This window comes from Winogradskyella sp. A3E31, assembly GCF_046720935.1.
Lineage (GTDB): Bacteria > Bacteroidota > Bacteroidia > Flavobacteriales > Flavobacteriaceae > Winogradskyella.
In genome coordinates this window covers 115344-173014 of record NZ_JBHNWH010000004.1, presented here as the reverse complement: position 1 = coordinate 173014, position 57671 = coordinate 115344, and the positions used below count along the sequence as shown (strand labels likewise).

Annotated in this window: 50 protein-coding genes and 1 tRNA gene (1 of these 51 only partly in view); 18 read left to right on the top strand and 33 right to left on the bottom strand. The window is 35.2% G+C overall.

All coding sequences use genetic code 11. The features are described from left to right. Positions 1-150 carry the 5' portion of a LacI family DNA-binding transcriptional regulator gene (locus ACFEMA_RS06770; RefSeq protein WP_411767311.1) on the bottom strand. The gene continues 891 nt to the left of window position 1, outside the view, so 150 of the gene's 1041 nt are visible here — the first part of the coding sequence; it begins with the start codon at positions 148-150; its stop codon lies off the left edge, out of view. Between the two features lie 284 nt (positions 151-434). On the opposite strand from ACFEMA_RS06770, the gene ACFEMA_RS06765 reads away from it, so the two are divergent. The 5 genes from ACFEMA_RS06765 (at position 435) to ACFEMA_RS06745 (ending at position 10850) form a co-directional block, all read left to right on the top strand. After that, on the top strand, positions 435-3347 hold the full coding sequence (locus ACFEMA_RS06765; protein ID WP_411767310.1) for a SusC/RagA family TonB-linked outer membrane protein: 2913 nt from the start codon (positions 435-437) through the stop codon (positions 3345-3347). 6 nt (positions 3348-3353) lie between these two features. After that, positions 3354-4958: a RagB/SusD family nutrient uptake outer membrane protein gene (locus ACFEMA_RS06760; protein ID WP_411767309.1), complete on the top strand. Its 1605-nt coding sequence runs from the start codon at positions 3354-3356 to the stop codon at positions 4956-4958. Between the two features lie 15 nt (positions 4959-4973). Continuing rightward, a complete protein-coding gene (locus tag ACFEMA_RS06755) occupies positions 4974-6074 on the top strand; it encodes a SusE domain-containing protein (protein ID WP_411767307.1) in 1101 nt (366 codons plus the stop codon). An 11-nt stretch (positions 6075-6085) separates the two neighbouring features. Beyond that, positions 6086-7906 (top strand): SusE domain-containing protein, encoded by a 1821-nt coding sequence (locus tag ACFEMA_RS06750; RefSeq protein WP_411767306.1) that lies wholly within the window; start codon positions 6086-6088, stop codon positions 7904-7906. A gap of 82 nt (positions 7907-7988) precedes the next feature. After that, entirely contained in the window at positions 7989-10850 is a 2862-nt protein-coding gene (locus ACFEMA_RS06745) for an alpha-amylase family glycosyl hydrolase (RefSeq protein WP_411767305.1), read from the top strand. A 56-nt stretch (positions 10851-10906) separates the two neighbouring features. On the opposite strand, the gene ACFEMA_RS06740 is transcribed toward ACFEMA_RS06745, so the two are convergent. Genes ACFEMA_RS06740 through ACFEMA_RS06715 form a run of 6 tightly spaced genes read right to left on the bottom strand, consistent with a single transcriptional unit; the run spans position 10907 to position 19294 of the window. Further along, the gene (locus ACFEMA_RS06740; protein WP_411767304.1) at positions 10907-13522 is read right to left on the bottom strand and encodes a hypothetical protein; all 2616 of its coding nucleotides are present in this window, start codon (positions 13520-13522) and stop codon (positions 10907-10909) included. A 5-nt stretch (positions 13523-13527) separates the two neighbouring features. Then, entirely contained in the window at positions 13528-14559 is a 1032-nt protein-coding gene (locus ACFEMA_RS06735; protein ID WP_411767303.1) for a UDP-glucose--hexose-1-phosphate uridylyltransferase, read from the bottom strand. Between the two features lie 8 nt (positions 14560-14567). Beyond that, positions 14568-15716, bottom strand: coding sequence for a galactokinase (galK, locus tag ACFEMA_RS06730; RefSeq protein WP_411767302.1), 1149 nt, complete (start codon positions 15714-15716; stop codon positions 14568-14570). Between the two features lie 2 nt (positions 15717-15718). After that, entirely contained in the window at positions 15719-17365 is a 1647-nt protein-coding gene (locus ACFEMA_RS06725; protein ID WP_411767301.1) for a solute:sodium symporter family transporter, read from the bottom strand. Positions 17366-17379: 14 nt separating this feature from the next. Further along, positions 17380-18291: an aldose 1-epimerase gene (locus tag ACFEMA_RS06720; protein WP_411767300.1), complete on the bottom strand. Its 912-nt coding sequence runs from the start codon at positions 18289-18291 to the stop codon at positions 17380-17382. A 4-nt stretch (positions 18292-18295) separates the two neighbouring features. Then, positions 18296-19294 (bottom strand): GntR family transcriptional regulator, encoded by a 999-nt coding sequence (locus tag ACFEMA_RS06715; RefSeq protein WP_411767299.1) that lies wholly within the window; start codon positions 19292-19294, stop codon positions 18296-18298. Between the two features lie 117 nt (positions 19295-19411). Here ACFEMA_RS06715 and ACFEMA_RS06710 point away from each other — a divergent pair, with 117 nt between their 5' ends. Next, positions 19412-21862, top strand: coding sequence for a DUF4982 domain-containing protein (locus ACFEMA_RS06710; RefSeq protein ID WP_411767298.1), 2451 nt, complete (start codon positions 19412-19414; stop codon positions 21860-21862). A gap of 79 nt (positions 21863-21941) precedes the next feature. Here the strand turns inward: ACFEMA_RS06710 and ACFEMA_RS06705 are convergent, their stop codons facing one another. The 10 genes from ACFEMA_RS06705 to ACFEMA_RS06660 form a co-directional block, all read right to left on the bottom strand. After that, entirely contained in the window at positions 21942-23405 is a 1464-nt protein-coding gene (locus tag ACFEMA_RS06705; protein WP_411767297.1) for an ArnT family glycosyltransferase, read from the bottom strand. A gap of 103 nt (positions 23406-23508) precedes the next feature. Next, entirely contained in the window at positions 23509-23946 is a 438-nt protein-coding gene (locus tag ACFEMA_RS06700) for a DUF1801 domain-containing protein (RefSeq protein ID WP_411767295.1), read from the bottom strand. A gap of 6 nt (positions 23947-23952) precedes the next feature. Then, positions 23953-24333, bottom strand: coding sequence for a VOC family protein (locus tag ACFEMA_RS06695; RefSeq protein ID WP_411767294.1), 381 nt, complete (start codon positions 24331-24333; stop codon positions 23953-23955). Positions 24334-24520: 187 nt separating this feature from the next. Next, the gene (locus ACFEMA_RS06690; RefSeq protein ID WP_411767293.1) at positions 24521-25012 is read right to left on the bottom strand and encodes a DinB family protein; all 492 of its coding nucleotides are present in this window, start codon (positions 25010-25012) and stop codon (positions 24521-24523) included. 50 nt (positions 25013-25062) lie between these two features. Further along, positions 25063-26412 (bottom strand): alpha/beta hydrolase, encoded by a 1350-nt coding sequence (locus ACFEMA_RS06685; protein ID WP_411767292.1) that lies wholly within the window; start codon positions 26410-26412, stop codon positions 25063-25065. Between the two features lie 12 nt (positions 26413-26424). Further along, entirely contained in the window at positions 26425-26607 is a 183-nt protein-coding gene (locus ACFEMA_RS06680; protein WP_411767291.1) for a hypothetical protein, read from the bottom strand. 64 nt (positions 26608-26671) lie between these two features. After that, complete coding sequence (locus ACFEMA_RS06675; RefSeq protein ID WP_411767290.1) at positions 26672-27322, bottom strand: hypothetical protein; 651 nt, start codon at positions 27320-27322, stop codon at positions 26672-26674. 1 nt (position 27323) lies between these two features. Next, positions 27324-27848 carry an RNA polymerase sigma factor gene (locus ACFEMA_RS06670; protein WP_411767289.1) on the bottom strand — a complete coding sequence of 175 codons (525 nt, stop codon included), beginning with the start codon at positions 27846-27848 and terminating at the stop codon, positions 27324-27326. Positions 27849-28060: 212 nt separating this feature from the next. Continuing rightward, positions 28061-29308: an NAD(P)/FAD-dependent oxidoreductase gene (locus tag ACFEMA_RS06665; RefSeq protein ID WP_411767288.1), complete on the bottom strand. Its 1248-nt coding sequence runs from the start codon at positions 29306-29308 to the stop codon at positions 28061-28063. A gap of 18 nt (positions 29309-29326) precedes the next feature. Further along, positions 29327-29701, bottom strand: a complete 375-nt coding sequence (locus ACFEMA_RS06660; protein WP_411767287.1) for a proline racemase family protein — start codon at positions 29699-29701, stop codon at positions 29327-29329. Here ACFEMA_RS06660 and ACFEMA_RS06655 point away from each other — a divergent pair. Continuing rightward, the gene (locus ACFEMA_RS06655; RefSeq protein ID WP_411767286.1) at positions 29695-29922 is read left to right on the top strand and encodes a helix-turn-helix domain-containing protein; all 228 of its coding nucleotides are present in this window, start codon (positions 29695-29697) and stop codon (positions 29920-29922) included. The two genes, ACFEMA_RS06660 and ACFEMA_RS06655, sit on opposite strands and share 7 nt — an antisense overlap. A 96-nt stretch (positions 29923-30018) precedes the next feature. Here ACFEMA_RS06655 and ACFEMA_RS06650 read toward each other — a convergent pair whose 3' ends face one another. Both ACFEMA_RS06650 and ACFEMA_RS06645 read right to left on the bottom strand, forming a co-directional pair. Then, complete coding sequence (locus ACFEMA_RS06650; RefSeq protein WP_411767285.1) at positions 30019-30543, bottom strand: peptide-methionine (S)-S-oxide reductase; 525 nt, start codon at positions 30541-30543, stop codon at positions 30019-30021. 212 nt (positions 30544-30755) lie between these two features. Further along, positions 30756-30837: transfer RNA gene (locus tag ACFEMA_RS06645), tRNA-Leu, on the bottom strand. 126 nt (positions 30838-30963) lie between these two features. On the opposite strand from ACFEMA_RS06645, the gene ACFEMA_RS06640 reads away from it, so the two are divergent. The 6 genes from ACFEMA_RS06640 to ACFEMA_RS06615 all read left to right on the top strand — a co-directional run bounded on the left by ACFEMA_RS06640 (position 30964) and on the right by ACFEMA_RS06615 (position 39734). Beyond that, positions 30964-32352: a dipeptidase gene (locus ACFEMA_RS06640; protein WP_411767284.1), complete on the top strand. Its 1389-nt coding sequence runs from the start codon at positions 30964-30966 to the stop codon at positions 32350-32352. Between the two features lie 78 nt (positions 32353-32430). Next, entirely contained in the window at positions 32431-33609 is a 1179-nt protein-coding gene (locus ACFEMA_RS06635; RefSeq protein WP_411767282.1) for a DoxX family protein, read from the top strand. A 71-nt stretch (positions 33610-33680) separates the two neighbouring features. Further along, a complete protein-coding gene (locus ACFEMA_RS06630; protein WP_411767281.1) occupies positions 33681-34046 on the top strand; it encodes a BlaI/MecI/CopY family transcriptional regulator in 366 nt (121 codons plus the stop codon). Position 34047: 1 nt separating this feature from the next. Then, positions 34048-37944, top strand: coding sequence for a M56 family metallopeptidase (locus ACFEMA_RS06625; RefSeq protein ID WP_411767280.1), 3897 nt, complete (start codon positions 34048-34050; stop codon positions 37942-37944). 123 nt (positions 37945-38067) lie between these two features. Next, positions 38068-39168 (top strand): DUF4407 domain-containing protein, encoded by a 1101-nt coding sequence (locus ACFEMA_RS06620; RefSeq protein ID WP_411767279.1) that lies wholly within the window; start codon positions 38068-38070, stop codon positions 39166-39168. A gap of 122 nt (positions 39169-39290) precedes the next feature. After that, the gene (locus ACFEMA_RS06615; RefSeq protein ID WP_411767278.1) at positions 39291-39734 is read left to right on the top strand and encodes a YybH family protein; all 444 of its coding nucleotides are present in this window, start codon (positions 39291-39293) and stop codon (positions 39732-39734) included. A 330-nt stretch (positions 39735-40064) separates the two neighbouring features. Here ACFEMA_RS06615 and ACFEMA_RS06610 read toward each other — a convergent pair whose 3' ends face one another. The 7 genes from ACFEMA_RS06610 to ACFEMA_RS06580 form a co-directional block, all read right to left on the bottom strand. Further along, positions 40065-40640: a PhnA domain-containing protein gene (locus tag ACFEMA_RS06610; RefSeq protein WP_411767277.1), complete on the bottom strand. Its 576-nt coding sequence runs from the start codon at positions 40638-40640 to the stop codon at positions 40065-40067. 183 nt (positions 40641-40823) lie between these two features. Beyond that, on the bottom strand, positions 40824-41186 hold the full coding sequence (locus tag ACFEMA_RS06605; protein ID WP_411767406.1) for an MmcQ/YjbR family DNA-binding protein: 363 nt from the start codon (positions 41184-41186) through the stop codon (positions 40824-40826). A gap of 6 nt (positions 41187-41192) precedes the next feature. Next, the gene (locus tag ACFEMA_RS06600) at positions 41193-41801 is read right to left on the bottom strand and encodes a DUF4230 domain-containing protein (RefSeq protein WP_411767276.1); all 609 of its coding nucleotides are present in this window, start codon (positions 41799-41801) and stop codon (positions 41193-41195) included. Between the two features lie 9 nt (positions 41802-41810). Continuing rightward, positions 41811-42560, bottom strand: a complete 750-nt coding sequence (locus tag ACFEMA_RS06595; RefSeq protein ID WP_411767275.1) for a cyclase family protein — start codon at positions 42558-42560, stop codon at positions 41811-41813. 1 nt (position 42561) lies between these two features. After that, positions 42562-43686, bottom strand: coding sequence for a radical SAM family heme chaperone HemW (gene hemW / locus ACFEMA_RS06590; protein WP_411767405.1), 1125 nt, complete (start codon positions 43684-43686; stop codon positions 42562-42564). A 137-nt stretch (positions 43687-43823) separates the two neighbouring features. Beyond that, positions 43824-44429 (bottom strand): crossover junction endodeoxyribonuclease RuvC, encoded by a 606-nt coding sequence (ruvC, locus tag ACFEMA_RS06585; RefSeq protein WP_411767274.1) that lies wholly within the window; start codon positions 44427-44429, stop codon positions 43824-43826. A gap of 1 nt (position 44430) precedes the next feature. Next, positions 44431-45069, bottom strand: a complete 639-nt coding sequence (locus ACFEMA_RS06580; protein ID WP_411767273.1) for an outer membrane beta-barrel protein — start codon at positions 45067-45069, stop codon at positions 44431-44433. Positions 45070-45095: 26 nt separating this feature from the next. Between ACFEMA_RS06580 and ACFEMA_RS06575 the strand changes: the two genes are divergently transcribed. The 4 genes from ACFEMA_RS06575 to ACFEMA_RS06560 are packed head-to-tail and all read left to right on the top strand — an operon-like array spanning position 45096 to position 48867. Then, positions 45096-46067 (top strand): lysylphosphatidylglycerol synthase domain-containing protein, encoded by a 972-nt coding sequence (locus ACFEMA_RS06575; protein WP_411767272.1) that lies wholly within the window; start codon positions 45096-45098, stop codon positions 46065-46067. Beyond that, positions 46064-47203 (top strand): glycosyltransferase, encoded by a 1140-nt coding sequence (locus ACFEMA_RS06570; protein WP_411767271.1) that lies wholly within the window; start codon positions 46064-46066, stop codon positions 47201-47203. Before ACFEMA_RS06575 ends, ACFEMA_RS06570 begins: the two co-directional genes overlap by 4 nt. Continuing rightward, the gene (locus ACFEMA_RS06565; RefSeq protein WP_411767270.1) at positions 47200-48129 is read left to right on the top strand and encodes a hypothetical protein; all 930 of its coding nucleotides are present in this window, start codon (positions 47200-47202) and stop codon (positions 48127-48129) included. The genes ACFEMA_RS06570 and ACFEMA_RS06565 overlap by 4 nt, the downstream gene beginning before the upstream one ends. Beyond that, the gene (locus ACFEMA_RS06560) at positions 48130-48867 is read left to right on the top strand and encodes a Bax inhibitor-1/YccA family membrane protein (RefSeq protein ID WP_411767269.1); all 738 of its coding nucleotides are present in this window, start codon (positions 48130-48132) and stop codon (positions 48865-48867) included. Positions 48868-48874: 7 nt separating this feature from the next. On the opposite strand, the gene ACFEMA_RS06555 is transcribed toward ACFEMA_RS06560, so the two are convergent. From ACFEMA_RS06555 to ACFEMA_RS06540, 4 genes are read right to left on the bottom strand one after another with little or no spacing between them, the layout of a single operon-like run. Further along, complete coding sequence (locus tag ACFEMA_RS06555) at positions 48875-49351, bottom strand: hypothetical protein (protein ID WP_411767268.1); 477 nt, start codon at positions 49349-49351, stop codon at positions 48875-48877. A gap of 34 nt (positions 49352-49385) precedes the next feature. After that, entirely contained in the window at positions 49386-50522 is a 1137-nt protein-coding gene (locus tag ACFEMA_RS06550) for a tetratricopeptide repeat protein (RefSeq protein ID WP_411767267.1), read from the bottom strand. A 3-nt stretch (positions 50523-50525) separates the two neighbouring features. Further along, positions 50526-52793: a M56 family metallopeptidase gene (locus ACFEMA_RS06545; RefSeq protein ID WP_411767266.1), complete on the bottom strand. Its 2268-nt coding sequence runs from the start codon at positions 52791-52793 to the stop codon at positions 50526-50528. Between the two features lie 2 nt (positions 52794-52795). Next, positions 52796-53155, bottom strand: coding sequence for a BlaI/MecI/CopY family transcriptional regulator (locus ACFEMA_RS06540; protein ID WP_411767265.1), 360 nt, complete (start codon positions 53153-53155; stop codon positions 52796-52798). 297 nt (positions 53156-53452) lie between these two features. Here ACFEMA_RS06540 and ACFEMA_RS06535 point away from each other — a divergent pair, with 297 nt between their 5' ends. Next, positions 53453-53950 carry a DUF456 domain-containing protein gene (locus ACFEMA_RS06535; protein ID WP_411767264.1) on the top strand — a complete coding sequence of 166 codons (498 nt, stop codon included), beginning with the start codon at positions 53453-53455 and terminating at the stop codon, positions 53948-53950. Positions 53951-54423: 473 nt separating this feature from the next. On the opposite strand, the gene ACFEMA_RS06530 is transcribed toward ACFEMA_RS06535, so the two are convergent. The 3 genes from ACFEMA_RS06530 to ACFEMA_RS06520 all read right to left on the bottom strand — a co-directional run bounded on the left by ACFEMA_RS06530 (position 54424) and on the right by ACFEMA_RS06520 (position 57396). Next, positions 54424-55092, bottom strand: coding sequence for a response regulator (locus ACFEMA_RS06530; RefSeq protein ID WP_411767263.1), 669 nt, complete (start codon positions 55090-55092; stop codon positions 54424-54426). A 5-nt stretch (positions 55093-55097) separates the two neighbouring features. After that, the gene (locus ACFEMA_RS06525; protein WP_411767262.1) at positions 55098-57116 is read right to left on the bottom strand and encodes a tetratricopeptide repeat protein; all 2019 of its coding nucleotides are present in this window, start codon (positions 57114-57116) and stop codon (positions 55098-55100) included. A 109-nt stretch (positions 57117-57225) separates the two neighbouring features. Beyond that, positions 57226-57396 carry a hypothetical protein gene (locus ACFEMA_RS06520; RefSeq protein ID WP_411767261.1) on the bottom strand — a complete coding sequence of 57 codons (171 nt, stop codon included), beginning with the start codon at positions 57394-57396 and terminating at the stop codon, positions 57226-57228. Positions 57397-57671: the final 275 nt, after the last annotated feature.

Genomic DNA, 57671 nt, shown 5'->3' with positions numbered 1-57671 from the left:
GGGTCTGTAATTGTAAAGTTTTGCAAAGGCTTGGATTTTTTGCTTGGTATCATCACTTATTTCAGCACTATTTTTTAATGCTTTTGAAACAGTAGAAATGGAAACATCGAGTTCCTTTGCTATTTGCTTAAGGGTAATTTTTCTCTTCATATATAGGGTGTAAATGTTAAAAACATTTGGACTAAGATAATTGAAATAATTTGAACATATTTTAAGACTTCGTAATATAAACCCAACTTGTTTGCGAATACCTTAATTTTTGCTTATTTTAAAAGAAAAATTGAAATTTTCTAAAAAGTTTTTAACACGAAAACGTTTTCGTGGGCTGCCAAAAACATTTTAACAGTTATATGATGTTTTATTTACATAAATTGCTCAGATAGAAGTGAAAATATAACTAATAAATTAACTAAGCAATTAACTCAAAATAGTTTATGAAAACATTATTTAATGCGTTTCTATTCTGTATTTTTCTTATTCCTGCTACCTTCTTTGGGCAATCAGCAGTAAGTGGTACAGTAACGGACCAAGCAAATGCAATGCCCCTACCGGGCGTTAACGTCATCATCAAAGGAACTACCACTGGTACTTCTACGGATTTTGACGGTAATTACACTCTAAATGTTAACAACGGTGATGTACTGGTGTTTTCGTATTTAGGGTTTGTAACACAAGAAATTACCTATACCGGACAAGCGAGAATCGATGTTGTCATGGCAGAGGATGCTGCTCAATTAGATGAAATTATACTAATCGGATATGGTACTACCACCAAAAAAGACGCAACAGGGTCTGTTGAATCAATTACCGCTAAGGAATTTACTAAAGGTAATATTGTAACTCCCGCTAATCTTTTAAGTGGGCGTGTTGCTGGTGTAAATATTACTACTGACGGAGCGCCAGGTACTGGCTCTCAAATAAGAATTAGAGGTGGTTCCTCTATTAATGCATCAAACGACCCACTTATAGTTATTGATGGTTTGCCAATTGATAATTCTGGCGTTGGAGGGTCAAGAGGTGTACTCTCTAATATCAATCCTAATGATATTGAGTCATTTTCTGTATTAAAAGATGCTTCCGCAACTGCCATTTATGGATCGCGAGCGTCTAATGGTGTAATTATTATTGTAACAAAAAAGGGGCGTTCTACGTTTAGCGCTGATATTGACACGCAATACACCTTTGGCGAAATAGAAAATAGAATAGATGTTTTTTCTGCGGATGCTTACAGAGACTTAATAAATAGCCAACCTGTTAATGGTTCTACACTAGACACATCCTTGTTAGGTAATGCAAGTACCAACTGGCAAGATGAGATTTATAGAAGCACAGTTTCTGCTATACATAACATTACATTAAGAGGACAGTTGTTTAATGCATTGCCAGTACGTTTTTCCTTTGGTGTAACTCGCCAAGAGGGTGCTCTGATAACTTCTTTGGCCGAAAGACGTAACTTATCATTATCTGTAAACCCAACATTTTTTGATGATCACCTAAAAGTGAATGTAAATGCTAATATGGCTTTTGAAGATAATCGTTTTGCCGATAGAGGACAAATAGGAACAGCTTTGCGCTACGATCCAACTCAATCAGTATATGACTCTACTTTAAATGGCTTTAATGGATTTTATCAACATACAGATGGTAATGGGAATTTGCAAAATGGATCTACGAATCCAGTTGCAGCACTATTATTAAGTGATAGTCGTGGTGATGCCAACAGAGTATTTGGAAATATTAATTTAGATTATAAATTCCACTTTCTACCAGAATTAAATGCTGTTGTAAATTTGGGATATGATGAAACTCAAAGTGTTTCTACTAATAATTCTACGTTTGCCACCCAAGATGATATTAATAGAAATAGTTCTAGAAACACTCAAAAAAGAACCAACGAGTCAATAGACGGATATTTAAAATATGCCAACGCATTTGGTGATTTCGGATTTGATTTGACTGGTGGTTATTCTTATCAGAAATTCACCAATGATGGTGCTTTTACAGGCAATAGATTTGACCCTCTAAGTGTAGGTGATACATTTGCTGACACCGATGTTGTTCTTATTGGGTTTTTTGGAAGAGCTAATGTGAGCTTTTTTGATAAATACAGATTAACAGCAACATACAGACGTGATGGTACCTCTCGATTTAGCGAAGAAAACCGCTGGGGAGATTTTTGGTCAGCAGCCGCTGCTTGGCAAATTGGTGATGAAGATTTTTTAAAAGACTCTAACACTATTTCTAGCTTAAAATTACGTGTTGGGTATGGTATTACAGGTCAGCAAGCGATTGGTGAAACAGACATATATCTTAGAAGATTTAGATTAGGTAACGAGAACTCAAATTACCAGTTTGGCAATAACCCTATCGTCCCTTTTGTGCCTTCAGCCTTAAATCCTGATTTAAAATGGGAAGAGACTTCAACTTTTGAAGTTGGTATTGATTATGGGCTTTTCGATAATGCTGTTACCGGTACTCTAGGTGTTTTTGAAAAAAATTCTGAAGACTTATTATTTAATGCCCCTGTGGGCGATGGTAGTAATTTTACTAATAGTATTATACAAAATATTGGTAACTTGAGAATTCAAGGTTTGGAATTCAGTATTAGCGCAGATGTTATCCGTAAAGAAGATATCAATTGGAATTTAAGCTTTAATACTACATTATTAGATCGAGAAATTACTGATTTAGCTTTTGGCCAAGATGTAACAACTGGAGGTATTGCTGGTGGAACAGGAAACTTTATCCAATTGCATAGAGAAGGTGAAGCCCCAAATTCATTTTACGTTTTTAAACAACTTTATGACAATAGCGGCAATCCTATCGAAGGAGCTTATGTAGATCTAAATGGTGATAATATCATTAATGATGAAGATCGCTACATTAAAGAAAACCCAGGACCTAATGCCCTTTTCGGCTTTCAGTCGAGCTTAGATTATAAAGGTTTTGATTTTGCCTTTAACCTAAGAGCAAGTCTAGGAAATTATATTTACAATAACGTAAATTCTTCAAATGCGCAATATGAAAGGCTTTTGGATAATTCAGTATTAGGGAATATCCCAACCAGTGTTTTAAATACAAATTTTCAAAGAACTTCAGATGTTATTATATCTGATGCTTTTCTGGAAAATGGAGCATTTTTAAGAATGGACAATATTACTCTTGGCTATACCTTTGGAGATATTTCTTCTAGCCTTAAAAGTGTAAGGCTTTGGGGAGGTGTACAAAACGTTTTTGTAATTACTGACTACAGTGGTTTAGACCCAGAAGTCTTTGAAAATGGAATAGACAACACAATATACCCAAGATCACGCAACTTTTTAGTTGGTGCTAACTTTAAATTTTAATACGCTATGAAAAGAAAATTAAAACAAATTACAAAGGTTGGTGTGCTCATGTTTATCGTAGTATTTGCAATCTCCTGTACGGATGATTTAAATATTACACCAAATGATGACGACACACTACTTAGTGAAGACGCATTTGATGACCCTAACGCCTATAAGTCCGTATTGGCTGGTGTTTACGGAAATCTTGCTTTAACCGGTACCGACGGAGCTGGCTCTTCTAACATTTCTGGTTTAGATGCAGGTACGAGTCAATTTGGACGTGTATTATTGTATCTACAAACCCTTTCCGCAGACCAAATGATTTGGTCTTATGAAAATGATCCTGGCACTCGAGAACTGCAACGCAATATCTGGACGGCCCAAAATCCTGTCATTTTAGGAATGTTCAGTAGAACCATGGCAACGGTATCTTTTGCAAATAATTTTTTAAGGGAAACCACTGAGGAAGTTCTAAATTCCAGAGGTGTTTCGCCTTCAACACAAGAAGTAATTCAAGTTTACAGGGCTGAAGCACGTTTGTTGAGAGCACTATCTTATTATTATATGATGGATATCTTTGGTCAAGCACCTTTTGGTACTGAGACTGATCCGATAAACTCTCAGCTTCCAGTATATGATAGGGCTCAATTGTTTGAATTTGTCGAAAGTGAACTTTTAGCCATTGAGAATGATTTAGTGCCAGCTGGACAAAACGAATATGCAAGAGCGGATCGAGGAGTTGCTTATATGATTTTAGCTAAAATTTACCTAAATGCGGAAATATATACAGGACAAGAAAGGTACTCAGATTGTTTAAACAATTGCCAAAAGATTCTTGATTCGGGTTATGCATTAGCCGATTCTTACTTGCATAATTTTATGGCAGATAATAATACAAATTCTGCAAAAAATGAGATTATTTTCCCAATAGTATCAGATGGTTTTACGACCCAAAATTTTGGACCGACTACTGTGATGATTAATGGTTCTGTAGGAAGTATTGAAACAAACGGGATAGAAGTAGGTGTAACCCAAGGTGGTTGGGGAGGAGCCTTAAGAGTTCGTAAGGAATTTGCAGAGCTTTTTGCAGATGGAGAGTTTACTGAAGATGAGAGAAACACAATTATTTCGGATGGTCGTCCAATTACTATAACAGATATATCTGATAGGGACACTGGCTTTATTATACAGAAATACTCCAATAGAAATTCTGATGGAACACCTGGTATAGATCAAACCTTTGTTGACACGGATTTTCCTTTATTTAGGTTAGCAGATGTTTATTTAATGTATGCCGAAGCCCATATGAATGGTGGTGGTGGATCTGCATCTGTTGCAGTAGACCTTCTTAATCAATTAAGAGCACGTTCAAATAACCCTAATACTGTTGATGCATCAGATTTAAATGATGATTTCATATTAGCTGAACGTTCAAGAGAATTGCATTGGGAAGCTCATAGACGTCAAGATTTAATACGCTTTGGAAGATATACAGGCGGTAATTACAATTGGGCATGGAAAGGTAACGGAAGCAATGGAATTGCAATCCCAGGACATTTTGATCTATATCCAATACCAAGTTTAAGTTTGTCTTCTAATCCTAATTTAACCCAGAATTCTGGTTATTAATAAAAAAGAAATCAAATGAAAAGATTAAAATACATACAAAATATTGCTATAGCTGTTATAACCTTAAGCTTCATCTTAGTGTCTTGCGAAGATGATTCTGAAATATTTACGGCTGAAGCTACGCCTCCGGTGGCTCTTTCTGAGCTACCGACGTCAATGATTGAGTTAGACCCAAACAATGCAGGTAATCCTGCTGCAACATTTATTTGGAGTCTGGCCGATTTTGGACAACCAGCAGCCGAGAATTATTCACTTCAGATTTCTGCGGACGAAGCTTTTACCGAGCCATACACCGCAACAAGTGTAAGTGGCACAAATTCTGTGACATTATCTATGGGTGAACTAAATTCTGCTGCAGGTACTGTAGGTCTTCCTCCGTTTGAGTTTAATACACTTTATGCTCGGATAATGTCTTCAATAGGCACACAAAATGGTTTACCTGTTGCATCAAACTCAATTAGCTTTGATGTGAAACCATATTTTAATTATCCGTTTAAGGATTATTATATTGTAGGTAATGCTACTGCGCCAGACTGGAATAACAACAATAATAACCCAGCTCTATTTAGAGATGCTAGCAACTCTAATGTGTATAGATATACTGGTTATTTTGGTGCTGGTGAATTTAAGGTATTAGAAGTTAAAGGCCTTTGGCAACCACAATGGGGCACCAATGACGGCTCTACAATTGATGTAAATCCTGGAGATGGATCAGATCCTGGAACATTCCCTAATAATAATTCTCCAATTGCCGCGGCAGGATTTTACACATTTACTATAAATTTTGGTTCAAATACTTTCGGTTTTGAGCCTTATGATGCATCTGGGGCGACTACGTTCTCAAGTATGACCATTCAAGGAACTGCTGCTGGTGGTGATGTTGCAATGACTCAATTAGGTTTTGATAGCCATATCTGGTTTATAAACAGTGTTAATTTGGGACAAGGAGACCTTAACTTTTTAACAAATACCGGTGCTACTTGGGCAGGTGACACTTCATTCTCTGGTCAAGCTACTGAAGGTGGAGGTTCTATACCAGTTATAGTGCAAGATGATTATGATGTTTGGTTTAATGACCTTACTGGTGAATATATTCTTATTCCATTAAACCTTTAAAATTTACAATTATGAAATTAAAATTAAATAAAATACCAACATTGATTTTAGGGTTATTATTGGTTTTTACTGCCTGTGAAACAGAAGAAACTTTAGTGATCACAGAACCTGACGCTTCGTTTGAGTTGCTTCAGCCTTCAATATCCAATATCAATTTAAACTATAATCTTCCAGATAATTTAGCTTTTACAATTGCTTGGAACGACGATTTAAGTAGTTCTGGCAATTATACTATTGAATTGGGAGAAAGTCCTCTTTTTGAAACACCAACTGCAATTGGTACTTCGACTACTAACACATTCTCAATGACAGTTAGTGAGTTCAATGAGATATTATTATCTCGCGGTGCTGATGCATTTGAGCCATTTACTGTATTTATGCGTGTAAATAATGGAAGTTCAATGTCTAACGCAGTAAGTTTCAGTGTTTCTTCTTATGCAGAAACACCTCCTGTGGTTGCCGGAATAGATAATACATTTAGTATCACTCTGGTTGAAACAACGCCAGATGACGAAGCTTTGTCATTAAGTGTAGAAGATCCAGATTTTGGAGATGCTGCGTCTGTAGATGTGATTTATGAAGTACAATTTGCACGGTCAGGTACAGATTTTGACCCTATACAAGTTGTAACACCCGAAGAAGATGAAAACGGTAACCTAGTAATCTCCCTAACACATAATGAGCTAAATGAATTAGCATTAAATCTTGGCTTAAACGCTGAAGAAGCTGGTAACCTTGATATTAGAATTAAGGCTACTATTGAAATGGATGCTGGCAATATGGAACGTTTTTCTGAAGTTGTGACTATTGAAGTCACCCCATTCAGTGTAGAACTAGCGCCAATCTTATATGTCGTAGGTGCTGGAGCTGTTGATGCAGGTTGGTCATGGGACACACCTATAGAATTACCTTTACAGGGTGTAAAATATTCTGGGAATATTAACTTAACAAATGACGCGTTTAGATTTTTTACTGTAAACAGCGACTGGGCATCCGGATTAAATTACCCGTATTATGAAGCTGTCGGTTATACCATTGATGCTAATTTAGAAAATGCCAATGATGGAGATAGCAACTTCTACTTTAATGGCACACCAGGCCAATACTTTATTGAAATTGATACTGATGCAAAAACCATAACCTTAGGCCCGCCAGTAATTGGACCAAATTGTAACAATGACCAATTATGGTTAGTTGGAGCTGGTATTGTTGAAGCAGGTTGGTCATGGGATACTCCAGTAGCTCTACCTTGTACAGGTAATGGAACCTATTCTGGTAATGTTGAGTTTACAAATGATGCCTTTAGATTCTTTACTGTAAATAGTGATTGGGGAACAGGAATTAACTATCCGACTTACGAAGGTAATGGATATACCATAGATTCTGATTTTACAAATGCAATGGACGGAGACAGCAACTTCTTCTTTAATGGAACACCAGGAGTCTATTTCCTAACTGTAGATGATATTAATAAAACTATTACTTTAGAACCAGAGCAGCTTCAATGTGAATTTGAACAATTGTGGTTAGTAGGTGCAGGCATCGTTGGTACTGGATGGTCTTGGGATACTCCCACTGCTTTACCATGTACTGGTGCTGGTATTTATTCGGGCCAAGTAGAATTTACAAATGATGCATTTAGGTTCTTCACGGTTAATAGCGACTGGGGAACTGGAATAAACTATCCAACTTATGAAAATGATGGTTACACCATAGATAGCAACTTTGAAAATGCTAACGATGGTGATAGTAACTTCTATTTTAATGGTACACCAGGAACTTATACACTTACTCTCAATACCGTTGCAAAAACGATTACTCTAGAGCAGTAAGAAATAGCCTAATGACTATTTAATAAAATCTAAGGGCTATGTGTTTTTAATACATAGCCCTTTTATAACCTCAATAATTGCTATGAAAAAAAAATTACTCTTATTCGGACTTTCATTTTGTTTAATGTGCTCTGTATATGCCCAAACCTTTACTTGGACTCCTGAATTTTTTAACGATGACGAAGCAAATGTCACACTCACAGTATCTAACTTTGACCCCGTAACAGAATGGGGCGTCTCAGATATTTATTTATGGGCATGGCATTTTAATAGTAGCGGTACGCAAATAAATAACCCAAGCGCAACTGGAAGTGATTTTGGAAATTCGCCTGAAACAGCAAAGTTTACAGACAATATGGATGGGACATATAGCTATAATTTTGGTGTGCCAGAAACTTTTTTTGCTAGCACTGATGTTGCCGAAATTGGGTTTTTAATTAAATCTCAAGATGGCAGTAATCAATCTGGGGATAATTTTAAACAAGTAGGAAAGGCTTCTGTTAATCTTTCTAGCCCTTCAAGCAATTTAGTTGTTATAAATTCTGGCGATAACGTCAGTATTTCTGGCACAATATCGTTTCAAGGCAGTACAACAGTACAGGGCACTATTGAAGTCTTCCTCAATGATGATGTAACACCAACAGTGACTTCAATGTGTGGCTTTCCTAATTGTAACGCAACGTTGACTAACGTTACAGAAAGTGCTAATGTACGCGTTGTTGGGACACCTCCTGGTGAAACAGAGACAGGTGAGGCTTTTTTCGATATTATTGTTGCCCCTACTGTTATTGAGGAAGCCCTCCCTGCTAATTTAGTGGATGGGATTAACTACAGTGCTGATGCAACCAAAGCCACCTTAGTATTAACAGCTCCAGAGAAAGAATTTATACAAATCGCTGGGAGTTGGAATAACTATACACCTAGTAATTCAGACACTATGAAACGCGATCCTAGTACCGGTAAATACTGGCTAGAAGTTACAGGTCTAACCTCTGGACAATATGAAACCTACCAATATTGGGTCTTTGATACAAACCCTATTGCAGATTCACCGAGTTTGGTTAAAACGGCTGATCCTTATTCGCCATTAGTTTTATCCCCTTTTGATGATCCTTTTAACCCTAACTTGGATCCAAATTTACCTGCGTATCCTAGTGGTCAAGAACGTGAAGTCACCGTATTGCAAACTGGGCAAACACAATATCCTTGGGTGGTAAATAATTTTAACAAACCCAAAAAAGAGGATCTGATTGTTTATGAAGTATTGATTCGGGATTTTGATACAGACAGAAATTATCAGAATTTAATCGATAGAATAGATTATTTTAAAAATCTAAATATAAATGCCATTCAATTAATGCCAATTATGGAATTTGAAGGTAATGAAACTTGGGGCTATAACACGTCTTTCCACATGGCGTTGGACAAATTCTATGGTACTCCTGAAAAATTCAAGGAATTTGTTGATGTATGTCATCAAAACGGGATAGCAGTTATTTTAGATATTGCCTTAAATCATGCTACCGGAAGAAACCCATTAGTAAGGATGTGGATGGACGACCCAGATGATGATGGCTGGGGTGATCCCTCTTCCGAAAACCCATATTTTAATACTGAAGCTCAGCATGACTACAGTGTTTTTAATGACTTTAACCACCAAAGTACATTAACTCAAGATTATACAAAAAGAGTAGTTACCCAATGGATTGAAGAATATAAAATCGACGGTTTTCGATGGGATTTAACCAAAGGGTTTACTCAAAATTGTGGCCCTGGCTCCGCTGGTGGTTGTACTGATAGCTACCAACAAGATAGAGTGGATGTTTTACAACAATACGCCGATGATTCATGGTCAGTTGACGACACACACTACGTCATTTTTGAACATTTAGGAGGTGATAGTGAAGAGCAACAGTGGGCTAATTATAGAATAGGCGAAGATAGAGGAATTATGATGTGGGGTAAGATGACTTCTGAGTATACAGATCTAGTACAGGGATTTGGAGCAAATATTAACCGTATGGGTCATGTAAGCCGAGGATTTACTGAGCCAAGATTATTGGGATATCCTGAAAGCCATGATGAAGAGCGCGTAATGTATGAAGCGGTTGAGTTTGGTAATAACTCTAATGGTACTCACAACGTCCGTGACTTAAATACTGCACTTTCAAGAATGTCTGCAATGGGAGCCGTCTCTGTTATGATTCCTGGTCCAAAAATGATTTGGCATTTTGGGGCATTAGGAATGGATAATTCCATATTTACTTGTAATAACGGAACCATTAACAACCCTGATTGTAAACTAGACACTAAACCTCAACCACAATGGTCAGAAAACTGGCTTGGGGATGCTAATAGGAAACAAATTTATGACGATTGGTCACGTCTCCATGCATTAAAAGTTACAGAAGATGTTTTTGAAGGTGATTACGCCATTACCTCTGGTGGATTGACCACTAGAGTTGATGTGTTTGATACTTCTATACCAACAACTGAACTTAGAAATGTTATTGTCCTTGCAAACTTTGATGTTGTTAGTCAATCCGTAAATACTAATTTCCCAGGTGGTGTCACTAGTACTTGGTATGATCTAATGGACCCAACTGGTGCTACTACAGTGCCACAGACTACAAGTTCAATAACCATACCTGCAGGACAATTCAGGATTTTTGGAAACCAATCAGTAGCTACTTTAAGTGATGCTGATTTTGACATTGATATATTTACAATTTTTCCTAACCCTGTAGAAACGTCTTTTAAGGTTAACAGTAATGTGAATACTCTTGAAGTATATGATTTAATGGGAAAAGTAGTTAAATCTTTCGACGGTAATTTTACAAAGAACTCAGAGTATGATATTTCTGAATTAAATACTGGAGTCTATATCATTCGGATTGAAAATTCAGATGGACAATCGCATATTGACAAACTGATTAAACAATAATTATTTAATTAGTCTGCTAGGAAAAGAGCTTTAAATACTATTTTGAAGCTCTTTTTTCATTCTAGCCAGATTGAAACTATTCCAAGTGCTACCGATTGATTTTTATCCATGGCGTTAGGCTCTGGTTTAATAGATATTTGAATGCTTTCAATAGTATTTATATCAAAACTTGAGTTGTTTTTATGCTCAAAGAAATATGGTAAAAACGAAGGATATGGCCTAGGCAATGTGACTGTTTTCACTTCTTTTAGATCAGATAATGCAATACTATAATTATCCATGTCTTTTTGCAATTCTATTTCCCCACCAAAGGCACTTCCATCTTTTAAAATTAAGGTCACTTGAAGTTGTTTAGATGCTTCTTTTAAGGATCTACCTTTAATAAATAAGAACTCTTTGTCTATAAGGTCTTGTTTTCGATTTGAAATTTCTTCGATTATAAAATGCTTAAAGGTATAATCATAAATAGGCTCTGCATTGGGGTTTTCATTATCTGGATAAAATAATTTCTCCAAATGTATCTGGAACTCCGCTTGATTAAAATCTTTAATTGGCACAAGTTTGTTTCCCTGTCGCCAAGAAATAACCAAATCTTCGTAATCGGTTTTTGCATTAAATAATTGAATGGGATAACTAGGGTCAACAACCGATACCTGATAGGTTTGTCTATCGTAAAAGTCCCAATCAAAAGGTTTACCTTCTTTATTTGCTGGATAGCTTATCGCTTTATACTTACCAAGGTTAACTAAAATAGTATAATTTAAATAACCTCTACTTAAAAGCCTGTTTTCAACTAAGGCCTCATAGGTATAGGGTTTTACCTCATTCATTTTTAAACTAAAACGTTCTCTTCCTAAATAACCAACGACTTCAATTGATTCTACTTCCTCTTGACTAATAAACTGAACTTCGATTTTTAATGAGTTGCCTATTGACACTTCTTTTAAAGGAGAATGAGTAAAATAAGGTTTATCTACAGTTGTTTTTGGTGCAAAAAAAGATTTTAAATGATATCCTTTAAAACTTTCATTTGGCGACAAACTCTTTTGATCTCCGGCAGCCGATAGAATATAAGTTCCTGGAGATATTTTAAAAGACCCATTTGATGTCTTTATGCTTATATCATTGCCAGAATTGATACCCTTTATATCAAAACTACTTCCAAGTTCATCGAGTTTAATTGTCATGTTATGGGTTTTCCATTTAATAACTCCAACTGTTTTCTTTGGGCTATTTCGGCCAAATGGGTTATCAACCCATACAGCATCGGGCATTACTTCTAATCTCCAAAATCCTTCTTCAATTTTATCAATAAAATAAGCCCCTAAGCCATTATAACTAACAAGAACGGAGTTTCCAAAACCAGCAATTTCTGTCAACTTAGATTGGTCTTTTGGTTTAGAAGGTGTTGAATTGGTATAGAAAAATTTTGTTTCTGTGTTATATTCAGCTAAATCAGATTCATAATCTATTTTAAAATCCCCAAATGTCTTGTTATTGGGATAGAATCCAAAATCAGAATACATGGGAGTTTCCCTAAACACCTCTCCACAAATTTTTAGACTCAAGGCTTTTTGTGGAGTATACGCTAAATTCATGTAGTGGGTATTATACTCTGTATTTACATCTGCCATATAGGTTGGGTCATAGGCAAAATGAGTTGCAATTTGTATCCCAGCTTCCCTAAAACTCCTAGCCATTGCAGGGTATATATAAGATTTACCAACATCTGCAGCATCAAATTCATATACAAGCTTAGCTCCGTTGTGTTTTTTAAAGACGGATTCAAAAGGGATATTATAATCATTAACATTAGGCAACAAATTCCCCGATAGCTCTTTTTGATACCCTAGCCCTGTTGGATACCATTGAAAGGTACCTCCGTCTGCACCACCTTCAAAATAAGCTTCAGCAAAATGTACAGCGTGGCTCATATTATAGAAAATAGGTTTTTGTGTTCCTGTTTTTCGCATGGCATCAATCATTCCTTTTACAAAAGCTGTAACTTTTGAAGCCTCACCACGATGATGTGGTTCATTGCTAACTTCAAAAGCTATAACATTTGGTTCATTTTTATAGGCAACACCAGTATAGGGGTTGACGTGATTTAAAAACTGGGACAAATAATTTTGCTGTGCCTTAATTGCTTTTGGGTTTGTTAGGCATTCACCTTTTCCATATTTATGGGAAAAACCAGGTGTAGGAGTATCTGGCTCTGGCCATCCATTCCCCCAAAATGCTATAGGAGTAATGACATAGTTAATACTATTTTCATTCAATTTACTGAGTAAATAATCAAAAGTATCTAAGTATTCATTTTCTAATAAATTCCCTTCAACATCACTAATTTGAGTATCCCAAACATGAAGACGATACAAATCAAACCCCAAACGTGTAAAATGATAAATATCATTATCAATAGCTCTTTTAGGGTCTATTCCGAGTCGCTTTGCTGTTCTATAGGCATGAGCAAATGGTACTGAATAATTTACCCCAAAACCATGAACCTCTGCTTCGGATTTTTCCCAACGCATCACTCCCTGCTCATCTATATAGACATTTCCTCTTTCATTAGTATTCTGGGCTTTGACATTAGAAAAAATAAAAATCATAATAATGACCACAATTACTGTTTTGTATGGTCTTCTTGTTGGAATAAGTATATTTTTCATGTCTCCTAGTATATTTTATCAGAAATCTCTTTTAAAGTTTTAGCTGCAAGCTCTGGTGTTATGTCACGTTGTGGACTTGCAAACATTTCATAACCAACCATAAATTTTTTAACGGTAGCACTACGTAATAATGGTGGGTAAAAACTCATATGCCAATGCCAATGTTCGTTTCGCTTTCCATTTGTTGGTGCTTGATGAATCCCGCTGGAATATGGAAAAGAACAGTTGAATAACCTATCGTAAGTTTTTGTCAAAACTGAAATAGCTTCTGCAAAAAGTATCGTTTCAGATGTTGGTATTTTTTTAATATCTGTTTGATGCGATTTAGGAATAATAATAGTTTCATAAGGCCAAATAGCCCAGAAAGGAACTAATACTGTAAATGCCCTGTTCTCAAAAACTATGCGTTCTTTGTGCTTCAGCTCTTCTTTTAAATAATCTCCAACTAAAGACTGTTGATTTTTTTGATAGTAATTAAATTGTGCTCTATCCTTTTTTAAAACCTCATTTGGTATAGAACTCTGACTCCAAATTTGCCCATGTGGATGTGGGTTACTGCAGCCCATAATATCACCTTTATTTTCAAATATTTGAACATAGTTTACCCTCTCATTCTCGCCTAAAATTTTATATTCATTTTGCCATGCATATATCACTTTTTCAATCTCTTTAACTGACATTTGAGCCAAGCTTTTAGAATGGTCTGGGCTAAAGCAAACGACTTTACAAATTCCTGTTTCACTTTCAGCTTTTAGCAGCCCAGAATTGATTCTAAAGCCTTCTTCGCTTTTAGTTAGCGCTGCAAAGTCATTTTCGAAAACAAAAACATCTTCATAATTTGGATTCCTTTCTCCATTTGCCCTCAAATTTCCTGCGCATAAATAACAATTAGGGTCAAATGACACCTTATCCTTAATTGTTGTTTTTTCCTCTTTGCCCTGCCAAGGTCGTTTGGTTCTATGTGGCGAAACCAAAACCCATTCCTCAGTTAGAATATTAAACCTCCTATGGGATACTTTTTGTAGATTTTCTTCCATTAAAATTTTTATTTTATCAATTGTGTTCCTTCAGATAGCACTACGCTATAAATGCTACATTCATTATCTAATTCTAGTTTATATGCCTCTGAAACTTCATTTTTAAAATGTTCCGATTCGTTCTTAAGCACAACATTTATTGTACATCCCCCAAATCCACCACCCATCATTCTAGCACCAATAACCGAATCACTTTGCTTTGCTACATTGACCAAGAAATCTAATTCCTTACAACTGATATCGTACATTTTACTTTGCCCTTCATGTGATTGAAAAAGCAATTCTCCTACCCTTAAAAGATCATTGTTTTTTAAGGCTTCCTTACAATCTATTACCCTTTCATTTTCTTGAAGTATATATAATCCCTTTTTATATTCTGATTCTGTAATTTTGTCTCTTACAGACGAAAGATCTTCATAAGAAACCTCTCTAAGTGACGGTTTATTAAGTAGGTTAACGATTTTTTGACATACTGCATACCTATTATTGTATTCGCTCTCAGCCAAAGCATGTTTTACATTACTATTTATAAGTATAATTTCATAATCATTAAGATTTACAGGTATCGTCTCAGTTTTTATATACTTGCAATCTAGAAACAAGGCCTTATCCTTTTCTCCAAACATACTGGCAAATTGATCCATAATTCCACAGTTTACACCAACATAATTGTGCTCTGCACTTTGAGATATATAAATCAGCTCTTTTTTACTGAACCCTAAATTGAATAGTTCATTACAACCAAATGCCAAACTATTTTCTAAGGCTGCAGATGAAGACAACCCAGATCCTACAGGAATGTTCCCTGCAAAAACACAGTTAAAATTAGGCACTACTTTTCCTTTTTTAAATATTTCAGCAATGACTCCGATGATATAATTTTTCCAATTATTAGCATCAATTCTTTCTAACTCTTCAAAATTCAATACCATTTGGTCATTCATATCAATTGAAGTGATTGTAGAGTGGTTTGAGTCACTTTTTCCTATTGCTAAAACAATGCCTTTATCGATAGCGGCCGGTAATACATAACCATTGTTATAGTCAGTATGCTCTCCTATAATATTGATTCTGCCAGGTGAAAAAACGCACAAAGGATCCGTTTTGTAAAGGTCTTTATACCCTTTTTTTACAGATGTTATTAATTTTTTATCCATAGTTAAGCGAAATAAACATAAACCCCAATAACGACGACACATATAGCTAATCCTACTGGTTTGGTATATTTCCAAGGGGAAATATCCACTTGTTTAGTATACTCTTGTACATAGGCTTCTTTCCTTGGTCTCAGTTTTCCGACAAAGAGCATAATGGCAATATTTAATAAAAATAGTATGGCCATAACATCCAAAAAATGGGGATAGGCACCGACTTCAACCAAGGCAAGAGATGCTTCATCTGTAATACCAGAACCTTTAGCTTCATCCAGAGCCTTATCGATAAAATAAGGCTGCATAATAAACTGGCTTAAAATGTATAATAAGCACCCAGACACCAAGCCTATTTTAGCTGCAATAGCAGGCACACGCTTTGTTAGGTAACCAACAACTATAATGGTTAATATCGGAATACTATAAATGCCATTAATCTCTTGTAGATAATCGAAGAGGCTTCCTGCATTTGCAATCATTGGCGCAATAAACATAGATGCAATGGCTAAAATGACCCCAAAGGTTTTTCCATATTTTACTACTGTTTTTTCATTTGCATCTTTATTAATATGCTGCTTATAAACATCGATACCGAAAAGAGTTACAGAACTGTTCAAAACACTATTAAACGAACTTAGTATCGCACCAAAAAGTACTGCCGCAAAAAAGCCAACCCAAGCATTTGGTAAAACTTTTTTAACCAACATAGGATAGGCACTATCTGCAGTCTCTAAGTTGCCTTGAAATACATGAAACGCTATTAATCCAGGTAATACCACAATTATGGGGCCTAGAATTTTTATAAATGACGCCAACAATAATCCTTTTTGACCTTCCTTTAAGTTTTTTGCCGCCAATGCTCTTTGTATAATTTGCTGGTTGGTACCCCAATAGAATAACTGAACCAACATCATTCCGGTAAAAATGGTATAGAAAGGCACTGGGTCTGTTGGTCCGCCCATGGATTTAAACTTTTCTGGATTTTCTGTTGTCAATATTGATAGCCCATCTAAAACATTCCCATCTCCAATGAGCATTAATCCAAAAATTGGGATTAAAATTCCACCTATTAACAGTCCAATGGCATTAATTGTATCGGATACCGCAACAGCTTTCAGTCCGCCAAAAACCGCATAGATAGAACCTACAATACCTATACCCCACACACAGATCCAAATGGATTGTACTTGGGTAACACCTAACAATTCTGGGATATCAAACATACCGCTAATTGCCAATGACCCCGAGTATAGTATCACAGGAAGTAACACAACAACATACCCCGTTAAAAACAATACTGATGTTAATGTTTTGGTCGTTACGTCAAAGCGTTTTGCCAAAAAACCAGGAACCGTTGTTAGCCCATCTTTTAGATAACGTGGCAGCAAAAACATAGCTGTTACAATCATAGCAATAGCCGCTAACGTTTCCCATACCATAACAGATAAACCACTTTGGTATGCTGAGCCATTAAGACCTACAATCTGTTCCGTTGAAAGGTTAGTCAACAATAATGATCCAGCAATAACACCTGCAGTTAAGCTACGGCCACCAAGAAAATAGCCATCTGAAGTAGCTTCTTCAGTTTTTCTGGTTTTTATGTAGGATATAATAGCAACAATCGCCGTAAATCCAATAAATGTTAAGAATTGCATAGTTTAGATAATATTTAGTTAGTTTCTTTTTTAATGGAGTGAATGGAAACTGTCCATTCTATGACATATATCTCATTAGGTTTTAAAACCTTCAAGTTGATTTTATTGTTGAAATTATTTGCTGGACCAGTCATGGGCTCAATGGCAATTGTGTTTTGTCTCTCTGGTGTATATAATTGCAAAAAAATCTTCTTAGAAGATACTATTAATTTTAACTGATAATCTGGTGTAAATAAATGGACTTTGTTAGACTTTAAGAGGTAGCAATCGTCAAGTTTGATATTTTTAAATTCGAAAGGCATCTTAGTCTTTAGCTTTAAACGCTTTTCTGGAACTAGACGTTCGTCAAAAATGAATTTTTCATCACTATCAAAATACAAGTGACTGCAATCCAAATTTGAACTTTTAAAGTAAGGATGCCAACCTAATGAAAATGGAAACTCCGCCACATCTTCATTTTTCACGCTCAATTTTAAGGAAAGATTGTCTTTTCGCAACTCATAAATTAACTCAATGGTATATTTAAATGGGAAGCCCGATTGCCTTTCAGTTTGTCGATATCTCAAGACCACTATACCAATATCATTTTTAAGTTCACTTTTTACATATTCAAACTTCTTATTATAAACCAAACCGTGAAGCGCATTGTTTTTATCTACTTCATTACAGGTTAATTGATAATTCTCATCATTAAAATGATAACGTCCATCTTTAATACGACCTACAAAAGGGAAAAGAATGGCCGACTGATATTTACTCTGATAGTCCGATACAGAAAAATCTGCCAATACTGAAGTATTTTTAAGCACTAACTCATCCAACCTTCCGCCTTGATCGAGACAAATACTAAGACGTGAAGATTCATAAGGGTTCTGTAACTCCAAAAACCGAAGACCGTTTTTTTCTATATGTTTTACAGCGTACAAATTTTTATAGGGATTTTCTAATTATGACTTCATTTGGATTTTCAACTTGGGCATGCTCTTCATTCATTATAATTTTTGCCATTTGCTCACCCATCAATTTAAAGTTTGTAGAAATTGTAGTAATACCTCCTACAACTATTTCCTTAAGCAGTGAATCGTTATAGGCAATAATGCCTACATCTTTACCAATAATCAGTTCTTTTATTTGGATCTTTTTTATGAGTTCAATAAGACTTCGATCATCCAAAACAAAATAAACATCACCTAATCTAGGCTGCAGTTTTGACACGTCTGAAATCTCATTACATCGTATTGAATTTGCTTCAACAAAACGGTTAAACCCATTTAAAATGCCTTCTGGCTGATTTGATTTAGGGTTAACAAATATCAGCTGCTTATATGTCTTAAGTTTTGATTTTAATTCAGTTAAGCCTTTATAGACATTGCTTTCAAAGTTTTGAAATACACTTGCATAATCATCTAAACTTGTATTTGTCTGATCGAGAATATATACTTTATCCTTAGGTAGAGGACTCACTATACTTGAAACATTTTTAAGATTAGCTGGCATGATAACATAATAATTATAAGACCCTGAACTATCATTTATGTACTTTTCAAAGACATCTTCATTAAAATGATGAAAGAATATATCAACCTGTACATTGGTATCTAAAGCACTTAAAAAGGCATTGTACAAATCTTCTTTAAAAGCATTAAGCTCATCAAAAAGCAAAAAAACTTTTTTTGACACATTAACATCCTCACTTTTTATGTAATATCCTTTGCCCGCTACAGATTCAATAATACCACGTTTTTTTAATTCATTAAAAGCTTTAAACACGGTGTCCCTAGACAACGAAAACTCATTACGGATACTGTTCACAGATGGGAGTTTGTCACTTTTTTTAAGAGCTCCACTATCCAACGCATTCTCAATTGAATGGACAATTTGACGGTACTTAGGCACACCCTTACTTTTACTCACTTTTATAACTCTCATGTATCAAATATAAAAATTAACTGGTACGTACTGGTATGGTTTTGTAAAAATTTATTAAATTTGTTTACGATGAAGTGTCATAATGCTTATTTACTTACACCCCAACCTGTTTTATAAATGAAAATTGCTATCAATTTTATTACACTACTTGTAGCATTAATTTGCTTTCAATGTGCATCACCAGAAGACACAAGAGAAGTCATTATTTTAAAAAAAGATTGGAAGTTCAATAAAGGCAGTCATCCCGATGCCAAAGCAATAGATTTTAACGATACTGATTGGGAATCGGTAACTGTACCTCACGATTGGGCAATTTACGGTCCTTTTGATAAAGAAATAGACAAACAATCCATAGCAATTGTTCAAAATGGTGAAGAAGTGGCCACTGAAAAAACCGGAAGAACTGGAGCCTTACCCTATATCGGAGAAGGTTGGTACAGAAATGTGTTTTCACTTGATAATTTCGACTCAAATAAAAAAGTCCTGCTTCTTTTTGAAGGTGCTATGAGTGAACCCGAAGTGTTTTTAAATGGTCATAAAATTGGTGAATGGAAATATGGTTATAGCTACTTCTACTTCGATATTACTAAACACATCAATGGTACCAACAAAAATACACTGGCCGTAAAACTGACTAACGTCGGAAAATCTTCAAGATGGTATCCCGGTGCAGGCTTATATAGAAATGTAAGTATTATAGTTAAAAACAATGAAAGCTTTAATCAATGGGGAACCTTCATAACCACTCCTTCAGTTACTGCGGACGAGGCCAAAGTCAATATTAAAACTAAAATTACTGGTAATGACCTAAGGTTAGTTGCTGAAATATATGACAATGGAGGAACCCTAGTAAACACCATTGAAAGTACAACTTCAATCAATAATGAATTTGAACAGAATATTAAGATAAAAAAACCCAATCTATGGAGCCCAGAATCACCCTATTTATATACTGCAATTTTAAAATTATATAACGGAACTATCCTTAAAGATGAGATTAAACAACGCTTTGGTATAAGAACCATAGATTACAGTCCTGATACTGGTTTTAGTCTAAACGGAGAAATCAGAAAATTTAAAGGTGTCTGCTTGCATCACGATTTAGGACCAATAGGTACAGCGGTTAACAAATCGGCATTAAGGCGTCAACTCAAAATATTAAAGGATATGGGTTGCGATGCCATTAGAAGCGCACACAATATGCCATCCTTAGAACAATTAGAGCTATGCGACGAAATGGGTTTTATGTTCTTAGCCGAAAGTTTTGATGAATGGAAAAAACCAAAAGTCGAAAATGGTTATAATCGTTTCTTTGATGAATATGCAGAAAAAGATATTGTCAACTTAGTAAGAGCGACCAGAAACCACCCAAGTATCGTCATGTGGAGTTCCGGTAACGAAGTCCCCGACCAATGGGGAAGTGAAGGTGTAAAACGTGCAAAGTGGTTGCAAGACATTTTTCATAGAGAAGATCCTACACGACCAGTAACTGTTGGTATGGATCAAGTAAAAGCTGTTATGGAGTCAGGCTTTGGTGCCATTATGGATGTCCCAGGTCTAAATTACCGCGTGCATTTATATGAGGAAGCTTACGAGCGTTTTCCACAGGGCTTTCTTTTAGGCTCTGAAACAGCATCCACGGTAAGTTCAAGAGGTATTTATAAATTCCCTGTTGAAAAAGCGAGTATGAAAACTTATGATGATTTTCAATCTTCCTCTTACGACTTAGAATATTGTAGCTGGTCTAATCTGCCCGACGATGATTTTGTGCTTCAAGATGATAAACCTTGGGTGATTGGCGAGTTTGTTTGGACAGGATTTGATTACTTAGGCGAACCAACTCCATATGATGAAGCTTGGCCATCCCGTAGCTCTTATTTTGGCATTAGTGATTTAGCAGGTCTACCAAAAGACAGGTTTTATCTCTACAGAAGTCGTTGGAATACTGAAGATGAAACCCTACATATTTTACCCCATTGGAACTGGGAAGGTAGAGAGGGAGAAACAACTCCTGTATTTGTTTATACCAGCTATGAGAGTACCGAATTATTTTTAAACGGGGAAAGTCTGGGCGTTCAAGAGAAAAATGATTCCTCCCCGCAACACCGTTACCGCTTAATGTGGATGGACGTAAAATATGAACCCGGCACTTTAAAAGTTGTTGCTTTTGATAACGATGGAAATCCTGTTGCTGAAAAAGAAGTGAAAACTGCGGGTGAACCATATCAAATTGTGTTAGACCCAGATGTAAAAACACTAAAAGCCAACGGGGAAGACTTGGCTTTTGTTACGGTTTCTGTAGTAGATAAAGACGGCATACCTTGCCCTACAGCAACGAACCAGCTAAATTTTGAAGTCATCGGTAAAGGCTCTTATAGAGCAGCATGTAATGGCGACCCAACTTCTCTAGAATTGTTTCACTTACCAACTATGAAGTTATTCAGTGGAAAATTAGTTGTTTTAGTACAATCCACCGAAGAACCTGGTGATATAGAATTAAGAGTTTCTGGAGACCAGTTAAAAACTGGGATACTAGGAATAAAGTCTATTAATTTACCCGAACTTTGAAGTAAATATTGTGAAGCTTTTAATAGTTGTAGCTTTAAGTATTGCCAAAGGTATATGATGGAGGTGCTATATGCTGCTTTTATTCAAATACCCGATCATTAAATAGCGTTTTTAACTCGTTAAATGTTTGTTTGGGGTTCTTGCAAATGTAAATATGTTGATGTTGCTCTTCTTCAGTTTCTGAATATGGGTTATAAATTGTTTTTACTTTAATTACCTCTTCAAAATATCCCTTAAAAAAGTCTCCTACGTTATAACCTAAACCTATCGTTGTTTCTGGCATCTCGCCTTTTGGCACCCAATTGTAAAAGCTTCCGTGTAAGGAGAATGCCTCTGGCAAATCGTATCGCTCATTAAAAAGGTTAACTGCTCCTGCCTGTGCGTAATGCTTTCCCCAAATTATGGTATTGTTTTTTTCTCTATTTGGAAGGCTGTCGTACACATTTTTCAATTCCTTCAATGTAACAGCCCATTTTTCTTTTGAATATCTTTCATCAAATCTAACATTGAACTGACCATCCTTTACAACCTCTCTATTTTCAAACGGATAATCGTATTTTAAATAACTTTTCAACGGAAATATAGGCATGCCAAAAGGAATCAAAAAAACTCCTGTTAAAAGAATAATCCCAGTTGGGTAGATCAACCATTTCCTTTTTGGTAGAATAGTGTGTACCCAAAATACACCACCAAATGGTAAAATCGTTAATACAATAGGATAAAAGTAGTAGCTCTTTCCTTGACTAAACGCTAAAAAAATAACAGATAACAATACCGATACCTTTAAGGGTTTATAGGCTTTTGTTGAATTATGAAACATTGAAATAATTGCCGGAATCGTAATGAACAATGTTAATGGATTCAATGCCATAAAAAGGCCTTGTACAACTTCTATAGGTGCTTGTTTGACCAACTGTGTTTCATAAAGTCGGTCAAACATTTTTAGAACCGGAAAATCGTTAAGGACTTGCCAAATAAGGTTTGGACTTATCAATAAAATAAAGACGAAAATGTTCCACCAAAATTTATCTCTAAACAACGCCAGTCTGGTAAATCTAAAAAATAGCAATGCTGAAACACCAAAAACAAAAAACACTGCATCATATTTAGTCAAAAATGCCAATGCAGTAGTCAAGGTTAAATACCATAAATATTTTTTATCTAAGTACTTAATGTATTTAAGAAGTAAGAAGAAATTCAACACCCAGAACAACTGACTAAAAACTACTGGTTGAAATAACTGTTGGGAACGTCCAAAGGCTGGTGCAATAATAATACAAGTCAAAACCAAAAGCACAGCTTTTGTTTTCCCGCCCAATTCAACAGTGATTTTAGAAACAAGAATGATAATGAGAATTGCAGCAATATGAGGAAAAATATGGTGTACCATGACGGCTTCAGACTGAAACAGGTTTTGGATAAATGCCAAGACCCCAATTAGCGGTGGAAATTCCATATAACCAAACGCCAAATTATTTCCAGTTTCTATATGCAAGAGTTCATCGCCTTGAAAACCCGAATTAGAATCAGCCCACAAATGCATAAAGAGCTTCAGTATGCAAAAAAATAGAACAGTTAGCTTGGTCTTTTTATCCATTTTTGATACCATTATAAATGGTAGTTTTAATTTTTAAAATTGCCTTTAGTCATCCTTTAATTTTCGATATTGTAAGTCCTTCATTTAATTTCTTCGCATTAGAATCTTCAATTGCCAAGGCAATAGCATTCTCCAATAAACCCTTAACTTTTTTATCTTGAAAATCTTCAGTAGAATTTATGGGAATATGCCTAATCAATTTCCCTGTTCCTTGCAGCAAATTATTTGGATCATTTAACAATGCACCTTTGTTGAAACCAAGATTAAAGTGGTTGGTATAAATAGGAATCATACAAAAGGCATCAGACATCTTTTCAGATACGGAATATAAAGACGTTAATGCGTGGGTGTGATACAAAAGCTCGTTGCTATTAGGGTGGATAGACAAGATAAAACTTCTTAATTCTAGATATAAATCTATGAGTGCTTGCTCTTTATACTTTAGGTGTCTTAAAAAATCTGGATGCAGTTCTCTAGTTTCTGACATTTGTTATTAGGATTGGTTATGGTACTGAACTACACAAACAATATTTCCTTCAGTGTCCAGAAACTTTACTAGCCAACCCACATACGGTATTTCGGTTTTTGGCATCACGATTTTGCCGCTGTTGGCTTCAATCTTGGCAATAATCTCATCAATATCTGAAACGGAAATAGAACATTCAAAACCATTAATCTTCTCGTCTATGGGACTGTACTTTCTTGACTGTAATGCACCAATTAATTTGCCTTCGTCGTCAGGCCTGTCTTTGATTTGCAAGAAATCATCCTGCCCATAACTGCTATAATCCCATCCAAACAAACTGGAATAAAATGTCTTTGCCCGGTCAATATCATCTATATAAATAGCGAAGTGCGAAAGGTTGTTTTTCATAATCTTACTTTTTTAGTAGGCTAACGCCTGTTATTATAAAGCCGATTGCAGCACACCAAACACCCCAATCAGGATGATTACTAAAACTCAAAAAACCTGTAATAATAAGTGTGTTGCCTAACGCAACCCATCCTTTGCGTTTCTTTACTCTTTCCTTCGATAATGACCAAGATATCGTTTTCATTTTTTAAAAGTATTTCTCTTTAATGATGTTTACGTGATGTATTTCGTGCCCAATAATTGACTTAAGAAAGTCCTCTAAGGTTATTTCATAGTCATTGGCCTTTCCTTTTATTTTAAGTTGATCCTCTGATAAGCCTTCTATAAAACTGATGCTCGCCTTCCTTACATTCTTAAAATCATAAACCATATATTTAAAAGTCAACTCATCAAAACGACTATTTTCAACTAAGGCATTTTGGTCATAGCTCCATAGGTTTACTGTTTCATTTCTACTGAGAAGATGTGCACGCGACATCTTTATCCTCTCGTGGTCGGTAATATGCCCTACTACCTGTTTAATACTCCACTTATCTCTTGCATAACGGTAAGTCGCTTTTTTCTCATCTATGGATTCCAAGAATTCAAATGTGGATGTAGAAGAAAAAAGTTTGTGACAACTCATATTTCCTGCAAGGTCAAAATAGTATGGAAAACCATCAGAAGGGATGTAACTCATATTTGACACGGTTAAATTTGAAGGGTTAAACACATAAAATTAATGTTTTTTTAGTTGATTGAACCAAGAAAAGTAACTATAGCATCCCAATATTCCTCCGCTCCTTTTTGCCCTGTCCATAGTGCTTTTGAGCCATGAAATCCTTCTGATTTCGGAATGAACTGTGATTGCTTTTCGCTTAATTTTGAATCCCCTATCAAAGCAGTTAATGCTTGAGATTCTTCTTTTGAAGAGGTTACCAAGAATGGTTTATCCGCTTTCGCACCCGCCTGTTTGGCCGGCAGGAAAGCTGTACTTAACGAAGGTGCTGCATCACCAAAATAGTCACCCGGACTAAAGGCAATGATAGCTTTTACGTTGTCGTTTGAAACACCTTCAAGCAATGCCAGACTAGAGGAATAGGAACTTCCCCAAACAATCATCTTTTGGTTGTATTTCTTAGCTAGAAATTCAATTGCTGCTTTTATATCCTGTTGTGCATCGACCATTTGGTTTTTTAGGCCTTCATTTTTGGCTCGTTCCGCAGTAATATTCGATTTTCCTGCAAAGTTTCCGCCCGAACGTAAATCGACTGCCAAACAGTTATACCCCATCTCATTCAGTTTGGGTGCGATATCCGCATATTCAAAACGGTTATAACCGGCTTGGTGACACAATAGCACAATGGGTTTGTCCTTTCCAATATCATAAAGATTTCCATGTATCGATAGCCCATCTGCTGCCTTAAACTCAACCTTTACGGGCTGATATTTTTCACCTAATGCACCAGGGCTTGGTAGTTGCACACTCTCTTTCATTTTTTTCTGTGCATCCATTTCTTGCTTTATTAGGTTTTCAATAAGCTCAATACGTGTAAACTTACCTTCAGCATCAAAATAAACATAAGATTCTCGGACACCTAATGCTACAAAATCATATTTCACTTTTGCCTTCCCTTCAGAACTTTCTAAAATGGTCATTGAATTCAATTTAGGAAGATTGGAAACAATGTTATTGAGTATAGCTGGTGTATTTGCCACAGGAATTGGGTCAAATTTCAATTCAGCACTCACATAATCCTTTAGGGGTGTTACGGATTTTTCAGAAAAACTTTGTTGAAAAGCAGCAACTTGTTTTGAATAGTCCTGTGCTATGACACCAAAGCTAGTAAAGAGCATCATAAGAAAAACTGTTGCCTTATTGGATGTGTTCTTCCCTTTAAAACGTTTAATTATAAAAGGTAATAAAACCAAAAAGCCACCTACAAGAAAAATATAGTTGGGGAGATCTTCTTCGACAAAATGACTTACCTTCAAAATATTGAACATCTTTGCCAAGGTCATTGCGCCTGCAATAATTATTAGGATAGTTCCTATTTTTTGAATGCGATTGTAATCTTTAAATTTTACTGAAGTATTCATTACTGATGAGTTTTATTTTTTATTGATAATGCCCAATTCGTTCTTTAATTTGTTCCACTTGGTAGATAGAAAGAGTACTAGTCCTACATTAAAAAGTAATACCTGGTAGTACCATGGATAATGGTCTGGAATCAGCGGGAAAGCCATGAGCATAATTAGCACTCCAACAATCTTGAGAATCTTTTTAAGCACCATAAAAATTATTTGTTATTTACCTAATACGTTACAAGAAAGCAGTTAGAATTACACTTTTAATAGATTATTTTTCGTCAAGGTCCTTTAAATTGGATTTCAATTGGTTCAAATAGTTACCAAATTTGACCTTTTGCTCATAGCGGGATAAGAAGTAGAATACAACAGCACCAAAAAGAATGACCAATACGACTAGGAGCGTTATTTTAAATGTCCCTTCAACAAAATGGTTCCTGTTGTTAACGAGATAGGCAATCCAACCAAACGCAGCGGAGTTGAATGCAACACCAGAATAGACATTGAGCTTTATCGTCTTTCCCATTATGTCAATAAATTTTTTTAAGGATTCTTTAATTGTAGTTGTCTTCGTTTCAAAACGTTTGATTTCACGAAAGGCTCTAAAATTCCAAGAGAGCATTGCAGTCATAAAGACAATAATTGTCGCCAAGAAGATTCGATTGTCAATTAAGCTAAATAAGGGTTCCAAAAACCTGAATTGCTCTGGATTTTTATAAGACCCTATGAGCATCACAAAACACACAAGTAATGTAAGTGTGCCAAAAATAAATTTAAAATACATCACTCTCTTAATCTTCACCAATACCGATTTTGAATCCTTCTTGATGAATTTTTCCACGACCAACTCATCAACATTGTTCTTTGAGATTGTTTCATCAACCACCGCTTTCCAAACCGATTTTAATTCCAATAGTTCCATCTTAATTCTCTTTTACGGTTTTAGACAATTTTGTTTTTATCCTGTTCATCTTTACACGGACATAATTTTGGGTAATCCCCACAATTTCTGCAATTTCTTCATTTGATTTTTCATCCAAGTGCAGCATCACTATGGCCTTTTCTACTTTATTTAGTTGAGAAATAGCAACATGCATCAGTTTCAGTTTTTCGCTTTCAACTTCTGATTTCTTTTCTTCACCCGCCTGCCGGCTGGGCAGGGAAGTGTCCTTAAACTGATCGGTCTGAAAAAAGAGTTGTTGCTTCTTCTTAGTTTTTCGCAAATCCTGAATAGCTACATTAATAGCTACCCGATACATCCAAGTCGAAAATTTGGAGTCTCCCCTAAATGATGTGTAGGATTTCCATAACTGAATTAGGATTTCTTGAAATAAATCCTTGCGATGCTCTTCATTATCGCAATACATACGGCTGACCTTATGGATAATACCTTGAGCATCCATAACGTTTCTTGAAAATTCCTTTTCTAAAGCAGCCTTACTATTCAATAAAAAATGAGTTTATACTTAGTAAGTTACATTTAACTCTGAATAATTACAGTTTTTGATAAAAATGTCTTGTGTTTTTTTACTAAAGCCATATAGTATTATGGTCTCTTCTTTGAACTTTAAAGAAAATATGCCTCGTTCTGAAGGGCTAACCTAAGTATTATACCCAAATGGCTCATTTAAACTAGCTTCTAGTCTAGGACCTTATGAATTTAAAATTTTCGATTAGGGTTAAATGCTCCTATATCCATGGACAGTTGTTTATTTGAAATAATTTCAGATACCAATTTTCCTGTACCAGGACCAAGACTCCATCCCATCATTGCATGACCCGTAGCAATGACTAGATTCTCAAATCCCTCGACTTTTCCGATGTAGGGTAGCCCATCTGGTGAAACAGGCCGTAGACCACATTTTGCAGCATCGATCTCTTCTTCAGTAATCTTTATTTCAGGGTAATATGTATTCACTTCATCCGCAATTGCTTGCACCCTGTTTTTGTTTATGTTGTGGTTTATTCCCGAAAATTCCATGGTGCCAGCAAATCGAGTAAAGCCATCCATTGGTGTTACGGCAATTTTTGCCTCACTCAGGATAGCGGGTATTTTAATGCCCGTTGGCCTGTATACATTGATACAATAGCCTTTGCCTGGCTGAATCTGAAGTGTAATGCCTAGTTTTTTAGCCAAGTTGCTGCTCCAAGTTCCCGCTGCCAGTACCACATTATCTGCCTCATAGGTGTTTTCTTTGGTCTTTACTGATTGTATGCGATGCTCTGAAATATTAAAATACTCAACAGCTTCTCCATACACTATACGCACCCCAGATCGAGTGAGGTAGTCTGCCATACGTGACATAAAGTCAATAGGGGTACTATGGGCGTCACAGTGATAATGGCAGGCTCCTTTTGCAGAAACATTTACTTCTGGTTGCATCTCTTGCAATTGCTTTTTTGTAACACCATTTACTTCAAGATTTAAAGCAGTGCCCTTTTCGGCCATTTCTTTTTCTTTAGCTTCATAAGCTTCCGTTTTATAAAGCATCAATAATCCTTTTCTTTCAAAGTGAAAGGGTCCTAAATCACCTGACTCTTTGATTTCATCAAATAATCGACTACTAAGAAGATTGAAATTAAGCAAAACGGGTATGGCTTTTTTTACTTTTTTTGCTGTAGAAGACCTATAGAAAGCCCAAGCCCATTTAAAAAATTCTATATCCCAACGAGGTTTTATGTAAAAAGGGCTTTTACTGTTTAGCATCCATTTTATCCCTTGTAAAATAACACCAGGCGCTGCCAATGGCACAAAGTGGCTCGGAGTAAGGTATCCTGCATTTACAATAGAGGCTCCTGTAGGTTGTTCTGATTTTTCAAGAACGGTAACCTTATGCCCTTTTTTGTGCAGGTAGTAGGCAGAGCATAGCCCTATTATCCCTCCGCCAACGACTACTGTGCTTTTCATAATGTTTCTTTTCTTAAATTATCTGGAAACCAAAGGATAAGAATCTGCTTCATCAATAGAGACCTCATTGTATCCATACTGTCTTGCCCAACCTGTTATACTTAGTATAATCCCTCCAAATTTACCACCTTTACATTTATTTTCCACAACACCCACAAATTTTGAACTGATAAAACTTTCATGCACAAATGGCTCACCAGTTGCTAGCTTACCTTTAGCTTCCAATAGAACCATCCTAGCTGAAGTGCCTGTACTACAAGGAGATCGATCAATGGCCTTATCTCCATAAAAAACGGCATTCCTAGCCACGGCATCCTTTGAAATGATCTCACCTATCCACAAAATATGGCTTACATCTTTTATGGACGGATTTTGATTTAGCTTATATGACAAAAAATTCGTTTTGTCGATTCTTTAAACAGCATACCAACAAGACGTTTTTCGACTTTTTGATTGCTTACCGATTAGAACATGTTTGCCAACAACTACTTCGGTCAAAAAATCGCTCAATAACCGAAATTTCTGGGGCATTAGGATTTCAATCCCAGTCCAATTTCAACAGAAAATTTAAAGAAATAAAGGGAGTAACACCGTCTGAATATCGTTTGCTCTGATTAAATGTTATCCCTTTTCAAGAATAAAATCCACAGCTGCTTGACCCTTGTTTTTTATTGAAAAAAACAATAATTGAAGTTGTTTTTATAAAAAAATTAATAATCCACATATTGCAAATGCTTTAGTTTGTTTTGGTTGGTATGCTCAGAAAATTGCTGCAACAACACTATTAATTTGGGATTGATAAAGCGCTCACAAAACGGTTTTTCGGGATTGTCGTAATAGTAGTTTTGAATCTGTTTGCGTGATGCTTTAAATTCGGAAAATGGTAAAACTACAGTCACTAGTTCAGAATCGAATTTCGACTGTAAGTTTTTTAAAATAGTCTCACTTTCAATTTTTTGGATTTCCGAAAACGTATAGATGGCCGAGCGGTATTTCTGTCGCATTGAATGATTTACAGTACTCTTATGCGTGTGTAAATGAATTTCAATCAAAACATTCAACGAAATAATTTGAGGGTTAAAATGCACAATGACAGCTTCAGAAAACATACTGTTTCCATCAACGGAAGCTACATAGCCCTGCTCTACGTTTTCAACTCCTTTCAAAGATTGAAAAACCGCTTCGGTACACCAATGGCAACCACCTCCCAATGCTATTTTTTGTAGTGCTGTCAAATTTTAAAGTGATTCATTATTCTAATATCTTTTATCGAAGGTGATCTTATAGGTAAGATACATCCTAGGGCTCTATAAATCTACATATTTTAATATACATCGTCTTCTCAATAATACCTGTATATTCTTAATCCAATCTATGGAGTAGCAATAAAAGTTATAGCATTTATAAGCAAAAAAGCCTCTCATTTCTGAGAAGCTTTTTTGTTCTGTGCGGGCGGGGAGACTCGAACTCCCACACCTCGCGGCACTAGATCCTAAGTCTAGCGTGTCTACCAATTCCACCACGCCCGCAATAAGACCGATATTTTTCAATAATCGGGATGCAAATATAAACAATAGTTTCAATATTCAAATAACTCTACAACAATTAATAATACCATTGCTTTTCTTATTTTTGTGAGAAAGCAAAACACACTAATGGATACAATTTCTTCCTACATTTCCGAACATAAAGATCGATTTTTACAAGAACTCATTGACTTATTAAAAGTACCGTCTATAAGCGCAGATTCTGCATATAAAGAAGACACTTTTAAGACAGCTGAAATCGTAAAAGAACGACTTATGGAAGCTGGGTGTGATACTGTAGAAATCTGTGAAACCAAAGGATACCCTATAGTTTATGGCGAAAAAATTATCGACAAAAATCTACCCACCATTTTAGTTTATGGTCATTACGATGTACAGCCACCCGATCCATTAGACCTATGGCACTCACCACCATTTGACCCAGTTATTAAATCAACCGATTTGCATCCAGATGGCGCTATCTTCGCAAGAGGTGCCTGTGATGACAAAGGCCAAATGTACATGCATGTTAAGGCTTTGGAGTTTATGACCTCAAAGGATAAGCTACCCTGTAATGTAAAATTTATGATTGAAGGCGAGGAAGAAGTCGGTAGTGCAAATCTGGCGACCTATGTGGCAGCCAACAGAGAGAAATTGGAAAACGACGTTATCCTTATTTCAGATACTGGTATGATTGCCAATGACGTGCCTTCTATCACCACTGGGCTTCGTGGATTGAGTTACGTTGAAGTGGAGGTTACTGGCCCTAATCGCGATTTGCATTCCGGGCTTTACGGAGGTGCAGTAGCAAACCCAATCAATGTTTTAACTAAAATGATTGCCTTACTGCACGATGAAAATAATCATATTACAATACCAGGATTTTATGACAAGGTTGAAAATCTTTCTGAAGTTGAGCGTGCGGAAATGGCAAAAGCCCCTTTTTCATTAGAACATTACAAGAAGGCTTTGGATATAGATGCTGTTTACGGCGAAGAAGGTTATACGACTAACGAGCGGAATTCTATTCGTCCAACATTAGATGTCAACGGTATTTGGGGTGGTTATACTGGCGAAGGCGCAAAAACTGTTATTGCCAGCAAGGCTTATGCTAAAATTTCTATGCGACTAGTGCCGCATCAAGATTGGAAAGACATCACGCAACTATTTAAAACACATTTTGAACATATTGCTCCTGCTGGGGTTAAAGTAAAAGTCACACCTCATCACGGAGGACAAGGTTACGTTACGCCAATAGACAGTATTGGTTATCGAGCTGCTTCAAAAGCTTATGAAAAAACATTTGGGAAGACACCTATTCCACAACGCAGTGGAGGAAGTATTCCTATTGTTTCTTTATTTGAAGAAGAACTAAATAGTAAAACTATTTTAATGGGCTTTGGTTTGGATAGTGACGCCATCCATTCTCCAAACGAACATTTTGGAATTTGGAATTACCTCAAGGGTATTGAAACTATTCCTTATTTTTACAAGTACTTTACTGAATTACACCAATAGTTGTTATTAAGTCAAACATATAACCCTGAGTGGACCAAGAAAAGTAAGCTGTTTTTCAGGTTTATTTTCTCATATTTTATGTTGTACATCGTATTGATGTTCACAAGCGGAATTTTTGAAACACCTTTTCGCTGGATTGGCAAAACAATTCTCGGTTTTAATTATGACTTTGACATAAGTGGGTTTGGTAGTGGCGATCACACCTATGCTTACATTACCTTGTTCGTCAATGTTATTCTTGCCATCATCCTTACACTAGTCTGGACCATTTTAGGACGCAACCGAAAAGAATACAACAAGCCTTTGTATTGGTTTTTAGTTGTGCTAAGAATCTTCTTGGTAGCTGCTATGTTATTGTATGGATTTGTGAAAATTTTTCAGATTCAGTTTCAACCCCCATCTTTTTCAAGATTACTACAGCCATTGGGGGAATTTTCACCTATGGGACTAGCTTGGACTTATATGGGATTTTCTAAAGGCTTCGGCATGTTTGCAGGGATTATGGAAGTCCTTGGTGGTGTACTTCTCATTTGGCGACGGACTGCTACCCTTGGTGCTTTTATTGTTATTGGGGTTATGAGCCAAGTAGCAATGATGAATCTTATGTTTGATATTCCTGTGAAATTATTTTCAATTCATCTTATACTGATGGCTTTGGTCATTTTTATGACGGATATTAAACGGTTTACAGCTGTATTTTTTAAAAACAAAGCGACATCTGCCTATGAGTTCTATCACCCTGTAACTTCAAAATCCTATCACAAAATTATTAGACATGGAAAGAACATCTTACTTCCCATTTTATTAATCGCGGGATGTATTTTAGGCTATCTAGGTCAAATAAATATTAGTGATGTTAATCATAGACCAACATTATACGGTATTTGGGAGGCTGAAATTTTTGTAAAGAACAATGACACCTTAGCGCCTTTAATTACAGATTCTCAGCGATGGCACTATTTACTCATAGAGAAAAAGGGTATAGCGATGGCTAAAACTATGACAGGGAATTATACGCGCTTTACTACCGAAATGGACACGATTAATGGGAAACTAAAAATGCATGACAGCGATATCGACATGAAAAATGTGGACTTTAATTTTAACTATACGCAACCAACGTCCTCTCAGTTACAACTTTCAGGTAGTTTGAATGGGAGTTTTTATACCATTGAATTTAAGAAAAGGCCATTAGATGAATTTAACCTTATAAATACTGGCTTTCGTTGGATAAATGAGCGACCCAACAACCAATAATTTCAAAATTTTATTTTTTTATTTCAATTTTTATTCTACATTTGTAGAGTCAACTCTAATATTGTAGAACAATGCAATTATCAAAATCCGAAGAACAACTGATGCAATACCTCTGGAAGCTCGAAAAAGCCTTTATGAAAGATTTGCTAGACATGTACCCAGACCCTAAACCAGCCACAACTACAGTTGCGACCTTATTGAAGCGCATGATTGATAAAGGATTTGTAAATTATGTCACCTTCGGGAAATCTAGAGAATACTACCCTCTAGTAAAAAAGAAGGATTATTTCTCTAAGCATGTTAACGGATTGATTAAAAACTTTTTTAATAACAGTGCATCTCAGTTTGCATCCTTTTTTACAACAGAAACGGATTTATCAAAATCTGAACTGGAAGATTTAAAAGCACTGATTGATAAAGAAATTAATAAAAAGTAAGATGGAACTACTACTATTAAAATCCGCAGCTTGCCTCGCCATTTTTATGGTCTTCTACAAACTTGTCCTAGAGAAAAGACCTTATCACCACCTAAAGCGTTTTTATCTTTTAGGATCCCTACTACTTTCTATTGTGATTCCGCTAATCACTTTAACGGAATATGTTCAAGTGTCCAGAGATACAGCAACTATAGATTTTTTTGAAAATACAATGCCAGCAATCTCTAATAGTTTAGAGGCTTTACCTGAAGAACCAACAAACTATGTCCCCATTATTCTTTGGTCGATATATGCTATAGGGGTTTTAATCTTTACCACTAAATTCTTTATTAATCTAAAAGGGTTGTATACTAGAATATACAGAAATGAAAGACGAAAGACTTCGCCCTTTATTCATGTATTGCTTAAAGATCTTTTACCACCACATACCTTTTTCAACTACATATTTTTAAATAAATCGAAGTTTGAAAACAATGCCATACCTAAAGAAGTGTTATTGCATGAAGAGACCCATGCCAAACAAAAGCATAGCATAGATATTCTATTTATAGAATTGCTTCAGGTTATATTTTGGTTTAATCCGTTATTCTATTTTATAAAAAAAGACATAAAGCTAAACCATGAGTTTTTGGCTGATGCTGCGGTACTAAAAAAAGGCATATCACCAAAAACCTATCAACATATTCTGCTTCAATTTTCATCAAAGGAGCACGATTTTCAATTGGCAAATGCCATTAATTATTCATCCATCAAAAAACGATTTACACTTATGAAAACACAAACATCAAAACAAAAAACATGGTTGGTCAGTCTTATGATTATACCATTATTAGCAGTATTGGTATACGGGTTTAGTTCTAGAGAGACGGTTGAGGTTTATTCTGATACTGACACTGTTTATAATAATTATTCTCAACAAAAAGAAAGCAATGAATTACAAAAACTAGCAGAGATAAATTCTTACACTAAACAATATTTCAAAGTAAAGACTGAAAATGGAGAATTTGTAGAAAAAAGATTTTATGAGCTTGATGATAAAAACAAAAAGAAATGGGTATATGTTGAGTCAATCCCTTTTTACAGAAAAAAGCTTTCCGAAAATGAATTAAAAGGATATCTGACTTCAGAAGATTATGTCATAAAAATTAATAGTAATGATGTTGATTCTAAAGATTTTGATAAATATTCTGCTTCAGATTTTATTACATATTCTATTACCCCTATTTCGGCATTAGCAAAAATGAGAGAAGGTTATGTTCTAAATTTGATAACTAAAACTTTATTTAATTCAAACATTGAAGCGTCATTGATTATGTACAATCAATTACTCCCAGAGTTTGAATCAAGACTCAAAAAAGAAAATGAAGAGTCTTACTCAAAAGAGTTACTGAGCATTTATGATCTACTTAACCACACTTACAAAAGGTTTACACCACAAATTATCAAAAAAAATAACTTAGTAGCGCCTACAGAAATATCTTCCCAAAAAATGGATGAATTTTATAGCTCTTTTTCTAAAATTCCTGTTCTATATGTAAATAAGGATAATGAGATTTTCTTAAATAAAAACCCAATATTATTCACCAATTTAAAAGAAGAATTTAATCGAGTGGTTAAAAACAAAAAAACTACTTTAATACTAGAATCTGAAGAGGCTGTAAGTATGTCATTTATTAATAGAATTACATCATTACTTGGAGGGAATCTTAAATCTCTACAAATAGCAAGTAGTACTAAGCTTTATAATGACCAACAAAAACCGCTATCAGCAAAAGAATTGGCAGAATACAATGTATGGGCTAAAAAGATAAACGCTGAAAGCAAAGTACTTTCAGAAGATGCAACATTCTTTCCTCCTATTAACGAACAAGACTTTATAAAGTTCTCAAAGATTTATAAAAGAATGTCTGCACAACAGAAAGAAAACTCAGAAGAAATGCCTTTTCCAGACTTCGATATAAGAAATTCAAAACCAAAATTTTCGACACCTAGTACACCACAACAAAAAGGAGCCACAAAAAAACAACTCGCAGAATACAACGCCTGGGCCAAAGTAATTAATGAAAAAATGGCAAAAGCAGAAACAAAAAAAGGAAATGACAAATGGTCCGAGTATCCAATAGTATTTGTAAAAGACGTTAAAAAATATAAAGCTATTTATAACCTAATGACAGAAGCTCAGCGCAAGGCTGCAGAGCCTTGGCCAAATTTTCCGCCACCACCTCCACCGCATCCAGATCAAAAAGCCAAAAAAAAATTTGTACCGCCTCCTCCTCCACCAACAAAAGCAGCTCAATATAAAAATGGCAATAAGAAATCCTTGAATCAAATTATAAAGGAAACCCCTAAAGGAGTTGAATCTGGTTATGAGTTATTAATGAATGGAGAATCTCACTATTATACCATTAACAAAGGAAAAAAAACGTATTACAACAAAGATGGTTACATAACTGATAATAAAGGGAATATTTTACCACCTCCGCCGCCACCACCACCAAAACCAGCAAAAAAACCAGTGGATATAGAAGAAGTAGAAGTACCTGCACCGCCTCCGCCTCCAGTGTCAAAAAACGTTGCTGAACAATATGCAAAAGCAAATCCTAATAGCATAACTGTAACAACCGTTGACGGTGAAGTCATAGAGATTGTTGAGATCCCAGAGGACCAAGAAGGTAAAACCAAAATTAATGGTAAGGTTTACACCTATAAAATTAAGGATGGCAGAACCACCTATTATGATGAAAATGGCAAAAAAATTGATGCAAAAAAAATATTGCCACCACCACCTCCGCCAACAAAAGCAGTTCAATATAAAAATGGGGCTAAGAAATCCTTGAATCAAATAATAAAGGAAACCCCTAAAGGAGTTGAATCTGGTTATGAGTTATTAGAGAATGGGGAATCTCACTATTATACCATTAACAAAGGAAAAAAAACGTACTATAACAAAGATGGTTACATAACTGATAATAAAGGGAATATTTTACCACCTCCGCCACCACCACCACCAGCTCCAAAAAAGGCAGATAGCAACAATAGGAAATCTAAAGGTGGGCCTAATCCAAATTATGATTATGACATATACAGTTCGGACTTAAGAAATGAATACGTGAAAAAATTTAAAGCGTATGAAGCTATGCGTTATGACAAACCTCACTATATCAGAAAATCAAAAAAAGACAAAAAAGTAATGAGCGAATTGTGGATAGAGCTTAGGCAGATGCATATATACTCATTATCTAAAGAAGAAAAACAAGGTCTAAGATTGCCAACGACACCATTCGCTCCTTATGTTAAGATTAACCTAGATGGTAAATCTTATTATAAATTAAGAAACAAACTTACACCTAGAGAACAAAAGACTTTTATAGGTCTTGGAAAGGATGGAACGTTAAGTAACCTTGGTTTGGATTTAATAGATGAGAATGATCCTATTGTAATTCCTATTGAAAACTTTGAATTAGAGCCCGTCAAAAAAAGCGATTATAAAACAAAAAAACATCAAGTATTTATCACCGTCTCTGAAGACGGACACTATGCCATCAGCAAAGACAACACACTAAAAGAATTTGAAAAAATCACTTTAGAAACCTTAGAAGGTTTAGTGTCGAATTTATCTCAAAAAGACAGAGAGAATACTTTCATCTTTACTCAAGTAAATGACTATAAAAAATTTAGGAGTAAACCTGCAAAATCTGCTGAGTACCAAGATGACATTGAAGTGAATATTATTAAAGATAATGTTAGTCATCCTATTCATAAGTACAAAGGAAAATATTCCGAAACTGTTTCATATCAAGGAGCATTAGACAACAAACCGAGTTCTCAACTGAAAGGCCATGTTCAAAAACTTGCTGACGTCTTTAAAAAATATAATATAAAAAATATCACACTTTAATACCAAAGCCTCCAACTGGAGGCTTTTTTTTGGTTATACTGTAACAAATCCAAAGTTTTAGCGTTCTAATAGACAAATCATCAACCAGCCTGTATAGGCTGGCAAGTCAAAAAACGACCAATCATGCTAAAACAATTTTTTATCATCTGCTCTGGCGCAGATACCGATATTTTAAAAGAATGCTCCGTTGGAGAACAAAATAAATATGCAGGCATAGGCGCAACAGTGTTCTTTACCGCCGTCATGGCAACTATAGCTGCAAGCTATGCTTTATATACCGTTTTTGACAACCTCTTTTCAGCAATATTCTTTGGACTGATTTGGGGATTGTTGATTTTTAACTTAGACCGCTATATTGTTTCAACCATTAAAAAACGAGACAGCGTACTTGATGAACTCATCCAAGCAACTCCTCGTATTTTCCTGGCGATTATCATTGCGGTTGTTATTTCAAAACCTCTAGAGCTAAAGATTTTTGAAAAGGAAATCAACCAAGTTTTATTAGAGCAAAAAAATGATTTAACCCTTGCTAACCAAAATCAAATTGCACAGCAATACAATCCTAAAATCGCGGAGCTTCAGAATAATATCGCTAATCTGCAAAATGAAGTAACAACTAAAGAAGCTGAAGTTAATGCGCTTTACGATACTTACATTTCAGAAGCTGAAGGGACTGCAGGCACTCAACTTTTAGGCAAAGGCCCTGTCTATAAAGAAAAACGCGAAAAACATGACGCAGCACTGGCAGAGTTAAACCAATTAAAAACAGACAACGCACAAAAAATTTCTACTTTAGAAACTGAAATTGCCAGCCTCCAAAATACCTATACATCTGATGTAGAAAACTCTCAACCTATCATCGATAACTTTGATGGATTGATGGCACGTGTCAATGCATTAGGTGCATTACCTTGGCTACCGTCTTTCTTTATATTTTTATTGTTTTTGGCTATTGAAACCTCTCCGATTTTCGCAAAGTTGTTATCTCCAAAAGGTGAGTTTGATTTTCGTTTGGAAGACCAAGAAACTACTGTAAAAACTTGGACGACCCAAAAGGTTAATGAGCGTCAGTTACTCCTTAAAACGGACAATGACATCAACAACAAAGTCTACAACGATATTGCAGATGAAGAGGAAGTTATTGCCTACAAACATAAAAAAGCCCGTGAGTTGATGCAGCTGCAAGCGGATGCATTTTTTAAAAATCAGAAGGGAGCACTTTAATCTATAATTCTTCTATTCATTTCTATTACACCCCTAAAGTCCCCTCAAGGGGACATGTGCTACTGAATTTGTTTTAGGATTGATCTTTTGTAATTATCTTTAATCACAAATAACTCAATCTTATGAAAACCATTCAACACCTCTTTATACTTACTATTTTCGGGTTTAGTGCTCTTGCAATTTCACAAACGGATGTCTATGAAACTGACAAATCCGCTATTTTAGACGTCATGCACCAACAAGAAAATGCGTGGAATAATGGCGACCTTGAAGGATTTATGCAAGGCTATTGGAAAAGCGATTCTTTAAAATTCTATGGTAGTAATGGACTTACCAAAGGCTGGCAGAATACCTTGGATAATTACAAAAAAGGATATCCTACGAAAGCGGAAACAGGTACGCTTCGATTTGTGATTAATGATGTTTCAAAAATTGAAGGAGATAATTACTGGGTGATGGGCGAATATCACCTAACAAGAGCTGTGGGAGATGCTAACGGGGTTTTCATTATTATCTTTAAAAAGATTGATGGTGAGTGGAAAATAGTTGCAGATATGTCTTGCTAAATGAAGTACAGTTATAAAGTTCTACTTATGGTTATCCTCGCCGGAATAACCATCTTTGGGATAATTACAGGTCGCTATTTATTTCTATTCCTGATGATTCCCATCGGGTTTGGTTTTTTTAATAAGAAAGATTCTGAAGACTAAATTACCCATTATGTGTTTTTAAGGCTGAAAATATAGATAAGCGTCAGTTCGAGTGGTTTTTCGGAACGAAAAAATGTATCGAGAACTACAGTATAGATGAAAAATTCTACTTCTCGATACTAATTTTACTCATATTTAATCGTAAAATTCACTCGAAGTGACGAATTTTATCAAAATATACAACGATTAAATTTTCTTTACATATTGGGTAATAATAACAATCTGCTGACCATCCACTTTACCTTCAATATAAGCTTCATTTTCATGGTCTAGCCTTATGTTTCTAACTGCAGCACCTTGTTTTGCAACCATGCTAGAGCCTTTTACCTTTAGATCCTTAATTAAAACAACTGAGTCACCAGCTTCTAAAATAACCCCGTTGACATCCCTGTGTATTATTTTATCGGCATCACTTACACCATCTCCAGATGCTTTGGCTAATCCTACGATATCGTCTTCCATATATATCATCCCCAACAAATCGTGAGTCCAGTCTGCATCAATACGGTGTAGCATTCTCCATGCCATAATCTTTACAGCATCATGCTCGCTCCACATACTATCGTTAAGACATCTCCAATGATTTGCATCTATTTTATCTGTATCCGTCATCTGCTCAAAACAGATAGCACATGCATACAAAGAACTTTTTAAACCATTCTCTTTAATATCTGGAACAGCATATACTGATAAGTTATCTTGATTAGTACAAAGTTCGCATTGATGATTGCTTCGTTCTTGAAGCTCGTTTTCTATGGCCATAACTATAGTTTGAAGCAAATGTAGAATTATTTTAATTGAATTATCAATAAAAATTTTCGTCAGTTAGAGTCGCAAATCTGTGATTTGCTGTATAGAAAACAAGAAAATTTTGAAGTTAAAAACACTTCTCGATACACCACGCCTTATGCGTGGCACTCGAAGAGACGAATTGGAGTTCAAAAATTATTTTAGAGCTTCCCTTACTTTTTTAGGCAGGCCTTTTACAACTTCATCATAAGAATGGTCAATGAGTTTAAATATGAAATCTCTTTGAAGTTCGCCTGTTGAAAAATGCACACTATTCCATAATTTTTTACTCATGTGCCAGCCGGGTTTAACGCTTTCATATTCTGCTCTAAGTTCCTCAGCATAATCAGGATTACATTTTAAATTGATGAAGCCCTCACCTGCTTCCCACTTACTCAATGAAGCCAACGCAAACATCTTATTGCAGACCTTAAAAACCAATGTGTCCTGGTCGAAAGGAAAATGTTCTGTTACATCTTTTTTCGACATGCAGTAGTTTCTATAATCTTCGATATTCAACATAAGCTATTCCAATGCTTTTTGATTTTCTAAAGGTAATTTTAAGGCCTCGTAATCCAAAGTCCAGCCTATTGTTTCGACTAAACTTTCTATTATTTTAATAGCTTCTAAGGCCTCTACCCTAGCGACATTAAACAATCCGCTTTCAGGAATTTTATCAGCAATATGCTGTTTGGCCTTTTGTTGAAGTTCTGTAAGATCAGCAGCTTCAAACCGATTAAACATCCCGTCTTTTTTATCGTAATAGTTGATGTTAGACTCAATGGATAACACTTGCGGTTGGGGGAAACTCATAAGTTTTACTTTTTTAGTTTTTACATCCGTTTGGAGATGTAATTGACTTAAGTCAAACCCAACATGAGCCTTGGCGTTAATAACAACCAAAGCCTTTTTTCTGCTAGAAATGAGTTTTAGGAACTTTTCCTTGACGTCCTCATAATGATAAATCTCAGCAAAATCCCCTTCAACCGTGATGAATTTACATACCTTCTTTACCTTCTCTTGAATTAAGATTGATTGTGAACGTACTTTCTTTTGAGTTTTAAATTGACGTACCACAGTTACTATTCCTAAAGTAATAAGTATGCTTATTATAATGATAAAAAACGTCTCCATCTGCGCTTACTAATCTATGATTTTATATAAAATTGGTTTACTCGGTGTCGCATCATTATGAAATGGAGCAATCTGTAGGTTCAAAAAATAACTACCATCTTCAACTTTATTTGGCACATAAATAAATTCAGTGATTGTAGCATCTTCCCTTACCTTCCCTTTAGTATTCCAGAATGTATGGTGTGAGTTCAATTCACCACCATCCCTTTCACGATCCACACTTGGCAAATCGATCAGCAAATGCTTGATTCCTTTTTTAACTAAAAATTCTATGGCATCTTCTTTAAAATATGGCCAATTGGTATACGAATATTGTCGTGTTTTTTTGTCTTTGGTATTGGGGATTGTACGCACTACAAGGGCTTCGACATCTTTGTTTTTTAAAGCAAACGCCAACTGCTTTGTTGAAATAATCATATCGTCCATAAATTTTTCTGGAAAAATTGTGATCAACTCAGCCAAGAAGAAGAACTTTTTTAGTTTTTTATTGATGGAATATTTTTTTTCTAAGATATGACCAGCAGTCTCAGTATGAGTTCCATGAGAATGGGGATTAAATGTTATGGTATTAAAATTTACTGAAGCACCTTCTGCAACACTGATGGTATCACCTTCAAAAACCTCTGGCTCAATTTTAGGTGGCCCAATGTACCATGCGTTGACATTTTTATTCCCATTTCTTATCGGTATGGAAATATCCAAAGGCTGTTCTAAATCAATTTTATAAGTGTTTTTTTTGTATTTTATTGAAGCTTTCATCTTAAACTAAATTCAATTTAAATAATTCTGAAGCTATGCCATCGCTCAAAAACTGTCCTTTTTTGGTGACTCGTAACTTCTCATCTTCAATATACAACAAATGCTCATTTATAAAAGGCTGGGATTGCTCCAAAAGATATTTTTTGTAGTGTAATCCAAAATTAGATTCTACTTTTTCTAATGAAACCCCCCAGATTGTTCGTAAACCTGTCATCACATATTCATTGTATCGATCAGTAATAGTCAACGTCTCGACTTCCAAAGGAAGTTCCTCATTTTCTATTGACTTCATATATTTTGAATTGTTTTTTACATTCCAACTGCGCTGAGTGCCATTGAAGCTATGTGCAGATGGACCTATTCCCAGATAGGGTTTACCTTGCCAATAGGCAGAATTATTTTTACTAAAGTACCCTTCCTTACCAAAGTTGGATAATTCGTAATGCATAAAATTAGCATCTTCAAGTTTTTCGGTTAATATGAAAAACTGCTCTTGAGCTTTCTCATCATCAACATCTTCAATAATGCCTTTTTCTATAAACGTCTTTAAAGCCGTTTTAGGCTCTACTGTAAGTGCATAACTCGAAATATGAGGCACATTAAAACTCAAAGCTGTTTCGATATTGTCTATCCACTGTTCATTTGAAGCTCCAGGAATGCCATAAATTAAATCCAAAGAGATATTATCGAAGTACTTGGTCGCTTCATGCAGGCATTTCGTTGCCTCTTCTGAATTATGGGCACGATTCATCAATTTTAAGTCTGAATCGAAAAACGATTGAATGCCGATTGACAATCGGTTAATTGAACTTTTAGAAAGCTCAATAATTATCTTTTTAGACAAATCATCAGGGTTAGCTTCTAGTGTAATTTCAGGACTTTCATTGACTTTATAGTTTTGATATACAGTATCAATCAAAAATCGTAATTCGTCTATCGACAATAGCGATGGTGTTCCACCACCAAAGTAAATCGTTTCAACCGTTTTATTGTTGAATTCCTCCTTACGTAGTTTTAATTCCTTTGCTAATGCATTGATGAGATCATCCTTCTTTTTCAGAGATGTAGAAAAATGAAAATCACAGTAATGACAGGCCTGTTTGCAAAACGGAATATGGATGTAGATGCCAAAAGCCCCATCTAACTTCCCAAAAGGGGAAGAATTCTTACTCGGATGTGTATGATTCTTAATTTCCAAAATAGATTCCGCAGGAACTGCTAAATGACAAATAAACGATTAAACAGACAAACTATTAAACTCTTCTATCCTTTCTTCTTTCTGAGGTTTACAACAGTATTGGTCTTTTTACCCCCTTTGGGGGTTTGGGGGCTATTCTGTTTTACAAAAGCCGACCAACCTGTATAGCTTTTACCAACCTCAACACGACCTTCATTATAAAAATGACATACCGCAGCAGCGAGCCCGTCCGTAGAGTCCAGATTTTTAGGTAATTCCTTTAATTGCAACAAACTTTTAAGCATTTTGGCTACTTGTTCTTTACTGGCATTACCATTACCTGTTATGGCCATTTTTATCTTTTTTGGAGAGTACTCTGTAATAGGGATTTCACGAGACAAGCCAGCTGCCATAGCAACTCCCTGAGCTCTTCCTAATTTTAGCATACTCTGAACATTCTTTCCAAAAAACGGAGCTTCAATGGCAATCTCATCAGGGTGATGCGTATCAATGAGTTCCACAGTACGTTCAAAAATGAGTTTGAGCTTTAGATAATGGTCATCGTATTTTTTTAATTGCAGCTCATTTAATTGCAAAAACTGCATTTGCTTACCTACAACCTTGATAAGGCCAAAGCCCATAATCGTTGTCCCTGGATCAATGCCTAATATAATTTTTTCTTTCTTGCTCAAATTAATCGCAGTATTGACATCCACTCAAAGACAATGACACTCCGAGCGTAATATTTAAAATAGTTCCGTTAAAAGCGCCTAATCCAGATATTGAAGGATCATAATCATCTAAACTTGTAAAACCATAGATATAAGACACATCAGTATATAAAGACACTTTTTGATTAATGGCATAATGGATCTCCAAGCCAGCGTTCCAATTGAGATAAGATTGTTTGTTTTCATCCAAATTAGATAACGGCTTTACAAAACTAAAGCCAGGACCTGTATGACCAACTAATCGCATCTCTTGAGGCAAAAAGTAAAGCACAGGTGTTGGATCATAAACCAATTGTGCATTAATACGAGAGTAGTTTATTTTAAACTCTGGAGAATCGTCCTCATTAGAAAACCGATTAAAACCATAATCTAGCTTCGCTCCTAACTGTTTTGAAAACATACGTTGTACACCAAGGTTCACTGTGGGAAAGTTTAAAGATTTTGCCGTAGCAGCTTCTACGAATCCAGATTTTGAAGGACTATTTACACCTAAAGAAACCTGTGCTTTCCAAGTACTAGTATCTACACGTTGAGCATGAGCAAACGAAACAACACTTACTGCAATTACCAGACTTATGTATTTGAAGAAATTAGTCAACATCCGCAATATTTAATTTATTTTGCAGCATGCATTATGCGCTGCCATACAAAACTAAGCAATTCTTTATTGCAGTGATTAAATTCAGTATTGTAATTGGTTGTCTTTATTTTATTTATAAAAAATTAGTGTATAATGAAGATTTAGCTTTTTCTGATTTTTATCAAATTTTGACTAAAAATGACGTTTTTTCACCAAAAAACATCATTTTTTTACTGATTTTGACGATTTTAAACTGGTTTTTTGAAATTTTAAAATGGCAAGTTCTCGTAAAAACCATAACCTCTATTTCTTTTTTTAAGGCGTTTCAACAAAGCTTGGCCGGTGCTTCGGCATCTTTAATCACACCTAATAAAATTGGTGATTATGGAGCTAAAATCATATACTTTAAAAAACCGTTACAAAAAAAAGCAGCACTACTCAACCTTATTGGTCATATAACGCAGATGGGTGTGACAACTGTATTTGGCATTATAGGGCTATCTGTTTTTGTGGTAACATTTAAGGTTAGTTTTGATTTAAGTGTTGTATTAAAAGCCTTAATAATTCTTACAATTGTTGGAACATTAATAGCATTTGGGACACGACAAAAACACTTTGAAATTAGAGGGTTTAGTTTAAACAAAATTTGGAATTATATTAAAACCATTCCCAAATCAAATCTACTATTGAATGCTATATTTGCCATTATTCGTTATGGTATATTTTCCTTTCAATTTGGTTTTATTCTTTACCTTTTGGGAGTTGAAATAGAAGTCTTTCATTTTGTGATTGCTATTACGAGTATGTATTTTTTAGCTTCGATTATTCCTGCGCTATCCCTTTTTGATGTGGTCATAAAAAGTAGCGTTGCTATTTATATATTAAGTTTTTTAGGTGTCGATACTATTCTCATCTTAGCAACCACAACTTTAATGTGGGCACTCAATTTTGTGTTGCCAAGTTTACTTGGTAGTTATTTTATTTTGAATTTTAAACTACCTAAAGCCTCAACCCAATGACAGTCACTTTCATCATCATCATTCTTGTTTATTTGCTAGTTATCGGGCTTTTGGTTTATGGTTTTAATAAGGTGACTGATTTTCATCTAAGAGACATCCCTTCTAAAACAAAGTTTACGGTACTTATTCCTTTTAGAAATGAAGTTGATAATCTTCCGACACTTTTAGATTCACTTTCAAAGCTCAATTACCCAAGTTATTTATATGAAATCATTATGATTGATGATGCATCTTCTGATGGTTCAAAAGCATCGATAGAAAAACTATTAAGTCAAAGGGAATTTCAAAAACTATCAAAATTTATAACCGTTATAGACAATAACCGCTTTTCAAAATCTCCAAAAAAAGATGCCATAGTTACAGGAATTTCTATAGCAAAACACCCTTGGATATTAACCACTGATGCTGACTGCACCGTTCCTAAATATTGGTTAGAAAGTTTTGATGAGCATATTCAAACGCACAATCCAGATTGTTTAGTAGGCCCAGTAAAGTTTACTGGTTTGTCTTCTTTTTTTACACGATTTCAAATATTAGATACAATCAGCTTACAAGGAGCAACCATAGGTGGGTTTGGTCTTAAAATTCCCTTTTTATGTAATGGAGCAAACTTTGGTTATAGGATTTCTGCCTTTAATATGGTCAATGGCTTTGATGGCAATACCGACATTGCTAGTGGAGACGATATTTTTTTAATGGATAAGTTTTTAAAGCATAAGTCTCTAACCGTAAACTACCTCAAAACGGATAAAGCCATAGTGAGGACTAATGTGGCTTCTAATTTAAAAGAATTGATTTCCCAGCGTGTACGATGGGCTTCAAAAACGTCAAAATCAAAAAATCATATTTCAAAACTAATTGGGCTCATAATTGCCTTTACAAACATAATGCTAGTTGCTTTAGTTCCATTAGCTCTATATGAAAGCATTTCGCTAAAATCAGCAGGGTTTATTTTCCTATTAAAATTCAGTATTGATTTACTTCATATTTTTAAAGCGTCTCGCTTTTTTAACCAAGAACCTGCGTTGTTATCCTATCCTTTTGCCAGTCTATTCTATCCAATTTTTAGTAGTTATGTCTTTTTTATAAGCCTCTTTTCAAAATACCAGTGGAAAGGTCGGCGTTTTAAAAAATGATTGGTACGATTTTTTTTGGTAGCTTTACTTTAACCAATGCCCAAAATGTTATGAAAAAGGTTGTTATACTCTATGTCTTTTTGTTCTGTGCTTTTGCCAACTACGCCCAGGAAACCTACTCCATAAATAACGAAACCATAGAATTAAAGCGCATCTCAAACGGTACATTAGATTTTTATGTGACTACAGACACCTCCCCAAAGCGCTTTTTTGTAAAAAAGAATGACGGAGAATTCATTGAATTAAAAGACATAAAAAAAGCCAATTCTAACGACATGCAATACATTTCCGTATTGAAAGATTTGACAAGTGATACCGACGTGTCAACAGAGCGTGTAAAATTTACAAGAGCAAGTCTAAAAAATTTCATTGGCTTTTACAACTATAAAAAAGCCATTGAAACAGAGGATGGTAATAGAGATTACCCTGTCAATTTTCGGTTTGGTTTTTCTGGAGGGCTGACCAATAATCCGTTTCAGGAGAATCCTGAAAATACTTTAAATCCACTTATCGGCTTAGAATTGGAGTTGTATGGCGACTCTGAGATGCCAAGACATTCGGGCTTTTTGCAAGGCCGACACAGTTTCTCATCCGATAAATTTGACTATGCCGCAACGGAGTTCTCAATAGGCTATCGCTTTAGAATTATAAATCAACCAGGGTTTAATATTTATGTGCAAAACAAGTTTGCAACACTTAACTTTAAAAACTACCAACGACCAGAAATGCGAGGAGAAGAGATTGTTCTCGTTGATATTTCTGAAACCGAATTTAATATTCCAATGATTTTTGGGCTTGGCACAGATATCAAAGTCTGTGAAAAAAGCTATATCACATTAATTTTTGGTGAATTGTTTGCTTTACTACAAGAAAACAAAGACAACTTCCCTACTGACATTTCTATCGGTTACAAATTCAATCTGTAAATGGGGATTAGGAATTTAAAGACATCTAATCCTGTTTTTAATGACTACTTCTGGGACAATGATCCTCATGTAAAAAAGACAATGAGTGTATCTGGCATAATGCTGAAATCTCTCATAAGCATTTTAGTCATTGCAGCCATTACAGCATACATCTGGAAACTAAGTTCGGAAGGTCATTCCGTTAAATGGTTCTCACTTGGTGGTATGCTTGGAGCTATTGTTATAAGCGTTGTTATTTCTGTCCGTAATCAATGGGCCGCAGTTTTAGTACCACTTTATGTTATTGCTAAAGGGTTTTTCCTTGGTGGGTTTTCAGCTTTTGCCCATAATAACTATCCCGAATTGCCTTACCAAGCCATTGGAGTCACAATTGTCACCTTTTTTACCATGCTTCTGCTTTACCAATTTCGGATTATTGTAGTGACCAAAAAATTACGAAGCATCATCATAACTGTTTGTGCCTCCATTTTTTTAGTGTATATCGTGTCTTGGATTTTAGGCTTTTTTGGAATTAAGACTTATATCTGGGGTACCTCTTGGTTTGCCATTGGCTTTAATATTTTCGCCGCAATAGCTGCTTCTTTCGCACTTTTATTAGATTTTGATTATATAGAACGTTATAAGGATAAAGCTCCAAAGCAAAAGGAATGGCTAGCTACATGGGGACTTCTGGCAACTTTGATTTGGTTATATGTTGAAACGTTGCGACTAATGCAAAAGTTGGCTATTCGGTTTTAGAACTAAATCATTTTATGGAAACTACTATTGGCAGTGTAAACTCTGTATCAACCTGCTGACCTCTTTTAATGGCTGGGTAAATTTTGGGAAGTGACACCAAACTTTCTGTCAGCAAACTATCTATTTCTGGGATTTCAGTTTGTGTTTCTGGCTTTGATTGTATGGAAATAACAGACAATTGACCCGATTTGTCAATAGATAATTTCATTGTAATGGTGTCTTCGATGTCTTCAGACACGACTAAGTTTTGTTGTGACAAATACCCATTAACATGATTAATTAACGTTGATTGAAAGCACTCCCGACGCGCTTCTTTTTCTGAAACTGAATCACAACTCGAAAAACTCGGGTAAGCATCAACCTCCGTCCAATTAATGGTTTGCAGTTCTTCTTCTAATAAATCTTCGGAATTGACTTTTTGTTTTTCAAAATAATTGCAAGACACCAATAAGATAGAGCAGCACAAAAAAATTAATCGTTTCATTACTATTATTCTGAAACCGAAAAGTACAATAATTTTAGTCGTCCTTCAAAAACTTTTCGTCCCTTAATTGCGCTAGGCGTTGTACCGCCATAACTTTAAATGGCGTGTCGTTTTGATGCTTTTTAAGAAAATCCTCATACAGCTTTATTTTAGAATCGATATCCGCATAATATTCGTCCTTGGTTCTTATGATATAAAATTCAGAAAACATATCTGAAGGGTTCTCCTTCAGTGCTTTTTGAAAAGCCTTTATCGCTGCTTCATAATTCTTTTGGCGATTATAAATAGTACCTAACAACCGATACTCATGATGCAACTGCACATCTTTTTTATCGAGATAATTCGAAATGTATAATTCAGCATTTTCAAAATCATTCAATTTTTCATAATAACTACCGATTACATACATAGATGTAAGATCATTAGGATTAAATTCTAATAGCTTTTTTCGATGCTCTATTGCCTTTTCAAACTCGGAATATTCGGCATAACAGATACTCAATTTTTCGTGTATAAATTCTGAAGATTCCCCCAACTCCAATAACTCTTCAAACCATGTAATGGCTTTACGGTAATAATTCTGATAGTAGTAATTTTGGGCTTTTAAGTTAACGAGTTCTACATTATTGGCATACGATTCAAGTCCCTTATCGATATAGCGATGCGAAACATCATGATGCCGTTTTATAAGATGGTGTTTTGCCAATTTAAAAATGGCTTTTTGGTGTGTGTCGTCTAAATTATACGCTGAATAAAAACGATTGTAAGATGTAGAGTCGTTCATCTTTTCAAGAACTACTCCCATTTCGTAATGGTAATTAGGGTTTTTATAATCGAGATAAATGAGGTCATTAAACAGTTTTGAAGCTAATTGATACTTCTTTTGATTGGTCAAAAATTTGGCATATTCAAACTTCAACAATGCATTTTCAGGGCTAACCTCAGCTGCTTTTTCATAATTAGTGAGTGCAGCATCAAAATTCCCCAATGCAATATAGGATCTGGCAATTTTGACATAACCACCCTCTTGATTATCCAGTGATTTATAAGCCTCAATGGCTTTTGAATAATTGCCATGGCTGTAGAGACTGTCTGCTACGCTCAATGCCGAAGACTGGGCTTCGGCATTTAAACAAAGAGATATAATGATGATAAATAGGGATTTCTGCATAGATTAGTTTTTGTCTTTTGTTGATGTATTCACTTGAAATAAAATTGGCAATGAAAAGGATGTCGTCACAGTTTTTCCTTTATGTTCACCTGGTATCATTTTAGGAAGAGACATTACAACGCGTTTAGATTCTTCCTCTAAGTCTGGGTGTGCTGCTCTTGCATCTGCATTTTTTATCATTCCATCTTTATCAATTTGAAAAATTACTGAGATTCTTTGTCGACCTGTTAGACCCAATGATGATGCTAAACCGGTATTAAAATTTTTATTTACAAATTTTGCTACGGTGTTAGATGTACAGGTCTTTCTTTCCTTTTCACTTAAATTTATGCAGGATTCAAAGGTTGGTGCTTTATCTATATGTGCAAAAGGAACAACAGAAGGGTCTGGATTTCTACTATCCCACTGTTCTTTTCTAAGTCCATCAAATTCTTCTTTTGATATTCCTTTACTTGACGGGGATGTATCTTGTACTTGAAATAAAATCGGCAAAGAATAAGGGACCGTAGCAACTTTTCCTTTTTGAGTACCAGGAACCAATTGCGGCAATAAACTAATAACACGTTTCGCCTCATCTTCTATATCTGGATGTGGAGCACGTGCTCCTATAGAGTGGATATTACCATCCTTACCCACTTTAAAAAATACCGAAATACGTTGACGTCCACTTAAACCTAGTTCTTTTGCTAAGTCTGTATTAAAGTTTTTATTAACGAATTTAGAAATTCCGCTAGATAGACAATCTCTGCGTTCTTTAGCAGATTCTGATGTTTCACACTCCTTAAAGGTTGGTGGGTTTTCAATGACTGAAAATGGCACTTCGATGCTTTCGGAAACCTCTTCTAAAACAACATCATCATTCCCTGAATTGTTATTGTCTTTATTTTCATTAGCATCTGGTGTAAACTCAGCTCTAAACTTACCGTCAGTGACAATTAATGTGTGCCAATAATCATCCTCTTGAAGCAACTTTAGTTTTTTATCGAAACGTGCTTGCTCTTCTTTTGCTTTATTTGAAAAGTCTTCAACAAACAAACGCTGTACGCCATCTCTCGCATTACCTTCCCAACGTTGTTTGGCTTCATCGGTTTCTAGCCATTCTAAATACTCGTCATAATTTTTAAGCATTTTTATTAGCTCATTATTTTCTTCATTGTCTTTGGATTGAGAAAAAACATAGGTCACATATGCATTACTCTTCGCATGATCATCTTTTGAAATTTTATAAGCATATCCACTTGGTCTATAATCTTCACTAAAGTCGATATGTCTTTCGCCATTCTCTACCCTTTTCTTGATTTCATCTAAATACTTCTTTACTAATTCTTCATAAGTTAATTCCTGGTCAACTACAAGGGTCTCAGAAATCTCTTCAACCTCTTTTTCTTGAGCTCTTACATCTAAAGACGTATAAATCAACATCCCAAATACAAATGGAATAAGAAGCACATATTTTAAAAGATTTTTTTGGTTTGACTTTGATTTCTGTAACATGGCAATGCGTTTTTTAATTAAACTCGATGTAAAAAAGGTGTTGGTAAATGATAAATTCTGCGTTTCGAATACTTGATTGAGTAAACTTTGGTAATACTCTTGCTTGCCATTTTGTTTAACAGCTATGGCATCGGCAATATATTCGTGAAGGGTTTTTATACGGGCTTGGTACATATATACCAATGGGTTAAACCACATGGCTATTCGTAACACTTCAAAAAACAACAGATCGAGTGTGTGTTTCTGTTCTACATGTACCAACTCGTGTTTTAACACCGTTGGCTGCTCAGAATGTGCTATACGCTCACCAATAAAAATGGTATTGAAAAATGAAAACGCAGCAGAACTATTAAGAAGATTGACTAAAAGCACATGACCTTTCCATCGTTTTGGGTTGTTTGATTTTAACCAATACAACTTCCCTAATTTGAAAAGAAACATTAAGGTTGCCAATACAACGCCCGAGTAGAATATAATTTCCCAGATTGACAGTGATACATCTTGAGTGGCAACACCTGACTGTAATACCAAGTCAGTAGTATTTTGAATTGGTGTTACCTCGCCAATAATCACTTCGGGCAACCGAATGACAAAGTTCTCTGGCACCATGGCTTTAAATGTTTCAAACTTTAAAAATGGCAGTACAAATGAGAGTAACGCTGTACCTATGAGGTAAATTCTATTCCAGTTAAAAAAGGTCTCCTTCCTTAAAAACAGATCGTAAATTAAAAGGAAGACCAACTGAAACGCTATGATTTGAAGTATATAATATAACATGACTATTCCTTTTTATTGATTTCCTTTAATACCGATTCGATGTCACTTAAATCGATATCATTCTTCTTTACAAAAAAAGAAACCATACTTTTAAATGACCCTTGAAAGTAGTTGTCAACCAATTTATTTATAGATTGATTACTATACACTTCCTTAGCTACAATAGGATAATAAAGGTGTCCTTTACCTTGTTTTTCATAATCCACAAAACCTTTAGATTCTAGAATCCTTACAATAGTCGATACTGTATTATAAGCCGGCTTAGGTTTTGGCAATAGCGCGATGATATCCTTTACAGTAGCAGATTGCAATTGCCATAAGGCTTGCATGATTTCCTCTTCGGCTTTGGTTAATTGTTTCATGATATTATATATTTTATTGATATATCTTTTGATAGTAAATAGGCTGTCAAAAAAGTCTATACTCTTGTCAGTTTGAGCGCAGTCGAAAACACTAATAGTTTTACTTTCAAATTATCTCGACTGCGCTCGATATGACATTTAACTTTCAACCAGTCTTTTTTTTATAGACGTATTTAAATGAATAAATCACTTTTACAATGCTAATATAACTAAAAATTTAGTTTAAACTAAATTTTTAGTTTAAAATGTAACAAAGTCCTTTAATAAGCGTCATATCCTTGAATGTAATTAATCTCTATGGATATTGTTTTAGTGGCTTTGTCACTCTTTTTAATGGTATTGGGTATTCTTGGTAGTTTTCTCCCTGTATTACCAGGGCCGTTGACCAGTTGGTTTGGATTTTTGGTCCTTTATTTTTCTAACGGTATTGACATATCGTTACCTTTTTTAATCATCACACTTTTTATAGCTTTATTGATTTGGCTGCTAGATTATATCATTCCCGCTATAGGTACTAAACGCTTTGGAGGTAGCCGATCTGGAATGATTGGCACTACTCTTGGGCTTATTGTCGGCATCTTGTCCCCTATTCCGTTCGGAATTATTATAGGGCCCTTTGTCGGTGCAATTATTGGAGAACTACTACATCAAAATGATATGCAACGCGCAACTAAAGCAGCATTTGGATCTTTTATGGGCTTTATAACCTCAACATTCTTAAAGTTTATTGTTGCGGTAATTTACTTTGGTTTTTTTATCGTAAAGGTTTTTGACCATTCTGGACCTTGGTGGTAAATAAAAAACCTAGCGGAATCACATCGGTCGTTCTTCCACTAGGTTAGTTTTCTTGCTATTAATTCAACAATTACTTAATAGGGATTAATTAATTCTTGTTGACTTGCGTAAATATAGACAAGTGGATTTTCTTTTTGCTGTGGGAAAACCGCAAACTTACTGTGGAAAAACCGTACAATTGAGAATCCATAGGGCTTAGACCCAATTTAAAATGTAAGATTATTTCGCTTTAAATAAAAGAATTTCTTAAAACTATCCTCGAGACAGAGCCATAGAGGTATTTCGTTCGTTTCATTTTGACCTTGGGGTCAAAAATCGAAATTCTATTATTTAGATTCCCGTTTTGCGCCACCGCTTTCAGCCTTCGTAGCTAACTACTTCGGCGAAGTAGGCAAAGCTTTAGCGCACGCGGTCACGGGAATGACAATTTCAACGGAAACCCCAACGCAGTGCGTCGAGGAATTCTTTTTGATTTAAAGAAAACCTTTTTCGCGTGCTTCATGGAGCAAGGATTCATCTTTTCCATCATCAACAGAGAACAATAACTTCAATTGCTTTTTACGTTTTTCAATAGCACTTATGGAAATTGGAATGTATTCCGATAGACTTTTGGTTCTAATACCTTGAGAGAGCAGGTGCAAAATTTTTCTGTTGATATCATCCACATAGATTTCACTCGTAATGGTTTTCTTTACGTAATTATTGACCGTACTACTATAATATGGTGGAGATTTTAAAATCTGCTGAAAAGCATCCGCCAGTTCCATTGACGTCAAATCACTTTTAATCAAAAACCCATCAGGGTTGATTTCCTTAATAATGTTATGAATTCTAAATGTTTCATTAAACATCGTTAGAATAATAATCTTAGCCTCGGGCAACACTTTCTTAGCTAAAAGAGCCAAATCCTCACCAGACATATATTTTCCATCTTGTGAGCCCGGAAGGCTAATATCGAAAAAACATACATCGTATGGAGTGCCGTCAGCTGCACGATTAATCATTATTTCTGCTGTATCACAGTTGTTGGCCGTATCGATTAACAAGGTTTGATCATCATCCTTTGTGGCCATTAATACATTTTGATACCCTTCTAAAATAATGGGATGATCATCAACCATTAATATATTAAGGTGTTTCATGTTTATTAATTATAGGGAAGTTTAACATGTACTGTTGTGCCTTTATTAGGTTCTGATAAAAATTCGATGCTGCCTTCAATTTCTTTAATCCGCGATTGCATATTTTTGAGACCTATGCCCTTACGGCCACGGTCTGCATCAAACCCTTTACCGTCATCAATAATTTTTACCCAAATTACATCATTTTTAAGTGAAATACTAATATCCATCTGCTTTGCTTCGGCATGTTTATAGATATTCTGCATAGATTCTTGAATGATACGGTATAAATTTATTTTAACCTTATTTGATACAATATCCCAATTAATATCATCGGTATAATGGAACGAATGTTTTAAACCATAGGCATTAGATTGGGTCTCAATCAATTCTGAAACAATGTCCATAAACCCAGAGCCAGACACAAAATCCGTGTTTAATTCATGTGAAATTTTACGGATATCCTCTTCAATTGTCTTTAGTTGACCGATATATTCTGCTCTACTTTTTATCGCCTCTTTACCTTCTGTAAAATTGAGGCTGTCTAAACTTAATCGGGTGCCAAACAATCGCCCCAACACGCCATCGTGCAATTCTTTAGACACTCTTATTTTTTCCTGTGCTCTAGCCTCCTCAACTTTATCTTGCTGATTAAGCATGAGGTTGTAGATTTCCTCGTTTGCTTTTTGTTGTTCTTGAACCATTTTCAACTCTTTATTCTTAGCACGCTGTGTAATAATGACATAGATAAGTATTGCCGTTAACAATAATCCAACGGATAAGATTAAAAGGTATAGTCGCTCTTTTGCAATCTGTTCATTTTCGGCTTCGAGTTGGTCAGAATCAAACTCAACACGGGCAAATTTGTTTCTGACTTTTCTCTCTTCTATTAATAGACTATCAGATAATCTTATATGTTCATTTAGATAGTCCTTCCCCTTTTCACCGCTATTTATTTCAGATAAAATCAACAAAGCTTCTTGCCGTACTTCATTTGCAGATAATCTACTTGCAATTTCTAAAGCTTTATCAGCATACTTACTAATAGAATCTTTTTGATTTACTTCTTTGTAAAGCTTTGAGAGATCAATGGCTATATTCATTACAAGAATATCATTCTCTAGCTTTTGTCCAATCGCATATGCTTCATTAAATTTACCTTGTATACTATTAAAATCATAATTTCCAGATTCTAATTGAGTATCCGCGATATTATCTATAATTATGGGGTAAAAGGTTGGGTCTTTTTCCTCGTATTGAGCTCTTAAATCTAAAAGGTCATTATACAACTCTAGAGCCTTATCAAAATTCCCAATTTGCCGGTATACATAAGCCTTGTTATTTATAGAGTAAACTTCATTAAGTAATCCATCATCAATACGTTTTGCAAATTCACTTGACTTATCATAATACTCAAGTGATTTTGAATAATTACCTAATTCTCTGGACACAATTCCCAATATGTTATAAGCATTCCATAATTTATCTAATCGATTTTGAGTTTCTGGCAATCGATTTAATATTAAAATGGATTTTACTGCTGCTTCCTCTGCCCCAGTATAAATTTTTTCGAGTTGTTGAATTTCCGCTAAATAAAGTAAAGCTGTTGCTTTTCCCTCTGATATCTCATTCGCTTTATAGTACTTTAGTGCTTTGGAATAATAGTAATAAGAACTATCTACTTTTTCAAGATATCTATATAAAGACCCAAGGTTAGAGGCAGCTACGGTTATTGCCCCTGAATCTTTTAATTTTTCTGCTAATCTAAAATTGGATCTGTTAATGCTAACATATTTGTCGTACTGTTCAGTATAAAAATACATTAGTGATAAATTTCGCTGACTCTTTAAAAAAATTGAATCACTTTTTAAAGACTTAGCAAGCTCAGAAGATTTTAAAGCAAAGTTTAATCGAGACTCTAGTGTGAGGTTTTCATCCTTGGATAGCTCAATTAATTTATTAACAGAATCCAATGATTTTTTCTGTGCATTGAGTGTAACACCATGCATTAAAAACAATAGGGTTAAAAAAATAATTCTAAACAATCTGATTTTTTTATCCTCAAAAATAGATTAAAAAAACAAATTATCTACAAATAACACAAAAAGCCCTCATGAGTTAATGAGAGCCTTAAATTTATATACTGAAAAGAGATTATCCGTTAGTCTCTAATTTTAATTTCTTTTTATCAATCGCTAACAAATCTATGTTACTGTATTCTTTGTAGTTAGGATTTTCTTCCTTAGCAACTGAATCAGATTGTACACCTGAAACTGTCAATAACAACACTGCTACTAATAATAGGGTAATTTTTAAAGCTTTCATAAGTATAAATTTTAAGGTTTAAATAGTTCTAATTTGGTAACGCACTATGCATTACAACGAGGGAAAGAATGGATAATTAACTATTTATAGGTTACACCTAAAACTGTACTAAAAAGCGAGGGACGCTAGTTGGCATCTTAAAATGCCTAAAGTAAAATGGATTAAAATCTTCTTAATAAGTGATTTGAGGGCTTATTGAAGAACTCCAAATGTATGTGATTAAAATCGAGTAAACAAATTTTTACCGTTTAAATGTATTATTTATCCGATTAAAA

Coding starts and splice junctions, on each gene's coding strand:
- ACFEMA_RS06765 (WP_411767310.1), top strand. CDS start 435: ATGAAAACATTATTTAATGCGTTTCTATTCTGTATTTTTCTTATTCCT.
- ACFEMA_RS06760 (WP_411767309.1), top strand. CDS start 3,354: ATGAAAAGAAAATTAAAACAAATTACAAAGGTTGGTGTGCTCATGTTT.
- ACFEMA_RS06755 (WP_411767307.1), top strand. CDS start 4,974: ATGAAAAGATTAAAATACATACAAAATATTGCTATAGCTGTTATAACC.
- ACFEMA_RS06750 (WP_411767306.1), top strand. CDS start 6,086: ATGAAATTAAAATTAAATAAAATACCAACATTGATTTTAGGGTTATTA.
- ACFEMA_RS06745 (WP_411767305.1), top strand. CDS start 7,989: ATGAAAAAAAAATTACTCTTATTCGGACTTTCATTTTGTTTAATGTGC.
- ACFEMA_RS06740 (WP_411767304.1), bottom strand. CDS start 13,522: ATGAAAAATATACTTATTCCAACAAGAAGACCATACAAAACAGTAATT.
- ACFEMA_RS06735 (WP_411767303.1), bottom strand. CDS start 14,559: ATGGAAGAAAATCTACAAAAAGTATCCCATAGGAGGTTTAATATTCTA.
- galK (WP_411767302.1), bottom strand. CDS start 15,716: ATGGATAAAAAATTAATAACATCTGTAAAAAAAGGGTATAAAGACCTT.
- ACFEMA_RS06725 (WP_411767301.1), bottom strand. CDS start 17,365: ATGCAATTCTTAACATTTATTGGATTTACGGCGATTGTTGCTATTATA.
- ACFEMA_RS06715 (WP_411767299.1), bottom strand. CDS start 19,294: ATGAGAGTTATAAAAGTGAGTAAAAGTAAGGGTGTGCCTAAGTACCGT.
- ACFEMA_RS06710 (WP_411767298.1), top strand. CDS start 19,412: ATGAAAATTGCTATCAATTTTATTACACTACTTGTAGCATTAATTTGC.
- ACFEMA_RS06705 (WP_411767297.1), bottom strand. CDS start 23,405: ATGCATTTGTGGGCTGATTCTAATTCGGGTTTTCAAGGCGATGAACTC.
- ACFEMA_RS06700 (WP_411767295.1), bottom strand. CDS start 23,946: ATGTCAGAAACTAGAGAACTGCATCCAGATTTTTTAAGACACCTAAAG.
- ACFEMA_RS06695 (WP_411767294.1), bottom strand. CDS start 24,333: ATGAAAAACAACCTTTCGCACTTCGCTATTTATATAGATGATATTGAC.
- ACFEMA_RS06690 (WP_411767293.1), bottom strand. CDS start 25,012: ATGAGTTACATCCCTTCTGATGGTTTTCCATACTATTTTGACCTTGCA.
- ACFEMA_RS06685 (WP_411767292.1), bottom strand. CDS start 26,412: ATGAATACTTCAGTAAAATTTAAAGATTACAATCGCATTCAAAAAATA.
- ACFEMA_RS06680 (WP_411767291.1), bottom strand. CDS start 26,607: ATGGTGCTTAAAAAGATTCTCAAGATTGTTGGAGTGCTAATTATGCTC.
- ACFEMA_RS06675 (WP_411767290.1), bottom strand. CDS start 27,322: ATGGAACTATTGGAATTAAAATCGGTTTGGAAAGCGGTGGTTGATGAA.
- ACFEMA_RS06665 (WP_411767288.1), bottom strand. CDS start 29,308: ATGAAAAGCACAGTAGTCGTTGGCGGAGGGATAATAGGGCTATGCTCT.
- ACFEMA_RS06655 (WP_411767286.1), top strand. CDS start 29,695: ATGACAAAAAATTCGTTTTGTCGATTCTTTAAACAGCATACCAACAAG.
- ACFEMA_RS06640 (WP_411767284.1), top strand. CDS start 30,964: ATGGATACAATTTCTTCCTACATTTCCGAACATAAAGATCGATTTTTA.
- ACFEMA_RS06635 (WP_411767282.1), top strand. CDS start 32,431: ATGTTGTACATCGTATTGATGTTCACAAGCGGAATTTTTGAAACACCT.
- ACFEMA_RS06630 (WP_411767281.1), top strand. CDS start 33,681: ATGCAATTATCAAAATCCGAAGAACAACTGATGCAATACCTCTGGAAG.
- ACFEMA_RS06625 (WP_411767280.1), top strand. CDS start 34,048: ATGGAACTACTACTATTAAAATCCGCAGCTTGCCTCGCCATTTTTATG.
- ACFEMA_RS06620 (WP_411767279.1), top strand. CDS start 38,068: ATGCTAAAACAATTTTTTATCATCTGCTCTGGCGCAGATACCGATATT.
- ACFEMA_RS06615 (WP_411767278.1), top strand. CDS start 39,291: ATGAAAACCATTCAACACCTCTTTATACTTACTATTTTCGGGTTTAGT.
- ACFEMA_RS06610 (WP_411767277.1), bottom strand. CDS start 40,640: ATGGCCATAGAAAACGAGCTTCAAGAACGAAGCAATCATCAATGCGAA.
- ACFEMA_RS06600 (WP_411767276.1), bottom strand. CDS start 41,801: ATGGAGACGTTTTTTATCATTATAATAAGCATACTTATTACTTTAGGA.
- ACFEMA_RS06595 (WP_411767275.1), bottom strand. CDS start 42,560: ATGAAAGCTTCAATAAAATACAAAAAAAACACTTATAAAATTGATTTA.
- ACFEMA_RS06580 (WP_411767273.1), bottom strand. CDS start 45,069: ATGTTGACTAATTTCTTCAAATACATAAGTCTGGTAATTGCAGTAAGT.
- ACFEMA_RS06575 (WP_411767272.1), top strand. CDS start 45,096: ATGCATTATGCGCTGCCATACAAAACTAAGCAATTCTTTATTGCAGTG.
- ACFEMA_RS06570 (WP_411767271.1), top strand. CDS start 46,064: ATGACAGTCACTTTCATCATCATCATTCTTGTTTATTTGCTAGTTATC.
- ACFEMA_RS06565 (WP_411767270.1), top strand. CDS start 47,200: ATGATTGGTACGATTTTTTTTGGTAGCTTTACTTTAACCAATGCCCAA.
- ACFEMA_RS06560 (WP_411767269.1), top strand. CDS start 48,130: ATGGGGATTAGGAATTTAAAGACATCTAATCCTGTTTTTAATGACTAC.
- ACFEMA_RS06555 (WP_411767268.1), bottom strand. CDS start 49,351: ATGAAACGATTAATTTTTTTGTGCTGCTCTATCTTATTGGTGTCTTGC.
- ACFEMA_RS06550 (WP_411767267.1), bottom strand. CDS start 50,522: ATGCAGAAATCCCTATTTATCATCATTATATCTCTTTGTTTAAATGCC.
- ACFEMA_RS06545 (WP_411767266.1), bottom strand. CDS start 52,793: ATGTTATATTATATACTTCAAATCATAGCGTTTCAGTTGGTCTTCCTT.
- ACFEMA_RS06540 (WP_411767265.1), bottom strand. CDS start 53,155: ATGAAACAATTAACCAAAGCCGAAGAGGAAATCATGCAAGCCTTATGG.
- ACFEMA_RS06535 (WP_411767264.1), top strand. CDS start 53,453: ATGGATATTGTTTTAGTGGCTTTGTCACTCTTTTTAATGGTATTGGGT.
- ACFEMA_RS06530 (WP_411767263.1), bottom strand. CDS start 55,092: ATGAAACACCTTAATATATTAATGGTTGATGATCATCCCATTATTTTA.
- ACFEMA_RS06520 (WP_411767261.1), bottom strand. CDS start 57,396: ATGAAAGCTTTAAAAATTACCCTATTATTAGTAGCAGTGTTGTTATTG.